Annotated in this window: 46 protein-coding genes and 2 pseudogenes; 20 read left to right on the forward strand and 28 right to left on the reverse strand. The window is 45.4% G+C overall.

The annotated features are described in order from the left end of the window. Positions 1-619 precede the first annotated feature (619 nt). The 5 genes and pseudogenes from OQJ75_RS07920 to OQJ75_RS07940 all read right to left on the reverse strand — a co-directional run. A pseudogene (locus OQJ75_RS07920) lies at positions 620-1660 on the reverse strand (family 16 glycosylhydrolase); the annotation flags it as partial. A gap of 211 nt (positions 1661-1871) precedes the next feature. Continuing rightward, a complete protein-coding gene (locus tag OQJ75_RS07925; protein ID WP_265972599.1) occupies positions 1872-4643 on the reverse strand; it encodes a glycoside hydrolase family 3 protein in 2772 nt (923 codons plus the stop codon). Positions 4644-4844: 201 nt separating this feature from the next. Next, on the reverse strand, positions 4845-7181 hold the full coding sequence (locus OQJ75_RS07930) for an immunoglobulin-like domain-containing protein (RefSeq protein ID WP_265972598.1): 2337 nt from the start codon (positions 7179-7181) through the stop codon (positions 4845-4847). 214 nt (positions 7182-7395) lie between these two features. Continuing rightward, positions 7396-9462 carry a prolyl oligopeptidase family serine peptidase gene (locus OQJ75_RS07935; RefSeq protein WP_265972597.1) on the reverse strand — a complete coding sequence of 689 codons (2067 nt, stop codon included), beginning with the start codon at positions 9460-9462 and terminating at the stop codon, positions 7396-7398. An 11-nt stretch (positions 9463-9473) separates the two neighbouring features. After that, a complete protein-coding gene (locus tag OQJ75_RS07940; RefSeq protein ID WP_017075317.1) occupies positions 9474-10391 on the reverse strand; it encodes a LysR family transcriptional regulator in 918 nt (305 codons plus the stop codon). Between the two features lie 247 nt (positions 10392-10638). On the opposite strand from OQJ75_RS07940, the gene OQJ75_RS07945 reads away from it, so the two are divergent. The 3 genes from OQJ75_RS07945 to OQJ75_RS07955 all read left to right on the forward strand — a co-directional run bounded on the left by OQJ75_RS07945 (position 10639) and on the right by OQJ75_RS07955 (position 16783). Then, positions 10639-12330: an L-lactate permease gene (locus OQJ75_RS07945; protein ID WP_265972594.1), complete on the forward strand. Its 1692-nt coding sequence runs from the start codon at positions 10639-10641 to the stop codon at positions 12328-12330. Between the two features lie 295 nt (positions 12331-12625). Beyond that, a complete protein-coding gene (gene lldD / locus OQJ75_RS07950; RefSeq protein WP_102478988.1) occupies positions 12626-13765 on the forward strand; it encodes an FMN-dependent L-lactate dehydrogenase LldD in 1140 nt (379 codons plus the stop codon). Positions 13766-13927: 162 nt separating this feature from the next. Further along, entirely contained in the window at positions 13928-16783 is a 2856-nt protein-coding gene (locus OQJ75_RS07955; RefSeq protein ID WP_265972591.1) for an FAD-binding and (Fe-S)-binding domain-containing protein, read from the forward strand. A gap of 130 nt (positions 16784-16913) precedes the next feature. Here OQJ75_RS07955 and OQJ75_RS07960 read toward each other — a convergent pair whose 3' ends face one another. The 7 genes from OQJ75_RS07960 to OQJ75_RS07990 all read right to left on the reverse strand — a co-directional run bounded on the left by OQJ75_RS07960 (position 16914) and on the right by OQJ75_RS07990 (position 24892). Then, positions 16914-17156: a hypothetical protein gene (locus OQJ75_RS07960; RefSeq protein ID WP_265972590.1), complete on the reverse strand. Its 243-nt coding sequence runs from the start codon at positions 17154-17156 to the stop codon at positions 16914-16916. 152 nt (positions 17157-17308) lie between these two features. Then, entirely contained in the window at positions 17309-19045 is a 1737-nt protein-coding gene (locus tag OQJ75_RS07965; protein WP_265972588.1) for an ABC transporter permease subunit, read from the reverse strand. Positions 19046-19049: 4 nt separating this feature from the next. Then, positions 19050-20561 carry an ABC transporter substrate-binding protein gene (locus OQJ75_RS07970; RefSeq protein ID WP_265972586.1) on the reverse strand — a complete coding sequence of 504 codons (1512 nt, stop codon included), beginning with the start codon at positions 20559-20561 and terminating at the stop codon, positions 19050-19052. Between the two features lie 82 nt (positions 20562-20643). After that, a complete protein-coding gene (locus tag OQJ75_RS07975; protein ID WP_265972584.1) occupies positions 20644-21495 on the reverse strand; it encodes an ABC transporter ATP-binding protein in 852 nt (283 codons plus the stop codon). After that, the gene (locus OQJ75_RS07980; RefSeq protein WP_265972583.1) at positions 21492-22250 is read right to left on the reverse strand and encodes an ATP-binding cassette domain-containing protein; all 759 of its coding nucleotides are present in this window, start codon (positions 22248-22250) and stop codon (positions 21492-21494) included. Before OQJ75_RS07980 ends, OQJ75_RS07975 begins: the two co-directional genes overlap by 4 nt. Before the next feature lie 214 nt (positions 22251-22464). Further along, on the reverse strand, positions 22465-23778 hold the full coding sequence (locus OQJ75_RS07985) for an MATE family efflux transporter (RefSeq protein ID WP_265972581.1): 1314 nt from the start codon (positions 23776-23778) through the stop codon (positions 22465-22467). A gap of 244 nt (positions 23779-24022) precedes the next feature. Continuing rightward, positions 24023-24892, reverse strand: coding sequence for an AraC family transcriptional regulator (locus tag OQJ75_RS07990; protein WP_265972579.1), 870 nt, complete (start codon positions 24890-24892; stop codon positions 24023-24025). Positions 24893-25007: 115 nt separating this feature from the next. On the opposite strand from OQJ75_RS07990, the gene OQJ75_RS07995 reads away from it, so the two are divergent. The 4 genes and pseudogenes from OQJ75_RS07995 (at position 25008) to OQJ75_RS08010 (ending at position 28530) form a co-directional block, all read left to right on the forward strand. Next, entirely contained in the window at positions 25008-26156 is a 1149-nt protein-coding gene (locus tag OQJ75_RS07995) for a PLP-dependent aminotransferase family protein (RefSeq protein WP_265972577.1), read from the forward strand. A 314-nt stretch (positions 26157-26470) separates the two neighbouring features. Then, positions 26471-27460: a rhodanese-related sulfurtransferase gene (locus OQJ75_RS08000; protein ID WP_265972575.1), complete on the forward strand. Its 990-nt coding sequence runs from the start codon at positions 26471-26473 to the stop codon at positions 27458-27460. Positions 27461-27662: 202 nt separating this feature from the next. Then, positions 27663-27920, forward strand: coding sequence for a YdcH family protein (locus tag OQJ75_RS08005; RefSeq protein ID WP_009846137.1), 258 nt, complete (start codon positions 27663-27665; stop codon positions 27918-27920). A 140-nt stretch (positions 27921-28060) separates the two neighbouring features. Continuing rightward, a pseudogene (locus OQJ75_RS08010) lies at positions 28061-28530 on the forward strand (GNAT family N-acetyltransferase). Positions 28531-28558: 28 nt separating this feature from the next. Here OQJ75_RS08010 and OQJ75_RS08015 read toward each other — a convergent pair. Next, positions 28559-31474 carry an alkaline phosphatase family protein gene (locus OQJ75_RS08015; protein ID WP_265972569.1) on the reverse strand — a complete coding sequence of 972 codons (2916 nt, stop codon included), beginning with the start codon at positions 31472-31474 and terminating at the stop codon, positions 28559-28561. A gap of 142 nt (positions 31475-31616) precedes the next feature. After that, on the reverse strand, positions 31617-31955 hold the full coding sequence (locus OQJ75_RS08020) for a DUF1840 domain-containing protein (protein WP_265972568.1): 339 nt from the start codon (positions 31953-31955) through the stop codon (positions 31617-31619). Between the two features lie 315 nt (positions 31956-32270). Here OQJ75_RS08020 and OQJ75_RS08025 point away from each other — a divergent pair, with 315 nt between their 5' ends. Further along, positions 32271-33461 (forward strand): GGDEF domain-containing protein, encoded by a 1191-nt coding sequence (locus tag OQJ75_RS08025; protein ID WP_265972607.1) that lies wholly within the window; start codon positions 32271-32273, stop codon positions 33459-33461. Between the two features lie 28 nt (positions 33462-33489). Here the strand turns inward: OQJ75_RS08025 and OQJ75_RS08030 are convergent, their stop codons facing one another. Next, positions 33490-33774 (reverse strand): hypothetical protein, encoded by a 285-nt coding sequence (locus tag OQJ75_RS08030; RefSeq protein WP_265972567.1) that lies wholly within the window; start codon positions 33772-33774, stop codon positions 33490-33492. 158 nt (positions 33775-33932) lie between these two features. Between OQJ75_RS08030 and OQJ75_RS08035 the strand changes: the two genes are divergently transcribed. Then, positions 33933-34805: a pirin family protein gene (locus OQJ75_RS08035; protein ID WP_265972566.1), complete on the forward strand. Its 873-nt coding sequence runs from the start codon at positions 33933-33935 to the stop codon at positions 34803-34805. A gap of 218 nt (positions 34806-35023) precedes the next feature. Here the strand turns inward: OQJ75_RS08035 and OQJ75_RS08040 are convergent, their stop codons facing one another. Further along, the gene (locus OQJ75_RS08040) at positions 35024-35305 is read right to left on the reverse strand and encodes a pyrimidine/purine nucleoside phosphorylase (protein WP_017057600.1); all 282 of its coding nucleotides are present in this window, start codon (positions 35303-35305) and stop codon (positions 35024-35026) included. Positions 35306-35612: 307 nt separating this feature from the next. On the opposite strand from OQJ75_RS08040, the gene OQJ75_RS08045 reads away from it, so the two are divergent. After that, a complete protein-coding gene (locus OQJ75_RS08045; protein WP_017065063.1) occupies positions 35613-36077 on the forward strand; it encodes a DUF2850 domain-containing protein in 465 nt (154 codons plus the stop codon). A 398-nt stretch (positions 36078-36475) separates the two neighbouring features. Continuing rightward, a complete protein-coding gene (locus OQJ75_RS08050) occupies positions 36476-39016 on the forward strand; it encodes a glycosyl hydrolase family 18 protein (RefSeq protein ID WP_265972560.1) in 2541 nt (846 codons plus the stop codon). Positions 39017-39170: 154 nt separating this feature from the next. Here the strand turns inward: OQJ75_RS08050 and OQJ75_RS08055 are convergent, their stop codons facing one another. Both OQJ75_RS08055 and OQJ75_RS08060 read right to left on the reverse strand, forming a co-directional pair. Continuing rightward, on the reverse strand, positions 39171-40019 hold the full coding sequence (locus OQJ75_RS08055; RefSeq protein ID WP_265972558.1) for an alpha/beta hydrolase: 849 nt from the start codon (positions 40017-40019) through the stop codon (positions 39171-39173). A gap of 193 nt (positions 40020-40212) precedes the next feature. Beyond that, positions 40213-40806 carry a TetR/AcrR family transcriptional regulator gene (locus OQJ75_RS08060; RefSeq protein WP_265972556.1) on the reverse strand — a complete coding sequence of 198 codons (594 nt, stop codon included), beginning with the start codon at positions 40804-40806 and terminating at the stop codon, positions 40213-40215. Between the two features lie 160 nt (positions 40807-40966). Here OQJ75_RS08060 and OQJ75_RS08065 point away from each other — a divergent pair, with 160 nt between their 5' ends. Together OQJ75_RS08065 and OQJ75_RS08070 are read left to right on the forward strand one after the other, a co-directional pair. After that, positions 40967-41923, forward strand: coding sequence for an AEC family transporter (locus OQJ75_RS08065; RefSeq protein ID WP_265972554.1), 957 nt, complete (start codon positions 40967-40969; stop codon positions 41921-41923). Between the two features lie 122 nt (positions 41924-42045). After that, the gene (locus OQJ75_RS08070) at positions 42046-43086 is read left to right on the forward strand and encodes an acyltransferase (RefSeq protein ID WP_171327569.1); all 1041 of its coding nucleotides are present in this window, start codon (positions 42046-42048) and stop codon (positions 43084-43086) included. A gap of 124 nt (positions 43087-43210) precedes the next feature. Here OQJ75_RS08070 and OQJ75_RS08075 read toward each other — a convergent pair whose 3' ends face one another. Both OQJ75_RS08075 and OQJ75_RS08080 read right to left on the reverse strand, forming a co-directional pair. Further along, positions 43211-44089: a 6-pyruvoyl trahydropterin synthase family protein gene (locus OQJ75_RS08075; protein WP_171327570.1), complete on the reverse strand. Its 879-nt coding sequence runs from the start codon at positions 44087-44089 to the stop codon at positions 43211-43213. Between the two features lie 231 nt (positions 44090-44320). Further along, entirely contained in the window at positions 44321-45145 is an 825-nt protein-coding gene (locus tag OQJ75_RS08080) for an AraC family transcriptional regulator (protein ID WP_171327571.1), read from the reverse strand. A gap of 110 nt (positions 45146-45255) precedes the next feature. Between OQJ75_RS08080 and OQJ75_RS08085 the strand changes: the two genes are divergently transcribed. Both OQJ75_RS08085 and OQJ75_RS08090 read left to right on the forward strand, forming a co-directional pair. After that, on the forward strand, positions 45256-45732 hold the full coding sequence (locus OQJ75_RS08085) for a YHS domain-containing (seleno)protein (protein WP_017077045.1): 477 nt from the start codon (positions 45256-45258) through the stop codon (positions 45730-45732). 259 nt (positions 45733-45991) lie between these two features. Continuing rightward, positions 45992-46627 carry an START domain-containing protein gene (locus OQJ75_RS08090; RefSeq protein ID WP_265972549.1) on the forward strand — a complete coding sequence of 212 codons (636 nt, stop codon included), beginning with the start codon at positions 45992-45994 and terminating at the stop codon, positions 46625-46627. Between the two features lie 43 nt (positions 46628-46670). On the opposite strand, the gene OQJ75_RS08095 is transcribed toward OQJ75_RS08090, so the two are convergent. From OQJ75_RS08095 to OQJ75_RS08110, 4 genes are all read right to left on the reverse strand, one after another. Then, complete coding sequence (locus OQJ75_RS08095; RefSeq protein WP_017077047.1) at positions 46671-47201, reverse strand: hypothetical protein; 531 nt, start codon at positions 47199-47201, stop codon at positions 46671-46673. An 8-nt stretch (positions 47202-47209) separates the two neighbouring features. Further along, a complete protein-coding gene (locus tag OQJ75_RS08100) occupies positions 47210-47596 on the reverse strand; it encodes an MAPEG family protein (protein ID WP_265972547.1) in 387 nt (128 codons plus the stop codon). A gap of 615 nt (positions 47597-48211) precedes the next feature. Next, entirely contained in the window at positions 48212-48679 is a 468-nt protein-coding gene (locus OQJ75_RS08105) for a YjiG family protein (protein ID WP_004737023.1), read from the reverse strand. Continuing rightward, on the reverse strand, positions 48679-49416 hold the full coding sequence (locus tag OQJ75_RS08110) for a nucleoside recognition domain-containing protein (protein ID WP_048610036.1): 738 nt from the start codon (positions 49414-49416) through the stop codon (positions 48679-48681). Before OQJ75_RS08110 ends, OQJ75_RS08105 begins: the two co-directional genes overlap by 1 nt. A gap of 533 nt (positions 49417-49949) precedes the next feature. On the opposite strand from OQJ75_RS08110, the gene OQJ75_RS08115 reads away from it, so the two are divergent. Together OQJ75_RS08115 and nhaD are read left to right on the forward strand one after the other, a co-directional pair. Then, complete coding sequence (locus OQJ75_RS08115; protein ID WP_176679001.1) at positions 49950-50120, forward strand: hypothetical protein; 171 nt, start codon at positions 49950-49952, stop codon at positions 50118-50120. 249 nt (positions 50121-50369) lie between these two features. After that, the gene (nhaD, locus tag OQJ75_RS08120) at positions 50370-51809 is read left to right on the forward strand and encodes a sodium:proton antiporter NhaD (protein ID WP_265972509.1); all 1440 of its coding nucleotides are present in this window, start codon (positions 50370-50372) and stop codon (positions 51807-51809) included. Here nhaD and OQJ75_RS08125 read toward each other — a convergent pair. The 3 genes from OQJ75_RS08125 to OQJ75_RS08135 all read right to left on the reverse strand — a co-directional run bounded on the left by OQJ75_RS08125 (position 51806) and on the right by OQJ75_RS08135 (position 54235). Beyond that, complete coding sequence (locus tag OQJ75_RS08125) at positions 51806-52192, reverse strand: hypothetical protein (protein ID WP_239848105.1); 387 nt, start codon at positions 52190-52192, stop codon at positions 51806-51808. The two genes, nhaD and OQJ75_RS08125, sit on opposite strands and share 4 nt — an antisense overlap. Before the next feature lie 158 nt (positions 52193-52350). Next, entirely contained in the window at positions 52351-52833 is a 483-nt protein-coding gene (locus tag OQJ75_RS08130) for a methylated-DNA--[protein]-cysteine S-methyltransferase (RefSeq protein WP_265972507.1), read from the reverse strand. A 25-nt stretch (positions 52834-52858) separates the two neighbouring features. Next, positions 52859-54235 (reverse strand): AlkA N-terminal domain-containing protein, encoded by a 1377-nt coding sequence (locus OQJ75_RS08135; protein WP_265972506.1) that lies wholly within the window; start codon positions 54233-54235, stop codon positions 52859-52861. Between the two features lie 237 nt (positions 54236-54472). On the opposite strand from OQJ75_RS08135, the gene OQJ75_RS08140 reads away from it, so the two are divergent. Continuing rightward, positions 54473-54676, forward strand: coding sequence for a hypothetical protein (locus OQJ75_RS08140; protein WP_017630337.1), 204 nt, complete (start codon positions 54473-54475; stop codon positions 54674-54676). A gap of 189 nt (positions 54677-54865) precedes the next feature. Here the strand turns inward: OQJ75_RS08140 and OQJ75_RS08145 are convergent, their stop codons facing one another. Continuing rightward, a complete protein-coding gene (locus tag OQJ75_RS08145) occupies positions 54866-55756 on the reverse strand; it encodes a LysR family transcriptional regulator (RefSeq protein WP_017630336.1) in 891 nt (296 codons plus the stop codon). 154 nt (positions 55757-55910) lie between these two features. On the opposite strand from OQJ75_RS08145, the gene OQJ75_RS08150 reads away from it, so the two are divergent. Next, on the forward strand, positions 55911-56264 hold the full coding sequence (locus OQJ75_RS08150) for a DUF413 domain-containing protein (RefSeq protein ID WP_010432477.1): 354 nt from the start codon (positions 55911-55913) through the stop codon (positions 56262-56264). A 583-nt stretch (positions 56265-56847) separates the two neighbouring features. Beyond that, a complete protein-coding gene (gene nagB, locus OQJ75_RS08155; RefSeq protein WP_017630335.1) occupies positions 56848-57648 on the forward strand; it encodes a glucosamine-6-phosphate deaminase in 801 nt (266 codons plus the stop codon). Positions 57649-57671 lie beyond the last annotated feature (23 nt).

Consider the following 57671-nt stretch of genomic DNA (forward strand, 5'->3'; position numbering starts at 1 on the left):
AATGCTCCCAACCAAGACTCCGAATACATTAGCGCAAACCAACTCCGTTATTACTCAATTGTAGTTGCAATAACGGGGCGGACCATACATAGCTATAACCAAGTTTGCAACGCCAATGAACGTGATGACAAAAACGGTCAATCGGCCAGATTAAGAACCTGACACAAAAAATAGCAATCAATGCTTTGGGCTTTTTAAGGATAATCTGGCGCGGATATCATCGTGGAGCTGGGAAGCTAATGCTCCCAACCAAGACTCCGAATACATTAGCGCAAACCAACTCCGTTATTACTCAATTGTAGTTGCAATAACGGGGCGGACCATACATTATTTGCTAAAGCAAAGCTCCCTCTCATATGTGAAATGCACTTTCGCAGCGCGAATAAGTCATCTATAAAGAGTGCTAAATCAACGATGCCACTACAGGTAACGGTTAGCCACGATGGTGTAAAAATGAAGACAGGGTTTAAGAGGCTTAAGAAAGAAAGGAAGCAGAGCAAATAGGTGGGATAAAAAATGGTGTAGCTTATTCCTAAACTACACCATTTTCTTTAATAATTTTATTTCTATGATTCACGAACAAAAGTGAAACTGAGGATCGTACACCCCCTAATATCTATGGCGCTGAATGTCCGGGTACAAGCACCGCATCAGGTGAAATTGAAGCACAACCTTGACCAGTCGAGGTATTCGAACCACATTCGTATACACGAACATAATCTACAACCATTGTTTGTGGCATAACAGAGTTATCAATACCCTTATCATTCGTGTTACCAGCCCAAGCACCACCAACCGCTAGATTAAGCAGTAAATGAAACTTCTGATTATAAGGTGCGTCCTCTTCACCTATAACCACTTGGCCATTCTCGGTATATTGACTATACCAACCACTTGAGCGCTGAGTCGCATAGTGGACATCATCAACATACCAACGAATCTCATCTTTCTCCCACTCTAAGGCATAAGTGTGGAAATCATCCGCAGGGTTGACGTTATCCGGCATATAATACTCTTCGCCCGATTCAACATTATTCGGCCAAGCAGCGCCGTAATGAAGTGTTCCATATACACGTCTTTCAGGAGTGCCACCTATTAACCCACCAGCATCTGAAGGAGCCTTCAAATTCACAGCTTCAACAATGTCGATCTCACCAGAAGCAGCCCACCCCCCGTAAACATAATCTGTCGGCAACATCCAGATCGCTGGCCACGTACCTTGCCCGTATGGAAGTTTCGCTCTGATTTCAAAACGACCATACTTCCAATCACCTTTGTTCATCGTACGCAGGCGTGCTGAGGTATATGGTAACGTCGTAGTGTCGCTCCAATCCCCTTCAGGGTTATTGGGCCCTGTGAATGTTTCTTGTTTTGCAAGGATATAAAGCTTGCCGTCATCTAAGTATGAGTTATCTGCACGGTCGGTATAGCATTGCTGTTCTCCATTACCGCCTCCCCAGCAGTTGACTTCGTAACCCCATTTGGTTCTATCGATCTCAGCACCTGAAAATTCATCACTCCACACCATTGCCCAACCATTTACATCTGGTGGTGTTGGAGTACTTGGTGAGTCAGTACCGCTGTTACAACCAGCAATCAATGCACTGCTACAAAGTGCGGCTAAGGTTAATTTTTTGGTATGTTTATTTGTGTTCGACATAATTCAACTTAAAATCTATTAATTTTGAAAGCGCTTTCAATTTATCATACGTACTACTTTGAATCACAAAGTAGCGGTCACTTTGTGATTACCTAACGTGATTTCCGTCACATGAAAACTTGAATACCCCCCTTATATAGACAAAAAATATGCAGCGTTAGTTAGACGCTGCATATCAATCATTTCAATTTACTTAAACCAACTTAAACCATCAACATTTTCGAAGCTCTAACTCGTGCACTGTTGCCCCTGCTTTAACAAAGTCAATACACACGTGATAGTAACCTTGCACCAAGTACAGTTTAGAACCTTCAATATTCACAAGTTCCCCATCAGTCCCATGGACAGACAGAGACATACAAAACTCATCATTCAAACTTAAAGCACAAGAGGACTGCGCCAATGATGGCCTGTCGTAGCTCATGCTTGCTGCGATTTGATAAGTCGCCGGTGTGGCAACCTCAATAACAAAGCTCGTATTACTGTTTGTATTCAGTGGCGGTATTGCATCTACCGTAATAGCATTGCTTCCGAAGTACTCATGAAAAGGGTTCACCGCTTTTACCGCTTTATAGCGCTCAACTGGGCGATCCATTGCAGGCGAATCCAAAATAAAGCGACAAATATTCATGACGCTTCTCTGCAATTCACCAAGCGTCAGCGTACCCTGCTCTATCGCCGTCAGGGTATCGTCTCCTGCTACATTCGTGGCTGCACCATCATTATCCACAACCATGTAAAGATCGTTCTGAGCTCGGATCATGTAAGAGGTGTGTACTTTATCCTCACCCCCACCGTCGACGGGGTGATTCATTTTCGCCCACCAATCGGTCATAACAATGCCTTTAAAACCCCATTCATTACGTAACACGCTTGTATTAAGGTCATAATTTGACGCCCCCCAATGACCGTTAACAGGGTTGTAGCAAGTCATGATGGTTGTCGCGCCCCCATATTTCACGGCCATTTCAAACGGCTTAATGTGGACTTCTCTGATTGCGCGTTCAGACATAACGCTGTCTACATCCATTCGCCCTGTTTCTTGGTCATTTGCTGCAAAATGCTTGAGCGTACCAGTAACACTCGCTTGTTTTAACCCGCTAACTTGCGCGACCGCGATGGTACCTGTGAGGTATGGGTCCTCTGAAAAGTATTCAAAGTTTCGGCCATTTAAAGGGTGTCGATGAATATTTATGCCCGGACCTAGCAGTGTATCTATTTGATACGCGCACAGCTCTTTACCAATCCAGTAAAACAATTGTTCGTTTAATTGTGGGTTCCAAGTACAACCTAGTAGTGTGCCAATTGGGACCTGTGTCGCCTGGTGACCACTGTCCATACGAATACCAGAAGGGCCGTCAGCGGCTGCGACAGCGGGGATCCCAAAATCGGTCAAATCATCTGATATTCCACCAAATGCGGCGGCAGTACCGGGAGCGACTTTCGGGCTACACATGCCTTCACCACGAACAATGGTCGCTAGCTGTGGTAACGATAGTTGAGCCACAAACTGATCTAGCGCTGCCTCGCCAGATTTTACGTCTTGCAGCTTTACTCCAATATCTCCCGTTATCGCTAATTCCTGCGGTAAATTGGATTCAATTCGGTCTAACAAAGAGACGCTGCGCTGAGGAACGGGCTCAAAAGCGACATCATATTGGCCATCAGAACAGCCTTTAGGCTTCATTCGTTCAAATGAACGTGAAGGGGCTAACGCTTCTTGGCACTCTTGCGTCACAATAAGCGAGGATACATGATACCTATGCGCTAGTTTCGCTGTGTCACGAACACTTGCCCCAATATGGAAGTAATAGTCGCCGGGTTCCAATACATAACAGCTTTTGTGGCCCGTGACACCGCTGTCGTCATATGATGCTAAATCACGAGCAGGGATAGAAATAGTATGGGTTTCAGATGCTCCTGGATTGAGTTCTGAGGTTTTGACAAAGCCAACAAGCGAACGAGCCGGTTTACCCAGTTTTCCTTGCGGCGCTTCTAAATACACTTGAACGACGTCTTTTCCTGCGTAAAGCTCCCCGATATTGGTGACCTTCACAGAAACTCGCACTACTGAATTTTGAACTTGCCCTACAATGTCAAAACCGACTAGATCTTGTTGGAAACGGGTATAGGACAAACCAAATCCGAATTCAAACTGAACAGCGCTAGGCTTAAAAGTCTCAAAATACCGATACCCAACGTAAATATCCTCGGCATAACAGTTGTAGTCTGAGCGTCCAAAATTAGCGGAAGAAGGGTATTCGCACAAATCGTAGGCTATTGTATCGGTCATCTTTCCTGAAGGAGAGATATTACCCGATAAAACATCAGCTAAAGCATGCCCTCCCTCCATACCTGAAGCCCAGCAATAGAGTACTGACTTAATAACGTGACGATTTTCAAGTGTCACCAACCAAGACATATCCATCACATTAGTGGTATTCATTACAACAATGACTTCAGAGAAATGCTGGGTAACCTTCTTCAGCATGCTCATTTCGATGTCAGTCATTTTATAACTGCCAGGAAGGTCAGCATTATCTTGATCTTCACCCGCGGTTCGACCAACAATAAAAACCGCTTTATTCGATTCCGTTGAAGCAAGAGCCACATCTTCATCACTGAGTAACATTTCTTCTTGATACCAAGGCTCAGCTGCCCAACCACCTCCGCCATCATCAAACGGATTTTCCTTGACCCATTGTCGATAACGTTCGGCTAAGTTCTCGTTCAGATGAATCGTGTCATTGTCTTGAAATCCTTTGATGATCGAGACTGCATATCTAACGTTAACCGCCCCACCCGATCCCGTACCACTGCGGTAAGTATCTAACTGACAACGACCAAATACAGCCAAGTTATCACTGTGTTTAATGGGCAATACTGCTTCATCATTTTTCAATAACACAATGCCTTCCGCAGCAGCTTGTCTGCTAATTGGGGCTAGCCTATTCTGAACGTCTAATAAATTGTCTCTGTCCATGAACTTTATCTCCGAGGTACTCATGATTGTCAGTATTTGATTACAAGTGAATATTGGTCACGCTAACGTATAGTAAAGCCTCTTCCTACAAGAAAAATCAGCTTTAATATAAACTCGTGTTTTTAATTAATAGTGTTAATTGATGTTGTTAATTAAATTAGCCTCTTGAGAAGTCATCAAGAGGCTAGGTTTATAGAGCAGTTAGAATGTTGCTGGTTTTATTACGATGTCGTCTAGGTAGATTTCTTGTCCTGGAGGACCTGCTACAAGCAATTCAATTGAAATTGAATCTGCATGCTGGCCTAGAGTCCATGGGATCTCTACCTCTGTCCATTCTGAACTTACCGACCAGTACTCTTCCCATTTAGATTCAGCAGGTAAACCTGAACCATCTGGAGATTCTGTATGTAAACCAACTTTGAATACGCCACCTTCAGTGAATGCACCCTTCATCTTAAGCGATACGACCAACTGGTCACCTGGCTGAACTGAACCTTGACCAAAGCGCTCTTGCTTCAATACACCCGTTGTGTATTTTACAGCGCCATCAACAATGACAGGGTCGACACCTGCAAACTGCAACCAACCGTCAAGGCCTGAAGAGAAATCGCCATTCGTGACTAGGTTGTCGACATCTTCTGTAGACAACACATAAACCGTTCTTTCAGCAACAGACTCATTGCCATCAGAATCCTCAACTGTGTATGTCACAGTGTGAGTTCCTACTTCTGCAGTGCTAAAATCATCACCCGTTACAACAACAGACGCTGTAATGTCACCATCCACGTTGTCGTTAACAACATATCCAGACTCGACATATATTTCACCGACAGACATACGTACATCACCGCCTGTCAAAGTAATCACAGGCGCAATCATATCGGCAGTAATCACTTCGATTGAGATATTATCAAGTGTGATAGGCGTGGCAGCACCGCCACCAATCGCGAAAATCAAATCGACTGGTTTCGCTGCATTTTCATTGGCTGTAAATTGAACACTGTAGTTATCAACTTCAGTAGAGATACCAACCGTTGTGTCATCCATTACAGGAAGGTACCAAGGGTCTGTTGTAAGCAGTTGTCCAACCTGAAGTACGATATTTCGAGCCTCACCCGCCTTTGCATCAAAAGTCACAATATAAGCCTGACCTTGCTCTAGCTCGACACCAGATTGAACGAAGCGTGGTTGCCATGTTGCCCCAGGCGTAAACTCAGAAATAACCAATTGGCCTTCTACAATTTCTAGTTTGCCCTCACCTTCTTGAAGAACCCATTCACTACCTATTGAAGTAGAAAAGTCACCATTCACGATCAGGTTTTCGGATACGACTGACTCATAGACTGTTACAGTTCTTTCTGCTGTTCCAGTATTGTTTGAGCTGTCAGTTGCCGTGTAAGTGATTGTGTAATTACCAATGGTATGAACATCAACATCACCAGAAATAGTAATATCTTTGATTTCACCATCAACGTCATCATTCGCGGTTGCACCAAGCTCAACATATTCACCATCAAGCTCAACACGCACCGTTGATGCACCATTCAATGTTAATTCTGGTGGCGTTATATCATTTTCAAGATCAGGAGCCGCTTCAATAATGACGGTTCGTGTAACAGGCTTACCGACGTTACCTGTCGTGTCGACTGCGCTGTAAGTGATCTGATAGGTATCGTTTTTATCTGCATCAACTTCACCTGAATCACCATAGGTCTTTTTAACGACGATTTCGGTTGTGTCATCTTGATTATCTGTTACTGAATAACCTGGGTCTTCAAAAGTATCAACAGCATCTGGATAGTTAAGCTGAGTGATTGATGCACCACCAATAAGAGTTAACTGAGGCCCTTCCGAATCTCGATATTCAGGGTAAACCGCTACGTTATCAACGTTATAAACGGTTGCATCAGTGTTTGGGTACATCTTGATGGCCGTGATAGTGGTAAGTTCAGCGTTGCTTTTCAACAACTCTGATTTTGTAAAGACAAAGTGGCTCCACTCTGCTGTTGGCTCTGCGGCAAAATCCATTGTCGCTATGATATCTGCGCCGCTAGAGTCCTGCCCTTCAACTAAAAATGTCCATTTAGCCGCAGTATCGCTGTATTGCGCAATAGAACCAGACGATGATGCAACATTAGCCGATCCTACCATGCGTAAGTCGAACTCGATGGTAGATGCGTCAGGAAGGCTGCTAAATGCTAGGTTACCTAAATCAAAGCCGGCAACTAGGCCCGCATTGTCAGCCGTTGTGAACTGTACAACATTTCGTGTTGAGCTTGTTCGTGTCGCAACATCAGAAGTCACAATCGGTGTGTGTGCATTCGTTGGAACAACAAATTGTGGCTGCTCTCCATCTTTACCGCTAAACACACCTTGTGTTGGCGATATATGGAAACCTTGGTCTGCAACATACTCTTCCGAAGGTGACGGCGTCGTTACTACCGTATCGTTATCATCACTATCACAACCCACTAATGCCAGACCTAGCGCTACGCACATAGCGATATTAGATAGTCTAAATTTACCTTTTGTTTCCATACATAACCTCATTGACTTGACATATCGCCCCAAAAAAAGAAAGCGCTTTCTTTATGAGAATATTCACACACTGGAGGATGAGATAACAACAGGATAGTTATATTTGTTTAAACGACGTCACAGATACCCGATCAGGAAAATCGCTTTTAGTGATCTACCTTCTCAAATATGAATAAGTACCAAGTAATACTGCGAAATTTGGCTAATTATCCACTTATGATTCGTTTATTTGTTCAGTTGTTACCCCCATATTAAACAGGGTAAATGCGTAGATATCAGCGGTGAGATCGATCGCTTTACTCAATGGCATTCCAGCACCATGCCCTGAATTTACGTCAATACGAATCATCACAGGCGCGCCACCTTCATGCTTGTCTTGCAGCTCTGCAATGAACTTATAAGAGTGAGCAGGTACCACGCGGTCATCGTGATCAGCGGTCGTAACAAGAGTCGCCGGATAATCAACGCCACGCACCACATTGTGAACGGGAGAATAGCCAAGTAAGTATTCGAACATCTCTTTATTCTGCGCTGACGTGCCGTAGTCGTACGCCCAGCCTTCACCAGACGTGAAGGTGTGGTAACGCAGCATGTCCAACACACCGACCGCAGGCAGAGCCACTTTGAACAGCTCAGGCCTTTGCGTCATACACACGCCAACCAACAAACCACCGTTAGAACCGCCGCGAATCGCTAACTTATCACTGCAGGTGTAATTTTCTTCAATCAAGAACTCCGCTGCAGCAATGAAGTCATCAAATACATTCTGCTTCTGTTGTTGTGTGCCCGCTTTGTGCCACGCCTTACCATACTCACCGCCGCCACGCAGGTTCGGCACCGCATACACACCACCCAGCTCCAACCAACTGCCGACCGTGCACGAGAAAGCAGGCGTTAGGCTGACATTGAAGCCACCATAGGCGTACAGCATGGTTGGGTTATTGCCATCTAACACGAGTCCCTTCTTATAAGAGATAAGCATCGGAACCTTGGTGCCATCCTTCGAGGTATAGAAGACTTGTTTAGACTCAAATTGATCCGATTCAAACGGAGACTCAGAGCGTTGGTAGATTTCTGAATTTCCAGCTTCAACGTCAAACGAGAAAATGGTTGGCGGCGTAACATAGTTGGTAAAGGTGTAATAAAGCTGGGTTTGCTCTTTTTTACCACCCAAGCCACTGGCCGTTCCGAGATCAGGTAAGTGGATTTCACGAACCAGATTGCCTTGGTAATCCAGCTGCTCAATCTTGGACACCACATCGACCATGTAATGAGCAAACAAGTAACCGCCACCAGTGCTGATATCTAACGACTGTGGCTTTTCGGGGATGATATCGAGCCACTGTTGATTGCGAGTATCAAAGCTCACCACCTTGCCGTTTGGCGCATCGAGGTTGGTGTATAAGATGAAGACTTCGTCTTGGTTATCGATGAGGTAAGTATCGCTATCCACATGATCAATCAACGTGTTCAGCGATTGTTCTGGTGAATTTAAATCGATATAGAACAGTCTGTTACCCGATGTCGACTCTCGTCCTAGGATGACCAAGTAGCGGTCGTCTTCAGTGGTGTAGCCAGATACATAGCGATGCTGCTCGGTATTGTTGTCACCAGAAATCACTTTGTCGCTGGCTTGTTCGGCACCCAACTCATGGAAGTAAAGTTTGTGCTGTTCGGTACGTGCAGAAAGCTGGCTGCCGTCTGGCTTGTCGTAACTAGAGTAATAAAAGCCGCGATTACCCAACCAAGATATGCCGGTGAACTTCGCATCGGTGATTTCGGCTTCAAGCTGCTGTTTAGTCTCGGCATCAATCACAAAGATCTTGCGCCAGTCGCTGCCGCCCTCGGAGATGCTGTACGCAACTAAACTGTAATCTTTTGAAAACGACACTGAGCCAAGTGATGTGGTGCCATCTTCCGAGAAGGTATTCGGATCTAAGAAAACCTCTTCTTGTTGCCCTTCTTTCTGACGATAAAGAATACTGTGATTCTGCAGGCCATCATTCTTATAGAAGTAGGTGTAGTCGCCTCGCACAAACGGCTGTGAGCTCTTTTTGTAGTCTTGCGCTTTCGCTAATCGCTCTCGCAGTTCTGCGCGATACGGGATCTGAGCAAGATAATCGAACGTCACTTCATTTTGGCTCGCCACCCACTGTGCGGTTTCATCACTTCGATCATCTTCTAGCCAGCGATAAGGGTCTTCAACTATTTGATCAAAATAATCATCGCTGACGATCTGTTTGTTGGTGATTGGATATTGATACTCTGTTGAATAGCTCATCGTGATCCTTATTAAAAATAATGTGAAATCGTCAGGTAACGCGTTCTGATGTGTTCAATCAACAACTTAATCTTGTTAGGTGGCTGACGAGTGAACGGGTACACCGCATAAATGCCAAGTTTTTTCCCGACCAAATCAGGAAAGATATCCACCAGCTGGCCGTTACGAATATCGTGATAAACAAGACAACGTGGCACGTACGCAACCCCATGACCGCCCAACGCCGCCTTTCTTAATGCCGTCGCATTATCGGTAGAGAAAGAGCCCGAAACACGTACGATGTATTTATCGTTATCAGTAAAGCCGTCTTTACTATGCAGGAACTGCCATTCACTGGCACCTGTTGTTTGATAGGCGTATTGCAGGCAGTTGTGATCAACCAAGTCCTTGGGTTGCATCGGCTTGCCGTTCTTGGCGATATAAGACGGAGAAGCACACACCACCCATTGCGAATCCAATATATGACGAGCGATTAAACTGGAATCTTCCAAATAACCCGTCCGAATAACCAAATCAAGGCCATCATCAACCAAGTCGACAAAGCGATTGTTAAGTGACATATCGACCGTTAAACCTGGGTGCATATTACAAAACTCGGCAACGGCGTCTGCAAGTATCAAATCTCCGGAGATAGTAGGCACTGACATTTTGATATGACCACTGACATTTTCACCAAAGCCTGAAACTGCGTCCATAGCCTCTTGCGCCGCCTGCTTCACATTTTTGGCGCTGTGTAACATTGCCTTGCCCGCCTCGGTCAGGGTTAATTTACGCGTCGTTCGATATAATAATTGCACGCCAATCTCTTCCTCTAGACGTGCAATTCTCTTACTAACTACCGAATTTGTAAGGTTATTTTGTTCTGCCACCTTACTAAAACTACCCAGTTCAACTACCTGTGAAAACAGGATCAAATCGTCTGCTCGCATTTGATTATGCCAATTTTGGAATTAATTATTTTCATTATTTCCCTATATCAATAAAAAATAAAGGGGTAAATTCACGCCAAATTAACAAAACAATTACAAAAACAGCTTTTGCAATCACATCGATTACAAATAAAGCGACTCTAATTACAACAACTGAATCCTCGAGATTCAGATTACACCTACAAAACTAATAACGTGTTATTCACTTCAAACATGAACGTTTGAAAACAAGTACGAGGAAGTACCCATGAGTGAAACCCTACTAGCTCTATTGGCCTTTTCGCCAATAGTTGTTGCAGCGATTCTGCTGGTTGGCCTTAACTGGCCAGCAAAAAAAGCGATGCCAGTGGCATTTGCATTAACCGTTGCTATCGCCCTATTTGCTTGGGATATGTCTAGCACTCGCGTGTTAGCTTCAGTATTCCAAGGCTTCGGCATAACCGTGTCGGTTCTCTGGATTGTGTTTGGCGCCATCTTCTTATTAAACACTTTGAAACACACCGGAGCTATCACCACCATCCGTAACGGCTTTACTGACATATCAGCAGACCGTCGTGTACAAGCGATCATCATCGCTTGGTGTTTTGGTTCATTCATTGAAGGTGCATCTGGCTTCGGTACACCCGCTGCAATCGCCGCTCCATTGTTGGTTGCCATCGGCTTCCCAGCATTAGCCGCGGTACTGATGGGTATGATGATTCAATCTACGCCAGTATCATTCGGCGCGGTTGGTACACCTATCATTGTTGGCGTAAACAAAGGTTTGGATACGCACAACATTGGTGAAAGCCTGATTGCAAATGGTTCAACATGGGACGCTTATCTACAGCAAATTACGTCAAGTGTAGCGATCATCCACGCCTGCGTTGGTGTGATGATTCCTGTATTGATGGCGATGATGCTGACTCGCTTCTTCGGTAAGAACAAAAGCTGGACTGAAGGTCTTGATATCCTGCCATTCGCACTGTTCGCAGGTGCCGCTTTCACCATTCCTTACGCACTAACGGGTGTTTTCCTCGGCGCTGAGTTCCCATCACTGATTGGTGGTTTGGTTGGCCTTGCTATTGTTGTAACAGCAGCAAAACGTGGCTTCCTAGTACCTAAATCAAAATGGGATTTCGAAAGCGAAGATAAGTGGCCAGCAGAATGGCTAGGCTCTTTGAAAATCGATCTAGATGACGATAAAGGTCATAAGAAAATGAGCATGGCGATGGCATGGGCACCTTACGTGCTGCTCGCTGTCACTCTAGTTGCTAGCCGTGTGAGCCCTGAGTTCAAAGGCCTGCTTAAGAGCGTTAGCCTTTCTTTCAGCAACATCCTTGGTGAGACAGGCGTAAGCACAGCGATTCAACCTCTGTATCTACCTGGCGGTATCTTGGTCTTCGTCGCGCTGGTTGCGGTTCTGATGCAATCTCGCAGCGCAACGCCACTGGCGAAAGCGTTCGGTGAATCAAGTAAAACACTGATTGGCGCAGGGTTTGTGTTGGTGTTCACCATCCCAATGGTACGTATCTTCATTAACTCTGGCGTGAACGGTGCAGATTTAGCAAGTATGCCAGTAACCACGGCAAACTTCGCAGCTGACCTAGTCGGCAGTGCATTCCCGGCATTGAGTGCAACGGTTGGAGCGTTAGGTGCCTTCATTGCAGGTTCGAACACTGTTTCAAATATGATGTTCAGCCAGTTCCAATTCGAAGTAGCGCAAACTCTGACTATCTCTAGTGCAGTTGTCGTTGCTCTACAAGCTGTTGGTGCAGCAGCAGGTAACATGATTGCGATTCACAACGTGGTAGCCGCATCAGCAACCGTTGGCTTGCTAGGACGCGAAGGTGCAACCCTACGTAAGACAATCATTCCAACGTTCTACTACTTGGTAATGACAGGCATCATCGGCCTAGTGGTTATCTACGGATTCAAAATGACAGACGCACTTATGTAAGCCATAAGTCGTTCCAAAAGCACTTGGCGTTAATACTCAATTCCCCGACAGCGACACCGTCTAATAAGACAGTTGATGAGTTCCGGGATGGATACTAGAGCACATCAACACCCTCGGGTATTAACGCCATTTTCCCGCTTTGCAGTTACACAACTTATTTGCTTCATAGATTCGTTGCTTCAAAGCTTAGTTGTTTCAAAGCTAAAGAAAGACAAAACACTGACTCTCAGAATTAAAGCAGCCCAAACCAAGCTCTCATAGAAGGGCAACATCCCAAGAATTTAGGACTGAAATTATGATCATATCCGCATCGACTGATTACCGCGCCGCAGCAAAAGCGAAATTACCACCGTTCCTTTTCCACTACATTGATGGCGGTTCTTACGGAGAACATACCCTACGCCGCAACACGGCTGACCTTGCAGAGATCGCACTCAAGCAGCGTGTACTTAATGACATGTCGGATCTCAATTTGGAAACCGAATTGTTTGGCGAAAAACTAGCGATGCCGATTGCCTTAGCTCCGGTTGGACTAACAGGCATGTACGCACGACGTGGTGAAGTGCAAGCAGCCAAAGCCGCAGACAACAAAGGCATCCCTTTTACCATGTCGACTGTGTCGGTGTGCCCGATTGAAGAAGTCGCGCCTAAGATTGAGCGCCCAATGTGGTTCCAACTTTACGTGCTAAAAGATCGCGGCTTCATGAAGAACGTTCTTGAACGCGCAAAAGCAGCAGGCGTGACTACATTGGTCTTCACGGTAGATATGCCCGTACCCGGCGCTCGCTACCGTGACATGCATTCCGGAATGAGTGGTCCAAACGCCGCTGTTCGTCGTGTATTCCAATCTATGCGTCATCCTAGTTGGGCGGTGGATGTTGGCTTATTGGGTAAACCGCACGACCTTGGCAATATCTCTACTTATCGTGGTTCACCAACCAAACTGGAAGACTACATCGGTTGGTTGGGCGATAACTTCGACCCATCCATTTCATGGAAAGACCTAGAGTGGATCCGTGATTTCTGGGACGGCCCAATGGTCATCAAAGGCATTCTTGATGAAGAAGACGCAAAAGATGCCGTGAGATTTGGCGCAGATGGCATTGTGGTTTCAAACCACGGCGGCCGCCAGCTTGATGGTGTTCTATCAAGTGCTAAAGCATTACCTGCAATTGCAGACGCGGTAAAAGGCGACACTAAGATTCTTGTCGACTCTGGCATTCGTACTGGCTTGGATGTGGTTCGAATGATGGCATTGGGCGCAGATTGCACCTTGCTTGGCCGTTCTTTCGTTTACGCATTAGCAGCGCAAGGACAAGCAGGTGTTGAAAACCTACTCGACCTTTACGACAAAGAGATGCGCGTTGCGATGACATTAACAGGCGCAAAGACAATCAAAGACTTAACTCGTGAATCTTTGGTGGGGCTAGATTAAATCTCCACGATTCAGATTCAGACTCATGCTTTGGTCTACTTAGACTGAAGTTCAATCGGTGTCACAGCAATTCCACTGCCGTTGTGACACCGTTTAAGCACTGGAAAATAAAATAAAAAACAAAACAAAACAGTGCCAAATAAGAAGCACAAGGAAGCAAAGATGGAGACAAACACATCCCATGAGCGAGTAGTAGATGCCAAAGCTTATCAGCAGCTTGAGGCTATACTGGCTCAAAAAATAGAAACGGAACGCATTGTCACACAAGAGGCAAAGCGCTTGGCTTACGGCACCGATGCGAGTTTTTATCGCTTGGTGCCGAAAATGGTTCTAAGGCTTAAAAACTTAGACGAAGTGATATTCACGATTCAAAGTTGTCGTGAACTCGGTATTCATTTTACCTTTCGCGCAGCAGGTACCAGCCTTTCAGGGCAAGCAGTTTCCGACTCGGTACTCATCACTCTGACCGACGACTGGCGCGGCCATGAGATCGTCGACAACGGCAATCAGATCATTCTTCAACCCGGTGTAATTGGCGCGGATGCCAATAAATACCTCGCCCCTTTCCAACGTAAAATCGGCCCAGATCCAGCCTCTATCAATACCTGTAAAATCGGTGGTATTGCGGCGAATAACGCCAGTGGTATGTGTTGTGGTACCGCGCAAAACTCTTATCGCACCGTCGAGAGCATGAAAATCGTATTGAGTGATGGCTCCCTGCTTGATACGGCTGATAACGCCAGCGTTGAGGCATTCAAGCAATCACACAAAGAACTGTTTGAAGGCATTGTTGAATTACATCAACAGACAGCTTCAAACCAAGAACTTGCAGACAGAATCCGCCACAAATACCGCCTTAAAAACACCACCGGCTACGCGCTCAATGCCTTGGTCGATTACCACGACCCAATTGAGATCATCAAACACCTGATGATTGGCTCTGAAGGCACGCTAGGCTTCATCGCAGAGATCACCTACAACACGGTTATTGAACACCCGAACAAAGCCTCGGCGCTGTTGGTGTTTACCGACATCGAACAAGCCAGTAAAGCCGTTACTACGCTATCAAAAACGCCAGTTGCTGCGGTTGAATTGATGGATGGCAGAGCGCTGCGCTCAGTAGCTGATAAACCGGGTATGCCTGCATTTATGCCAAGTTTGGACTTGGAAGCCGCGGCTATTTTGGTGGAATCACACGCCAGCTCCCAGCAGGACTTAGATTTACAATGTAAATCAATTTTGGACGCATTGACTGAATACACGATTGTTGAATCGGTCCCTTTCACCTCCGATCCAAAGACAGTCGCGACTTTGTGGGGCATTCGAAAAGGCATGTTCCCAGCGGTTGGCGCAGTACGTGAAGTTGGCACGACCGTTATCATCGAAGACGTAGCCTTCCCTGTCGAAAACCTAGCGAATGGTATTCGAGAGCTGCAAGAGTTGTTCGATAAATACGAGTACAGCGAAGCGATCATTTTTGGTCACGCCCTCGAAGGCAACCTGCACTTTGTATTCACTCAAGGCTTCGACAGCCAAACAGAAATCGATCGCTACGGCGGTTTCATGGATGACGTTGCCGAACTGGTCGCGGTGAAATACCAAGGCTCACTGAAAGCAGAACATGGCACTGGCCGTAATATGGCGCCTTATGTGGAGTTGGAATGGGGCAAAGATGGCTACGCCTTGATGCAACAGATCAAAGCACTGTTTGACCCAGAAAGACTGCTCAACCCCGGCGTTATCATCAACGACAACCCGAATTCACACATCACGAATTTGAAGCCAATGCCTGCTGCCGATGACCTTGTCGACCGCTGTATTGAATGTGGCTTCTGTGAACCTGTTTGTCCGTCTCGTACGCTGACTCTATCACCACGCCAACGTATTGTTCTGTACCGAGAGCTACAACGCCGCCGTGCTGCAGGTGAAGAAATAGAAGCAAGCGAACTAGAGAAGACTTTTGAATACCAAGGCATTGATACCTGCGCCGCAACTGGCCTGTGTGCCGAGCGTTGCCCAGTGGGAATCAACACCGGTGATTTGATCAAGAAGCTTCGTATTGCCAAGTATGAGAAATTTACACCAATCGCCAAATGGACCGCGGATCATTTCTCGACCACCACTAAACTGACTAAGGCTGGCCTCAAAACCAACCAAGTGGCGAGCAAAGTATTAGGCGCAAATACCGTAGGCAAGCTAACCAATGGCTTGCGCTCTATGACTAAAGGCGCGACACCCGTGTGGATGCCTGAGATGCCGCAATCCAACAGTCACTCGCTAACCTCATCACCAGTGACGGCAGAATCCTCAAGCAATCATAAGAAGGTGGTTTACCTCCCTTCCTGTGCGAGTCGCACCATGGGACAACAAAGCGATGCGGGCGACCAACGTCCTCTAACTGAAGTAACCATGTCTTTACTCAACAAGGCCGGATTTGAGGTTATTCTTCCGAAGAAGCTCGATGACCAATGTTGTGGCATGCCTTACGACAGCAAAGGAATGACCGACTTAGCTCAATCGAAAGCACAACAACTGGAAGAGGTCTTATGGCAAGCCAGTCGTCAGGGTGAATACCCTGTACTAATGGACACCAGCCCATGCGCCAAACGCAGTATTGAGCAATTCACCAAGCCACTAGAGGTGCTAGAGCCAACAGGCTTTGTGAATCAATATTTGCTTGAACATCTGACGCTTAAGCCACTGCAAGAAACCGTGATGCTGCATGTCACCTGTAGTTCTCGTCGAATGGGCTTAGAAGGCGCGATGTTGAGCCTTGCTAAAGCCTGTACCGAAGAGGTGATTGTTCCTGAGCATATTCAATGTTGTGGCTGGGCGGGTGATAAAGGTTTTACCACTCCAGAGCTGAATGAAGCAGCGGTACACCCACTCAAAGAACAAGTACCGAGCAACTGTACTCGTGGATTCAGCAACAGCCGAACCTGTGAGATAGGTTTGTCACATCACAGTGGCATTCCGTATCAGTCAATCTTGTACTTGGTGGACGAAGTCGCGCAATAGCGGAGCCTCCCCACTTAAGGTATCGAGCAATTAGCTTAAACCTAAAACGAAAAATGGCAGCCCAATCAGGCTGCCATTTCTTTATCCGATTTAAAACGTATTACCGAGCTAGATATTGCAGAGCTAACGGTTACTGAGCTAAGCGCATCAACTCTTCTGGCAAGTAATGTTCTGCTTCTGCGCCTTTGGCGATTAAGTCGATCACTTTGAATTCACTCATGTCACCAAACTCTTTGGTTAAGTAATCACGAAACGCTTTCTCATTCGGCCATTTACCTCGCACGATATAGCCATCTTCTTTGTCAAAGTCTTCCGTTTCAAAAAAGGAAAAGTCGGTCATACCAATATTGTGGCAATACAAAACGAGATACATGTTGAATCCTTAACACTTAACTAGGGTCTGTTTAACTTTCGAGCAGCTCTAAAAGCGCTTATACAAAGCAGGCCTAAGGTTACAACATAAAGAGCAAATCGGACACTCAATCCAATAGCCCGTCTAAAACTTAACCAACCTGTTCTTTTTTGTTAATCATCAAACATCATGTTAATGGCCGCGCCTAATAAAATCAGCCCAACAATTGGCCCCATAACCGCCAATGGTGCGCGCTCGATGTAAGGCAGGTTCTCTGCAATCATCAAACCCCACTCAGGTGCAGGCGGCTTCGCTCCCAGGCCAATGAAGCTTAGTGAGGTCAGGCTCAATGTAATCACTGGTAGCCTCAACATCGCGTGTCTTAGTAACGGTGGCAACACGTAAGGAAGCAGATAGAAGCGGAAGATTCTGAGCTTGCTGGTGCCCCACAAAGGCGCGAGGTGCGTATAAGGTTGAGCCTTCGCTTCCACTATCAAGCTTGAACAATGCGCCGCCAATGGCGCCCAAGATACCAATACAATCGCGATTAATGCGCTGTTCGGGTTCATGCCCGTTAAACCCGCAACCAGCAAGCCTGCAATAATGTAAGGGATACCCTTAGTTATCTCGATAAGGCCTTGGCTAAAGCGGGTATTAAAGCCCATGATGATGCCTGTCACCAAGCTCAAAAACGTCGCCAAGATACCGGCTTGGAAGGTCGACACCATACCTGATCCGATTCTCGCTAACAGGTCTCGGCCAATGCCATCGGCACCCAATGGGGCTTGCCAGCTTGGATCCGCCAAACGCGAAAATTGACTGGTATATGGGTCACGAAATGCAGCCCAAACCACAATAGCAATTAGGAATGAGAGTATTGAGAAGGCAACAGCACGCTTGGTACGGCTTTGCGTAAAACGAAACGAAGAGTGGCTGCTGATGAGCTTACCGCTTTTCAGGCTGTGGCCCAGAATCAGCTGTTGGATAAACAAGCTCATGCTGCTCACAGCAATTGAAAACAACAGCAATACCAACAGACCGCCTTGCAGCATCGGTAAATCTTGCGCCTTGGCTGCGCCTAAGATCATGCGACCGATACCGGGAATCGAAAAGATAAGCTCAACCGCGACCGCGCCACCAGTCAAACCGATCACGATCATCGCGATCTGTGGGATCAGGCTGCTCAGCGCTCTTTTCAGCGCAAAGCGAATAATTTGGTTGGAGTGAACATTGGCACTGAGCCAGGTGATCACCCAAGGTTCATTTAAAACGCGTTGTAAACTGTCTCTGAGTAGGCGACTAAACAAGCCACTGGCGGGAAGTGCGAGCGCTAAACTCGGTAGCCAAATGTCTTGCCAACCTTGCCAGCCATACGGTGGTAGCCAACCTAACCAGATTGAGAACACCAGTATCAATACCGAGGCCACCACGTACTCTGGCAAGGATATTAATACGGTGCTTAAACTGCTGTAACTCTGCCCTAGTTTGCCCTTCTTCCAACTGCGCAAGGTAGCAAGCAAGCCTGCACCGCACAGTACGAAAGTCATCACAAGTGCACTCGACATCAGAAACAGAGACGTCGACGCTGTCTTTTGAATGCCTAATGCAACCGAAGAACCATCAATCCAGGATTTACCTAGGTCACCAGAAAAGGCACTTCCTATCCAGTCAATTAGGCGCTCGCTTGCCGAACGGTCAAGCTGAAGATCAGCGCGTACCGCCGCCAAAGCTTCAGGCGTAAGCAAATGTTGTTGCCCCGCCCTCGCTCGCAGAATGGATTGGCTTGGGTCGATGCCTGCAATGTCAGGCATCAAACCAACAAGAATCACCACCACAATCAGTGATGCGATTCTTGATAACCAAGGCGTCAAGAGAAATAAGGTTCGACGCAGAGTCTCAGCAGATAGCATCTATTTAGTTAGCCTGTTTCGCTTGTTTGATCTGTGTAGTTTGGTCAACTAAGCGACGCTCGCTTGGATCACGAACTACATTGCTTACACGCTCGCTTTCACCTTGAATTACACGTTCGTGCAATAGTGGAATAGCAGCAAAGTCGTTGAGTATTTTTTGCTCAGCTTCGATGATCGCTTGCTGACGCAGTTCACCTAATGGTTGTAGATCAGCATGAGTCAGAGCTTGGTCTACTTCTTGAGAACAGAATTGACCAAGATTGAATGACCCCTTACAGCCGAAGTCACTCATCATGTAAGCCACCGGGTCACCCGAATCTAGAACCGTTGCACGAGAAAGAATAAACGCATCGAACTTACCTGATAGCGCGTCGTTCTCTATCTGAGCATATTCACGAATATCAAGCTCAACCTTAAAGCCAGCCGATTCAAGTTGTTGTTTCAGTAACGCAGCAACCTCAGGCAACTCAGCACGGTCGGTAAAGGTACCGATAACGATACTTTCGCCGTTTGCTTTTAGCGTCTTATCCAATGTCTGACCTTCAGGTCGAATTGGCTCAGCCCAAGCAAGTGCAGGACCTAATAGGCCTTGTGCGATGTCCGCATGGTTTTCATAAACAGTACTAACGATCTGCTCTCTGTCTACCGCAGCAGCTGCAACCTTACGCAGGTTAATATCGCTGAACACACCAGACTTGTTGTTCAGGTAAAGCGTATTGGTACGAGGCATTGCCACTTCGTAAAGTAGATTCGGATCGATGGTCGCGATTTGTGAAACGGGTACCGCTTCAACGATGTCTGCCGTTCCGGTTCTTAGAGCCGCAGCACGCGCAAAACCGTTAGGAACATATTCTGCGATCACAGATTCAACCTGCGCTTTCTCACCCCAGTAGTCATCAAAACGTTTTAGTTTCGCGCTTGTTGTACCGTTAATCTCAGTCAATTCAAACGGACCTGTACCGGCGCCCATTGGGCTAACACGGCCATCTTCTTGGTATGCACTTGCTGCAAGAATGGCTAACTGAGGGCTTGATAAACGGCTAGGTAAAAGAGGATCATCGAAGGTGGTTTTGATCTCTACTCGGTAGTTATCCATCGCTTTCACTTCTAAATCGATGCCATCTAGAATGCGTGGCTTAGGGGCAGCTTCAAGTGCTTTTTGTAGCGAATTCACTACAGAGTTTGCCGTTAATGTCGAGCCATCGTGGAATTTAACACCTTGGCGAATCGTGAATTGCCAAGTTAGCGGATCAACGTGTTTCCAATCGGTTGCCAGCATCGGCAGTGCTTGGGAAGTTGGGCTCAAGTTAACCAGTGTTTCAGCCGTGCTCCAACGCGACAGTTTGAACGCATCATCAGACAGTGGTGATAAACCCGTTCTTGGCGGCTGCATCATTGCAACACGAATTTCCGATTTGACCGCGGCATCGCTCGACTCAGGTTGAGAGTCAAAACAGCCCGTCAAAGGCAGAGCTAACGCAAGCGCGCAAGCCAGTTTGATTGAATTAAAACGCATAGTTATTTTTCTCTGTGAGCTGTGTTGTGTTAATAAACTGTATTTCGTTAATAAGCTGTATTTCGTAATAAATAAGGTTGAGTTAACAGGTAGATTTGGAAAGTGGCTGAGATTGAATCAGCAACTGCGTCGCAGGATGAGCAGGTATATTCATCACTTGAAGTGTCGGTCCATGCTCCACCATCTCGCCATGGTCAAGAACCAGAATTTCTTCACAAAGCGCTTTTGCTGCGCCTAGATCGTGCGTCACCAGAACGATTCGCATGTCGCGCTTCTTTTTCAGTGAATTAAGTAAATCCAACAATTTTTGACGATTCACCGGATCAAGGCTGCTGGTTGGCTCATCGGCCACCAACACTGCAGGTCTAACGACAAGAGCCCGAGCAATAGCCACACGTTGAGCTTGGCCTGTAGAAAGCTGATTTGGCTTGAGTGACAGCAGGCTGACTGGTAAGCCAACATCCGACAGCGTCTCTTCAATGATGCTTTCATGATTGCCAGAAACATCTAAATTACTTAGCGGCTCGGCTAAGATCTGTCGAACGGTATAGTAAGGATTGAGACTGGTGTGCGGCTCTTGTGGCACCAATTGGATAAGGCGACACACTGTTGCTTGCTCTTTACTATCACGAATAGGCAGTGAATAACCAAATAAGCTGATTCGGCCAACAGTTGGGGCTTTAAGGCCAAATAGCAGCTCAATCAGCGTTGATTTACCGGCACCAGAACGTCCGACAATGGCTAAACTTTTGTCTTCAACATTGAGGTCAATGTTCTGTAGCGCTTTGAACGCCTTGCCACCCAACCAACTAGGGATTGAATAATAGTGAACACCGACATTCTCAAACTTAATCTCGATCGGAGTTTGTGTTTCTAAATCAATCACAGGCATTAACGGCGAGACTTCTGAATTTAATGATAAGGTCGAGTTCATGCGATGAGGTCTCTCAATGAACAGCAGAAAGCGTGAGAGCTCGACTCAAGTGCGTGTTTTGGCTCGCCATAAGCCACCACACCACCATCATCGATAACTAATAACTTGTCGCACGCTAACGCACTATGCAGATCATGAGTAATCAACAAACCACCGATTTGGCGCTGCTTAACATTATCGCGAATCAGCGTAAGTATCTCTTGCTCTGTCACCGGATCTAACGCACTGGTTGGTTCATCTGCAATGATGAGGTCGGCGTTACTCAACAAGCCAATCGCAATACACACTCGTTGGCGTTGCCCTCCAGAAATTTGGCTCGGGTATAACGGCAAGATAGTTTCAGGATTAGGGAAACCAAGTTGTACTAGCAATTCGATGAGTTTGATTTTGTCTTGTGATTTGAGCTTAGTGCGAGTCCCCGTCAATGCCAAACTAAGTTGACCTTCGATTGAAACCAGAGGATTTAATGCTTGAAGGGCATCTTGAAAGATAACCGCAGGTCGTTGTGCTGCGGTTCTTTGCAGCATAGGCAAACCACATACCGCTTCACCAGACAGAGAAATATGACCTTCAACCTCAACCGTTTCTGGTAGAAAACCCGCAATCGCACGTGAAAGCATCGACTTACCAATACCTGATGGGCCCATGACCGCCAACAGCTCACCTCGATACACATCGAAATGGATATCTTGAAAAAGTGTTCTCGAAGAGGTTTTGATCGTTAATCGGTCAACAGACAAAAGTGGGGCGTTCACGCAGGTACTCATAGGTAGATGTTATAACATAACAACTCTATCATTAAGCCTGTATGATGAAAAGTGAACATTGAACCAAATCGCAGAAAATTTGTCTGTGAAACCACCTATGGTCACAATCCGTAAGATACAAAAAAGCGCCTAACTACGAGAAAAAGTCAGGCGCTTTCGTAATGATTCTATATGACCTCAGCTTTATGGTCGCTGTTATTACTTATGTCATTGGAAGGCATTTCCGCTTAACTTGAGCGATGAACGGATACAAGAATGCAATACGCCCAAGATAGAACAAAGTAAATGCCAACCACAGGCCATGATTGCCCCACAAATCGACCGAAAACGCCTGTACAGCCAAGAATACCGCCAAGGTAGCGATGCTAGAGTCTCGAACCGGACGTGTAGTTCCTGTTCCAGTAAAGATGCCGTAAACCGTTAAACCAAAGCCAGCCACCAGCGGGAACACAATCAGCCACGGAGCCATCTCTTGGTATAGAACAACAAGCGTTGGGATATCCGTAAACAAGAAAACAATGCTGTCTTTAAATACCAAGGTCAGTAGCGTTAGCGCAGCAATAAAACCGGCCGTCCACTGGAAGTTGAGCCTTAACACACGGTCAAACATTGAAGGATTTTTCTGGCCGACCGCTTTGCCTGCAAACACACTTGATGCGTTGGCAATGCCATCAAACATGTAACTGACAATAAAGGTTACTTGCATCAAGATTGCGTTAGCAGCCAGAACATCAGTACCGAGTTGAGAGCCTGTGCGCGCCATCATGTTGAAGAAAACTAAGATACAAATCGTGCGTAACAATAGGTCGGTATTCGATGAGATGATTGTTGATAGATCTTTCTTGGTCATCTTCGAACCTTGGAGGAACTCAGAGACCGAAATGTTGCTAGTCTTCATCACCAGCGTCATGCCAATCACAAAGGTAGTGATTTGTGCAATCAAACTTGCGTATGCCACGCCCGCGACACCCAAGTCGAAATAAAGTACAAAAACCGCATCCAATACAATGTTTAACACGTTACCAAACACTTGTGTGTAAAGGACTTCTTTGGCTTTCGCCTGCCCCATCAACCAGCCAATAATGGTATAATTGAGCAGTACAAAAGGCGCACCATAAATAAGAATACTAAAGTAAATATGTGCATGTTCCGCCACATTCGCTTCAGGCTCTATCACCCACATAGCTCCTTGCCAGATGAACGGTTGTATCAAGATAAAAATCAAACCGACCAAACCAGAAAGCACAAAAGGACGCATCAAGCTGCCCGCGAGATCAGAACGATTGCCCTTACCCAGTGCCATCGCACTTTGCCCTGTCGTATTGACACGGAAAAAGCCAAACAACCAATAGATGGTGTTCATGATGATGGTGCCGATAGCTACGCCACCAATCAGTTCAGCAATACCAAGTTGCCCGATAACAGCCGTGTCGACGGCGCCAAGCAGAGGCTGCGTCACCGTTGCTATGATGAAGGGGAAAGCGATTTTCAGATAATCTTTGTGGGTAATGGTCATATTGGCCAGCGAGTGATATTAAGAACTATTTGCAATTAGAACAGAATGCTATCGTTTAATCCGTACGTTGTCATCATTTACTTAGAGTAAACTGTCAACAAAACTGAGATACATTTCATGACCAACATAAGAGAACATGCAGTCATTTAGCGAGCATATTCACCACAACAAATAAGCAAAACCACACATCACAGCACAACAATACGTATGACAGACTCAATTCATTGGTTGGGCTAATAGAGACTCAGTAAAAACTCACGGGTAGGTAGAAATCTAATTCAAACACTTCATCACTGTTAAGAAAGTGATTCTGATGATAATGAACATAAGCGGGCGTCGAACGCTGCTTAAAACCTGACGTTGGCAACCACTTCTCTAACACCATACTGATCTGTGGTAGCAGTTCACCATAGCGACCATTGAGTCGAAACACAGCATGTAAGCCGCCTGGAATCACCATCTGATTCACGACACTGCGATACTTAATCGGCTCATCAATCGCGATACACGCGACATAACGACACTGATCCATCTCAACCCAAGCAGGGTTTGAGTGATGCAAACCAAATTGACTCGAAAAGTCGCGTTGCTCTGAGCTCGCCCACGCTTTCAATATCAACCACGCATTACGAATGGAGCGGTTATAACCCGTATGTCGAACATAGGCCGCCATGCGTTCAGGCACTTCAACGATCTTGGGTTCGGGTAACACTCGCTGCGCCACGTTCAAATAACCCGCCGCTACTTCGGGATCTTTCAAATAGGGCTTTTCGGCGATCTGTAAATCGTGTTTACGCCATTCTCCCGGTGACATGTTAAAGGTCGCTTTGAATGCTCGACTGAAAGATGACACCGAACTAAAGCCACACTTACTGGCAATCTCAACCACAGACGAGCTGGTATCGAACATCAATTGATTGGCTGCATATTCCATTCGAGCGCGTCGGATATATTGGTGCAACGACTCCCCGACCACACTTTTAAAGGTGCGATGAAAATGTTGCTCGGAATAAGCCGCAATCTCGGAGAGCGCTTTTGCAGACAAAGGCTGACTGATGTCTTGGTGAATATGGAACAGAACATCATTGATTCGGGATATGTGTTGTCGTGACATTTTTCAAATAGCATAAATGGACATGTTTATGAGCATAAACGGACACGCTTATTTTTACAATTGCCGTGTAATATCAAGCGATAGAATAAAAACGATAAACGACGAGACACAACACATGGAAATCGCACAGTCATTACAACAGATTCAATCTTCATACATTCGAGAGATCCTCGCAGCCGCAAGTGATCCAAATGTCATCTCATTGGCCGGTGGTTTACCGGACGAGAAAACATTCCCTATCGATTTAATGAAGCCAACGCTAGAAAACCTAGCGAATATGCCTGAAGTTTTCCAATACGGTTCTACTGCCGGTTACGGCCCGTTGCTTGACCACCTAACACAAAGCTACCAATTGCCAGAGTCACACACGGCAATGATCTGTACTGGTTCTCAGCAAGGTTTGGATTTGATTGCGCGTGCGTATGTCGACCCGGGTGATGTGGTTGTGATGGAAGCGCCAAGCTACTTAGGTGCGATGCAGGTATTTGGCCTAGTTCAAGCAAACATTGCGACCGTGTCTCAAACAGAATTTGGCCCGAACCTTGATGAACTAGAAACGTGCTTTGAACAGCAATCTCCAAAGATGTTCTATGCCGTACCTGATTTCCATAACCCGACAGGCGTTTGCTGGACAACAGAAACTCGTCAAAAAGTGGCTGAGCTGTGTATCAAATACAACGTGGCATTCATTGAGGATGCACCATACCGTGAGCTGCGCTTTACCGGCACTGAGCTGCCAATGGTTTCTTCGTTCTGCCCTGACAACTCTATCGTTCTTCGTTCATTCTCTAAGATCGCATCGCCAGGTTTACGCATTGGCGCAGTAACCGGCAAACGCAGCTACCTTGAGCCACTGATTAAAGTGAAACAAGGTGCAGATTTACACTCAAGTGTACCTATGCAAGCGCTGCTTGTTGGTCTTCTAAAGCATGAAGATTTCAATCTGCACATGGAAAACATTCGCACGCTGTACAAGTCTCGTTATGAAGTATTGTTTTCAGAACTAGAGAAACAACTACCTGCAGACTGCGTACTGAAAGCAGTAGACGGCGGGATGTTCATTTGGGTTGAGATTCCAGAGTGCGACACCTTCGAACTGGCTAAAACTCTACTCTCTAATGGTGTGGCGGTTGTACCAAGCCCAGTATTCTATCCAAAGGCTGATGAAGCAAAAGCCGCACTGCGCCTAAACTTCACCAACGCCAATCCAGAAGAATTAACCGAAGCGGTAAAGCGCTTAGCGGAAGTACTAAACCAAGCGTAGTCGTTGATCAGGTAAGATAGATTCTATATCAAAGCCCTGCTGTATTTTTACAGCAGGGCTTTTTTGGTTTGGGAATACGTGTTGTAATTCGAACCAGATAAAACGATTTCATTGCATTTCTTAGTCCATAAACCATACAAATTGAAATGATAAATAGCCCTACGTTTGGTTGGTTTTTGTCCCTCACAGCCTTGGTTATACTGCGCCTGATTTTAATAAGCCAATATGGGCAAACCTGAGTAAATCAAACTCAGTCTGTATCATAAAAGGCAACCGCTCTGGATTTACGTTCCAGCTCGCAGAAAGGAAAAACCATGTCTCAATATGTTGTATGTGCTCTGTATAAATTCGTAGCACTTGATGATTACCAAGAAATTCGCCAGCCACTCACTGACGTGTTAGAAGCCAACCAAATCCGCGGTACTTTGCTACTTGCGAGTGAAGGTATCAACGGCACCGTTGCAGGTAAGCGCGAATCTATCGACGCTCTTCTTCAATGGTTCAAACAAGATTCTCGCTTAGCAGATGTTGTTTACAAAGAATCATTCAACGAAGAACAGCCATTCAACCGCACCAAGGTGAAACTCAAAAAAGAGATCGTAACCATGGGCATTGAGGGCATCGACCCTCGCCACGTTGTCGGCACTTACGTAAAACCAAACGAATGGAATGCGCTGATATCTGATCCAGATGTGATTTTGGTTGATACTCGTAACGACTACGAAGTAGACATCGGCACATTCAAAAATGCAGTAAACCCGAACACGGAAACGTTCCGCGAGTTCCCTCAGTACGTTGAAGAAAACCTCGATCCTAAGAAGCACAAGAAAGTCGCGATGTTCTGTACGGGTGGTATTCGCTGTGAAAAATCAACAGCCTACATGAAAGAGCAAGGCTTTGATGAGGTATATCACCTTGAAGGCGGCATTCTTAAGTACTTAGAAGAAGTACCTGAAGAAGAGAGCATGTGGGAAGGCGACTGCTACGTATTTGATGGCCGTGTTGCGGTAAACCACCAGCTAGAAAAAAGCGATTACGATGTATGTAATGCTTGTCGTTTGCCAATTACTGACGAAGACAAAGCCTCTGAGTACTTCGAGAAAGGCGTAAGCTGCCCTAAGTGTATTGATAAGCACAGCGACGAGCAAAAAGCCCGTTTCCGCGAACGTGAAAAGCAAGTTCAACTATCGAATACGCGTGGCGAAACCCACGTAGGCGGCGATGCTGCTCACCTTATCGATCAACGTAAGAAAGAAAAGCTAGCGCACAAAGAGCAGCAACGCTCTGGTAAGAAAGCGAAGTAAGCTTTCTGCTTTCAACACGCATAGTTCTAAACATATAACGATAAATAGTTAAGCTATATACATACAAAATGGCGCAATTTCGAGGATTATCCCACGAGTTTGCGCCCTTTTTTGATCGCTTTACGGCTTTGTGTTTTGAACCACATTTCTTTCGAAAAATTGCTTCTATACTGTTAATAATTCGACTAGAGAGGAATTGCCAATGCTCAATGAAAACCATGCCTTTATCTTAGATTTCCCAGATCTTAAGTTAGACATTGTTCAGCTCAACCACGACGACGAAAAATTCAAAGCAGACATGCAGAAATACCACCAACTCGACTACGACATCCGTCAGCTAGAAATCTCTGGCAGCCCTATAGATGACGACAGCATGCACAACCTCAAAGTAGAACGCATGGAGCTAAAAGACTCGCTACACAAACAGCTCACGCGCCATCACGCGCTTAAGATCGTATAGAAAAATCAATCCAATACATTATTCTAAGCCATGCACTACGCATGGCTTTTTGGTTTCATAACATCGCAAATCTAAGCTAATTCGGCTTCTTCAATTATGTTACTGTTTGCTTATTAAAAAGCGTTTAATAAGGAAGCTGAGTGACAATAAAAGAAGAAAATATACAATTCCAGCTCGTTTCAAATTCTGAATTCGAAGAACTGTTTGCGTTTGTTAAGCAAGGGTTTTTCATACACGTAGATAACGTTTCGGCTGGGACGACGACTTCCAACGTAAGCGACTTTTAAACGATTACCACCCCTCTTGGTTTCATGGGGTATACCTAGGAAAACAAAGGGTTGGGCTTGTGTGTTTTAAGCCTTATGACAACGCATACCATGTTCATCTAGTGATCATTCTCCCTCAATATCAAGGCCGTACGCTTGGTAAGGAAGCCATGACTCTCATACATAAGAGAGCCATGGAAGAGCGACGTGAACAAGTCACTCTGTCGAGCTTTATAAGTAACACTCACGCCATTAGTTTTTATCAGGCGCTTGGCTACCAAATTGTTGATGACAGCGATGAGGTTTTTGTGGGGATGGCTCTCACCCTAAATAACCACGTATAAACGGCGAATTAGGTAGAGAGCTAAATCACTAGCGATCGGCTAACACATCCAACTTATTCAGCAACGACGGAAAGCCCCAACCATTCTCGCCTGCGACCACCGTCTCTCCGGTCAAATATTCAAACAGCGTAGGCGCTAAAGAACCGTTGGCTTCGATTTTCAATGGTTGAGAGTTTTCGCCAATTGGCGTTCCCCAGAATCCTAGAAATGCATCTTTCTCTAGATAGTCTTCACCAGCATGACGACCCGGTACCTTGGTGTTATAACCAATTCCCGCTTTAGGAAACAAGTTAACCGTACCAGCCCTATCTTCAAGGTAGATATTAGCCAGTTGATTCACCGAATCTGGTCGAGGTGTTGGTTGCGTCAATGAAGTCCACTCCACACTGCTACACCACGTCGCCACATTCGCCTTAACCGCTCGGTTAATACACTTTTCTACTAGCTTGGAATAATGCGAAAAGTCTGCCTTGCTTGGTGCCGCCAAATATGGATTGAGCGTTTGGGTGTTGAGTAAAATTGGAGGTCGATTTGCATCCAAAGATTCGTAGAAAAGCTTGTCGCCCTCGCGTGTGATCAATTCATCGACGCGCTTTAAATCACGGTTGCCAATCACACGAACAGCGCAGCGTTGTTGATCACATGTGCTTTCTCTTACGACCATGTAATCAAGGCTTTCAGGTAACCGTTGCACGATCTGAGCAACCGCATCAATACTCTCACCTTCAGGCGCTGCAAGCGGTGTCCAGTGTTTGAGCTCTTGATAGATGGGTTGCACCTGCCAACCTTGGCTCGAGTTAAAGAAATCCATCATAAAGTTACCGCCAGCAGTCGAGGCAACAACCACATCAATCTCCTTCGAGCTTGGGTAGCTTAGAGCATTGGTAATTTTAGGCCCTTCACCTTCATCTGATGATATTTTCTTAACCACAATTGGATACTCTAGTTCTGCTTGTAAGCCTTCAAATACCTGCTTCTCAGGGTTAAGCGAGTAGAACACTGGTGTTAATCCGTGATCGCCCGCCATGCCCCACAGAGTTTTATCGTAAATACCAGCACTGCGGTAAGTCGCTTCAATTTGACGAATCCAGTAATCCAATCGGTTTAGCTCTCCGGTTGGCATTAAGATCTCATCACTAAAAGGTCCTGTAAAATGCGCGAAGTGATCCGGCCATGGGTTATAAACCAAGGTGTAGTCCGGCATCCCTTTTCCATCGAGTTCAGCGTACTGAGTGATGGCTTGTTTAACCTGAACTTTCTTAGAATATTTGGTGAAGAAATCAAAACCTGATATAGATTGATACGCTTCGATATCTTCAATCAAGGCTGCACGCTTATCTCGCAGAGTCACTTCTACTTCAGAACGTTCTTGGAGCTCTTTAACGCAACGTTTCTCACCATAATCACGTAACGACTCTCCCAAACCTAAGTTCACGAGGCCGTCGTAAGTTGTGTGTGCATTCCAGTCGTACTGGGCATTGCAGTTCAGCGTTTTAAGATAATCAAGGCGATCAAACATAGTTTGTACCTTGTTGCTTGCCATCAACACATCCAACTGCAGCGCATCATTACCAAAGAAGTAATACGCACGATCGATCTCTCGATCAACAAAGTGAAAATTAGGAATGCCAGTACCACCTTGACCCGACACTTTCGCGCCAGTCTTAATTATTGGTAGATTACGAACGCTGATCGTCGGAGTCGAAGAGATGCCGACTCGGCTAATATTGTCTCGATGCTCTTGATAGAGATTTTTGAAGAAAGGTAAATAGTGCGGATCGCGGTAGGTTTGTTCAGATAGAACTTCCATAAACCGCACCTGTTGTTGATGCTCAGGTTCAATCACCTTTTCAGCTTGAGGTTTGTATTGCGCTCGATTTTTATGATTTTGGTAAGCCACCGAAATGAAAGGCGCATTCTCATCGACTAAACCTTCAATTAAGCCTTGCTGTAAACCATCGACCGTCACTTGAACCGCAAAGCGCTTGTGCTGTTGGGATTCTAAGAACTGAATGAGTGCATCAGGCTGGTCATTGAACGCTTGTTGCATCCACTCATCGAGTGCTTCTACTCGTTCTTCTTTAAACACAAATTGGCGGTAGGCTTTAAGCAAGTTTAAGCGCACAAAATCGATGAGCGTAATAGTAAGGGCTTGCGCTTTATTGTTCGGCTTGTCGGCGTTTTCTGGTTTGCCATCTTCAGCGATCGCAAGCATTGCTGACTTCATATCGCCTTCATCCATCCCAGAAGCCGCTTTATCGATTAACTCGACAATGATCGGTTGAATTTGAGCGATGATCGCCAAATCTTCAGGGCTGTTCGTTAAATAGGTGTAGTTCTCTGGGAGGGTGTCCATATCTTGCCAAACACCGATTTCAAACAGCGCATCGTAAATAACGACCATGTTGGCAATGAAATGTTCATCAATGCGAATCCCTTCATGGTGGCCTGTCGCTTCAGTCGATGTATCTGCCTCTTTGTGCTCTGAAACCGGCTCATCACCGACATAATAGAGGCTATGTTCAAAGCCTTTTAATGCCTCATCATCATAGACTGTCGACAGATACCCTTTGAATACATCTTCACTCCCCAAACCTGAATAGCGGTCGTAGTAACTATAGAGAAAGTAACCCAAAGGAATTGAATAGGTCGGGTTGGATAGCTGAGCGATCACTCGCGCTTTCGTTTTAGCATCTAAAGGCAGTGCGAGAATGTACGCATCTAATGTTACGCCGCCAATCGTGAAAAGTGCCGCATCGCGAGTAAGCGTGGCCGAGTAACTTAGGCTTGAAAGCACCTGATTTTTCAACACTTCGCTGGAGCTAAACACGCCACCAATGACGGGCGTTGTTGATATATCAGCAATACTCGGCGCTGAAACAACGGCCAACGAAAGAGAACCAACTAAACTAGTGTAGCTACGTGCTCGGAAATAGAAGCCCATTAAATACCCTTCAGTTCAAGATGCGTTTATAAATATAACTTATTGTTTCAGTATACTTTCATTAGTCAACCTATGTTCAACTATGCAATATAAATTAAAGCTTCAATGATATTAAACTCAACCTTTTCAGTATTAAATAATCCTACAAACGCTTGCCGCTGCCGTCTTCCCACATCACTTCGCATTCATCCTTGATGGCGGCTTTTAATAACTCAACCAATGGGAACGCTCGGCTACCGATATTAACAGGCGCTTCAACAACCTCTTCTTCATTGTCTTCATCAGTATTTTCTTGCTCTACAGGTTTGTTCTGCTCTGCTGCAATCGCAGCACGTAAACTATCCAGAGCTTGAGGAACCTCTGAAGCATCCATAGCGCCTGGGATAGTACCGCTATGCCCAAGCATCTTGATGAACTGAAGACCAACCTCACCAAACATCGTGACGCTAGCATGAGCTTTACAACTAAAGGTAATTAACATAATGAGCCCTTCTTAATTTTGGTCGTTTACAAACTATGTTGAGTAACTCACTGGAAAGCAAGTAGATAATGATCAAACAACGGTTACAAATTTGATGCCTAAATATAATGTTCTAGAGATAATCCGCACCGTCGGTGATATACATCACCATTTGGGATTGGTTAAATACTCTTTCATATGAAACCTTGATAGTAGTCACACTAAATAGACATCTAAGCCTCTGCATAACTTGTTATTTATTCTACTATTAACACCATCATCAAAAACTTTGGCACAGATCACATGAAAAGGCTCGTCGGCAGACACCTAGAAGAAATGGCGGACATACGATCCACCCGTAAGCAAAAAATTGTCCACTCCTTTTCACTGACTGCCGCTGCGTTATTCATTTTCTATACTTGGGCTTACTTCCAAGGCCAGCATTACACGCTGTCAATGTTCGAATTGAGCTTCGCCATCATTGCCATTTCCAACGCGTTTTATGTAAGAAAAGTCATCAATCCTGAGTATTCCGAATTAATTCTGAGTGGTGTTCTTCTAGTTCAGGGCGTCATCCTATTCTTGTACAGTCACGCCATCCCCGACCGCATACTTTGGCTTTACCCAATTCTGGCCGCGGTCATTTTCATTAATGACTTCAGAATTGGCATTATCTTCAGCACCTCGTTTTGCTTGTTCATCAGCACCTTAATTACAGCGATGCCCAACAACTTTTCTTTGCCATTTAACAGCACACACAGATTTATCCTTAGCTTATTTACCATGAGCTTGGTGTGCCACACATCTGCCTATTACTACACTAAAGCCGTCAGTTATATTCAACGCCTTTATAGAGAAGGCATTGAAGATCTGGCCTATAGAGACCAACTTACCGGCTTGGCAAACCGTTGGAGCTTTGAACGCTGGGCAACAGAAAAACTAGCGACAGTGGATAGTGAGCAATCACTTACGGCATTGGTCTTTTTGGATATTGATGACTTTAAAGGCATTAACGACAACTACGGACACGATGTTGGAGACAGTGTCTTACAGCATTTTGCCAATCGCTTGAGTAACAACATTCGAACCAGAGACAGAAAAAGCCACGAATACGATTATTCCATCGCGCGCTTTGCTGGAGACGAGTTTGTTTTGATGCTCTACGATGTACCAACTCGTAAGGACCTAAACGGCATTTTAGATAGGATTTGCGGGCTGTTCGAAAGTGGTTGCCAGACAAACGAGAGAATCAAGGAATTAACGCTCAGTGTTGGGGTGTCTTTGTATCCGCAAGATGCTCAAGAGCTACATGAACTGACGAGATGTGCTGATAAAGCGATGTATGTCGCTAAGCATTCAGGAAAAAACCGATATGCTTATTATCACGACAACCCAGTATCAACCTTGATAGAAGATTTGCCAACAACCCTCACCAGCTCAGAACCTGATGTATCTGAACTTGAAGATTGTCTTGAAGCGAAGAGCGAAGGGAACAATGTCGCGCTCTTAAAAACGCGTCAACTCTAGCCATGAATATCGCTTGTAACTGAGCAAACTAACCAGCCATATACATAAGCCAAAGGCTCACTAACCCGATCACAATGATCCATACGACTTGACGTGTTCGGTTTGGGTTATTCCCTTTAGGTCGCCGCACTACAGTTTTAAAAGCGGCTTGCTTAGCAGACTGAATAAACGGTGCCTCAATCTCACGTTTTTTCACGCGGCGTTTCACGGCACTGTTTGCAACCTCTGTAAAACGCTGACTTTGCTCCGTTGTAAAGTCGTTATCAAAACCCATCCGACCATGCCTTTCGCCATGTTTTTGCTGAACTGCCATAGCGGCCTCCTTGGCGGTCTACTCTCTATTCAAGTATAGACACAATTTCATATTGTTACCTGTTCAAGATTTTCGAATAAGTCACTCAACGCTATGCCATCTTCTTTTGAAATCAAATTACATAAACTACAGCTATTCAAGTTTATGAGGGTTTCAAAATGACGAATGTAAGAGCGGTAGATCATGTGATTACAGCACATGCCACCTCAGATGGTGATGGCGTCAAGATCCAACGACTCGCTGGTTTTAATAACGCGCGCTTCTCTCCATTTTTGATGATTGATGAACTCAAATCAGATGAAAGCAAAGACTATGTTGGTGGCTTTCCTCCTCACCCTCACCGTGGGATAGAAACGCTCACTTACATGCTTAAAGGTCACTTCCAACACAAGGACCACATGGGTAATGTCGGTGAACTTCGCAGCGGTGGCGCACAGTGGATGGCCGCGGGTCGTGGTGTGATTCACAGTGAAATGCCGATGATGGAAGAAGGCGCATTGCACGGTTTTCAGATTTGGATAAACCAGCCTGCAACACACAAAATGCAGCCAGCGCAATACCATGACTTCCAAAGTGAAAGCATTGCAGAACATCAAAACGAACAAATCGGTTTACTAAGAGTGATTGCTGGAGGGTTTGAACTGAACAACCAAACTGACGATGATTCAGAGGCTTTACGAGCGCAGGGTCCATTACGGAAAACAGGAGTGCCATTAAGCGTTGCGGATTGGCGCTCTCATTCTGGGCAAAAAGCCACGTTAGGGACTAATGTTAATCACAATGCCATGACTTACGTGTATCGAGGCAGTATTAAAATCGGCGACAAAGTGATCAACCAAGGTCAACTTGCCCTGCTCACCAAAGCTGACTTGCTGTCTTTGGGTAGCTTAGAAGATTCAGGGGTACTGATTTTTTCTGGTGAACCGATTAATGAACCTGTTGTGCACTATGGTCCGTTTGTCATGAACTCGATGGAAGAGATTGAACAGACAATTCAAGACTACAACAACGGTGTGTTTGAGACTTACTGATGTCTTGGCTTTGAGCTTTGAGCTTTGAGCTTTGAAGATTGAAGATTGAAGAGATTTTGCAACGAACAACGATTTGATCATCCATTTGATGACTACAAAAACAAGTGACACTATCCACTGCCGGTTACTATCACTTATTTAACCACGCTCCTAGAGCGTGGTTTTTTTCTATTCAATCAGAGGCAAATGATGCCCTGATTGAACAAATTTAGACCTGATTACAAGTACTCACACAGGTAAGCCGTCGCTTCTTTTACCTGTAGGTCGAATGAAGAGTCACCCGCAACGTCAAAAGACTCACCAGATTGGTATGTCGTCCAGTCATCATCGCCAACACGCTTTACAATCAAAGCACCTTTAACAACGGTCATCTTTTCTGGAGCCGCAGTACCAAACGTGTACTCACCAGCCGCCATTACACCAACACTCACATCAGCACCAGACTGGTTAAACGCTAACGACTTAACGCCACCTTCAAAGTATGTGTTTTCTTTAATCATTGTACTTCCTTGTTATCTTCAAATTGCAATTATTGAGCTCACCGAGTAAGCCTATGCGTAAATTTAGGTGATAATTGTTTTAACCAATTCGAGACTTTCCTACAAGAAATAAATACGCATAGCTTAAGCATTTCTGGAATTCGCTTTCATTGATAACGTAAATACTGAGGAGCAAGGCTAAAAACCATTAACGCAACCACATTTATTAGAACATTCGATCCTGCTTCTAACTCTTAGAACAATTTTTGCAAACTAAGGTTTTAGTTAATAGAATCTAAAACAATATCAGTCGAAAAATGAAGAGATAATGGCAAAAAAGCCGACTAAAAGCAGAGATCTATTTGCCAACTCGTTACTCTACGGCTTCCTATTAGCTGGCTTTATGGTTGCCCTCACCGCCGGCTATTTTGCTTACCAAGCCCACCAGCAATCTGTCAGCCCAAGCAACGTCTATGGCACATGGATAGAGATTGCGGCGCCACCTTACAACACCGACATCCTGACACTTTCAGAAAACGGTGTGATGATGAATCATCGTCTTATCACTACCTCATTCGATTTTGACGGGAAGATCGTCACGATCAACACTGGCTCTGGAACCACCGTTTACACCATCAGTGGTACTTACGATTCGCCTCGCTTGAAGCGATTAGAGCCAAGCGTACCATCTCAGCAATTTATTAAAGAAGGCTACGAAGATACTGCGACTGGTGATACCCATAGTGTCATGCAACAACGACGCGCTTCCTTAGCTGAGCAATTCAAAAGATAACCCTCTTATCCATACTGCCATAAGCATTCGTCTTCAAGTTTGCTCGTCGATCGACCCCGCTCGCTCAACATACTTCACTTTGTGATTCTGCTTCAATCCACAGTATTTTCTTATAGTTTGTCGCACCTTTTCATAACTTCATGTCGTGAATTTTCACTTGTGAGATTTTCCTACTGAAGGATATTTTATTTTATAAAACATGGACTCGGCCTCTCATTCATTAAGCAACAGAATTGTAACAAGATACAATTTTTTAGTTGTCCATCGAAAACGGATTTATTTTCAGTTATGAAATTAAAACTCTCTCGAATACTGACTGGGAAGCTCCTTCAAAACTGATTGGAGCCGTTTATGGGGCCAATTGGTTCTCGTAACCTTCAAGGAATGAGAGAAATAGTATGATTCGTATAAATACCTGTGCTGTAAGCATTGCTCTAGTGCTATCTGGTACAGCATTAGCTGCTCCAACAGCACCTAGCATCGACATGTACGGTTCCAACAACCTGCAATTTTCTAAAATTGAACTCGCGATGGAAACCACCTCTGGCTACAACCAGATGGTGAAATATCACGACCAAGCGAAGGTCGACGTTAAGTTCAACCAATGGAGCGGAACGTCAGGAAACACGTACAACATCTACTTTGATGGCGTTAAAGTGGCCACCGGCCCAATCACTGGCAGCCAAACCACAGCTTCTTTCGAATACGGCCAAGGCGGCTTATTTGAGATGGAAATCGAAGCGTGTGATGAAACAGGTTGTATCAAGAGCGCACCAGCTCAAATCACGATCGCTGATACCGATGGCTCACACTTAGCGCCACTTGCGATGAATGTGGATCCGAACAACAAGTCATACAACACAAATCCAAATACGGTAGTCGGTACTTACTTTGTGGAGTGGGGTATTTACGGCCGTGATTACACCGTTGATAACCTACCCGCTGACAACTTGACCCATATCCTTTATGGCTTCATCCCAATTTGTGGTCCGAACGAATCAGTTAAATCAGTAGGCGGTAACAGCTACAACGCACTCATGACAGCTTGTCAGGGTGTTAACGATTATGAAGTGGTGATTCATGACCCTTGGGCGGCTTTCCAGAAAAGCTTCCCTCAAGCGGGACACGAATACAGCTCACCGATCAAAGGTAACTACGCAATGATGATGGCGCTCAAACAGCGTAATCCTGATTTGAAGATCATCCCATCTATTGGTGGCTGGACGCTGTCTGACCCGTTCTTTGATTTCACAACCAAAGCCAACCGTGACACCTTCGTTGCGTCTGTTAAGAAATTCCTCAACACATGGAAATTCTACGACGGTGTGGATATCGATTGGGAATTCCCTGGTGGAGGCGGTGCTGCACCAGACCTTGGTGATCCTGTAAATGACGGCCCAGCTTACATTGCATTGATGGCAGAACTTCGCGTGATGTTAGATGAGCTAGAAGCGGAAAACGGTCGTACTTACGAGCTCACTTCTGCGATTGGTGTTGGTCACGATAAGATTGAAGACGTGAACTACGGCGATGCTATCCAATACATGGATTACATCTTCGCAATGACTTACGACTTCTACGGCGGTTGGAACAACGTGTTAGGTCACCAAACAGCACTAAACTGCGGTAATTTCATGCGCCCTGGTCAATGTGATGGCACAGGCCTTGATGAAAATGGCGAACAGTACACTGGCCCTGCTTACACCACAGACAACGGCATCCAATTGCTGCTTGAGCAAGGTGTTCCAGCGAACAAACTTGTCGTCGGTACAGCGATGTACGGTCGTGGTTGGGAAGGCGTATTACCATCATCACTTTCAGATCCAAGCGATCCAATGACGGGCGTGGGTAACGGCAAACTGACCGGCAGCTCTGCACAAGGTGTATGGGAAGATGGCGTTATCGATTACAAAGGCATTAAGGCGAACATGCTTGGTGCAAATAATCAAGGTATCAACGGCTTTGAATATGGCTACGACGAAATGGCAGAAGCACCTTACGTTTGGAACCGCACTTCAGGCAAGTTGATTACATTTGATGATGACCGCTCAGTAAAAGCAAAAGGCGCATACGTTCGTAGCCTTGGCCTTGCGGGTCTATTCTCTTGGGAAATTGATGCAGATAACGGCGATATCCTGAATGCAATGCATGAAGGTCTAGCAGGTGGCACGACAGATCCTGTAAACCGTAAACCAACGGCAGCTGCGGGTGCAGATCAATCGGTTGAAGGCCCGGCTTCTGTTTCTCTAGACGGTAGCGCTTCAAAAGACAGCGACGGCACCATTGCTAGCTACGCTTGGTCACAAGTAAGTGGTTCGGCAGTAACGTTGGCGAACGCTAATGCCGCTGTTGCAAGCTTCGATGTGGTTGAAGTCGCTCAACAAGAAGTACTCACGTTCAGCCTAACGGTAACTGATAACGAAGGTGCTACTGCAACTGACACCGTTGTTGTAACGGTACACCCTAAAGACACAGGCCCAGTCAATACAGCACCAGTTGCTGTGGTTACGGCTCCGTCTGAAGTTAATGCGGGTGATGTAGTCGTGGTTGATGCTTCGGCTTCGAGCGATGCTGACCAAGATACATTGACCTTCACGTGGGATGTGCCTGCTGGTATTGATGCTACGGTTCAAGGTTCTTCAGTGAGCTTTGTCGCGGCGGAATACACGCAAGATACGACGCTGAACTTCTCTGTAACGGTCAGCGATGGCACTGATACATCGGTAGCGGCTACTTCAGTGAACGTTCTTAAGAAAACCACAGGCGGCGGTACGTGTACTAACGCTTGGGATTCAAGTGCGGTCTACACTGGCGGCGACCAAGTGACTCAAGGCGGTAAGGTTTGGGAAGCGAAGTGGTGGACAACAGGTGAAGATCCAACAACGACAGGCCAATGGGGCGTGTGGAAAGAGATCGGCCCTGCAAACTGTGCAAGCTAAAAATAGGGTTTAGCTAAACGCTAACTAAGCGTCGACTAAACACCTAAAAGCAAGGCCAACCAGATAATGTCTGGTTGGCCTTTTTATTTATGTTTTCTGAGCTTTGGGCTTACGATCTTTTTATTGGCGTCCTACTGACTTGCGATCGTTGGACTTAGCCAATTAAGTTATCAAAGCTCTCGAATACTTGTGGGCACTTCATCACTCGCCCGTGACCTTGGCCTTGAGTCGCAATCAAGGTAACTCGACCCATTTCATTAGCTGCACGCTGAGACACATCAAACTTAGTAAACTTGTCTTGCTCATCATGAACAATGATCGTCTGAGACTCACGAAGCGCCAGCTTTCCATAAGGATCGACAGACTGAATTGGGTAATTAAACTGCTCTTCCACTTCACCTACTACCGCCTCAAACAGCTTCATTGAGTAACCAGAACGCGCAACGCTGCCAAATAGGTTTTCTAGATAATCCAACACAGGTGCAATAAGCAACAAAGGTTTGTTTTCTAATTTAACGTGCTTACATTCCAACGCTGAAGCAGTACCCATGCTGTGACCGACTAAACCTGCCACTTCGCCAACCGAATCTAGAATCGCTTCTAAACCGTTCACAAACGCTGGGATATGCCCATGTACACCATCACTGCCACCATGGGCAGGATGATCGTAAGCCAAGGCCGTAAAACCTTTCGCGGCGATGTGTTCCATTAAAGGAAAGAATTGACTCGCGGTGCCAGACCAACCATGGGTCAGCACCCAAACGGGTCCCGTACCCAGAGAGTATGTCTTCAATACACCGTCACGACCTTTGATTTCACTTTTAATCAAACCTTTTGGATCGGCATTCTTTTGCTCGGTACGCATCGGAGTGAGCAGCAGTTTACGTGCCGTTTTCTTTGCATGACTCGGCGCTAAAATGTAGTGCAGATTGGTTGTAGCACCAATCAAGCTACGCTTGAAGCTGAATTTGTTCGATGTATTGAAATAGATTTTGTCACTCATGACCGTTCCTTGTATCGCCATCATTATTGGCGGATCGAGCTCGGCCCTAAAAATCGAACGACCGTGCTATTTGTTGATATAAAAAATGGCGCTACTGCGATTTATTATCGCTTACCACCACTTCTCTAAAATTTTGTTGTAAGCCTTACTTCAGCAAGACTCACATGATTTGCGAGTTAACCTGCTGTATGTATTAAACCGCTTTCCAACTGGCTACCAAGCGCTCGACACCACTCCAAAAATGAGTGTGGCTGGCTTGTTGACCTCGTAATGAGTAGAACAAGTTCGCACTTAAGTAGAGACCGTACAACTCGAAGGTTGCCTGTTTCGGGTCTAAATCGGCTCTGAATTGTTTGCTCTCAACCGCTTTTGCTACCTGAATCGTCAAGTAATCAATCCACACTGAAATGGTTTTCTGCAGTGCCTTCTGAATCACAGAGGTTTCGCTGCCTGCATCTTTCCAAGCATCAATAAACATGCAGCTGCCTTGGAACGAGTGGTTCCAGCCCAGCCAGTTATCGAGCAGTTGTTTCAGCTTGGCTTCAATATCACCGTCGCCCAACTCTCTCGCCGGAATGATGACTCTTTCAATGAATATGGCGTTGGAATATTCGAGTACAGAGAGTTGCAGGTTCTCTTTAGAGTTGAAGTGCGCAAACAATCCACTCTTAGACATACCACACTGCTTGGCTAATTCGCCAATCGTCAAACTTTCAAGACCATTCTCACTCGCAAGTGAAAATGCATGGCTCAAAATATACTCTTTGGTTATCTTTCCTTTGCTCATTATTCACCAATAATAAATCTGATGCTTTATTTTTAGCACGTTCGTACTTTTTTTCAAGTTTTTTACTTAACCCTTGGTATTCATTTTGTATTATCAAAGAATTGTGGAAAAATGCGACAGTATTCAAAGGAAATTGAAATCGACTAACAAAGGAAAAAGAATGAACACACTTTGGGAACAGTTTGCGTTTTCGGCGTCAGTAACAGGCCCTATCTGTTTAATGCTGTTTCTTGGTGTGATGCTCAAGCGAATCGGCTTGATCAATGATAATTTCATTGATGTCGCATCTAAGGTCGTATTTCAAGTCACCCTACCAGCAATGCTGTTTTTGAGCATTGTTCAGTCTAACCACGACTTTGCCGCAAGTGGAAAGCTTGTCATTTTTGGCTTAGTCGCCAACCTAGCCTTCTTCGTATTCACCACAGTAAGAACCAAAATAGCCTTTAAAAAGCCTCAAGACCAAGGCGTCATAGTACAAGGTGGCTTTCGTGCCAACACTGCTATTATCGGGCTTGCTTATGTTGCCAATATATACGGCAACGACGGTGTCGCGCTCGCTGCACTTTATGTCGCCTCGCTGACGGTTCTCTATAACATTCAGGCAGTTATCGCGCTCACCCCGAAAGGTCAAGAGTCGGGTGACAAAGCCATTCAAGTGATTGTTAAAACGCTCACCAAAAACCCTCTTATTATATCGATCGCTATGGGTGTTTTGTTCTACTTACTATCGATTCCAGTACCGAAAATGGTGACAGATGCAGGGCAGTATTTTGCCAATATGACGTTACCATTAGCCCTGCTATGTACTGGAGGGTCGCTTGATATACGCTCTCTGAAAAAAGATAAAGGCCCAACTTGGTTCTCTACGGGATACAAACTGGTTTTGGCTCCGCTACTGATCACTCTAGCTGCCCTGTTCTTCGGTTTTAGAGGGTTAGATCTTGGTCTTATTTTCTTGATGAGCGCAGCGCCAACCGCAGCTGCAAGCTATGTTATGGCGCGTGCGATGGGTGGGAACTCCACATTGGCCGCCAATATTATCGCGCTAACCACTGTCGTTTCGCTTATCACTTGCACACTTGGCATATTTGCATTAACTGCAATGGATTTAATATAGCTGCGACAGGCTTCAAAAAATCAATATAAGCCTTAAATCAAAGGCCTCCAGCTTTGATTTAGGACTAACTGATTCCACATAAAGACTGTTAGATTTTACGAAATTTTTCTTAGAGATCTGATATGTCTTCCGTTCAACATACGCCTTCACAGCGCATCGCCAGTATCGAGTTGGGTCGAGTGATTGCTATCTTGGCGATCATTGGCTTACACGGCCAAATGGCACTTACTTATTGGCAAATCGATGAAGTGCCATGGATTGGTTATGTGCTTAACCAAGTCGCTCGCTTCGCCGTGCCTCTGTTCTTTCTGATTTCCGGCTATCTGATCCAACCCAAGCTCACAGCGTCGCCTTGGACAACCTTCATCAACTACTCCAAACCACTACTCAAAGTTTGGTTGGTATGGAGCGTCATCTGCCTAGTCATGCCATTTAATCTCGCTAAGGTTGAAGAATTGGGTTACTTAGGCGAACGCCAAGGCTACTGGGGCTTTTTAATGAACACCCCGCTCAACTCTTTCTTAGAGGGTGGGCTGGTTCACTTGTGGTTTATTCCAGCCCTTGTTTGCGCAGTGTTGGTCATCGCTTTATTGGTTGAGTTGAAGCTCAACAAACTTCTATTACCGATAGCCATAGCGCTCTATGGCTATGGTGTTTTGGCAGGAAGCTACGCAACGCTGACCGGATTAGAAGCACCCTTCTTCACACGTAATGGCCCGTTCTTTGGCACGTTAATGGTGACCTTAGGTTTCCTTATTCGTCAGAATCAATGGAAGGTGTCATCAACTAAAGCGTTGGGGTTATTAGCGTTAGGCATGTTGATTCACTTTGCTGAGGCGGCATGGCTCACCACGTTCGACGTCGGATTCAACATGAATGATTTCTTGTTTGGTACGGCTCTGTGGGGGATTGGTGTGTTTATGTGGCTTTTAGCTAATCCAAACATGGGTAACTACGCTTGGGTTCGTGCCATTTCGAATCGTATGCTGGGTATCTACGTAAGCCATTTACTGATCATTATTGTGCTGTTCAATGTCTGTGGAGTCTTAGGCATTACGGAATTGGCAAAAGACGTTACGGTATTTTTTGGCACCGTATTGTTGAGTTTCTTGTTGGTCGTTGGGATCGAAAAAACGCCACTGCGACGCGTGCTACTTCGCTAGTCTTTATGCCTAAAACTATCCGCTAAATCAATTTTAAAGGGCCACAAAAATAAAGGCAAGATAACGGATTATCTTGCCTTTATTTCATCATGTCAGTAACGATACTATGTCACTCGTTGAAGTGTTATCGGAACGCCATTGCGCCCTTACCCACACCTTCATAAGCGACGATTTGTAGTGATTGGTTCTCAGCTAGGCTCGGTTCAACTTGATCCGCAATATAGCCCGCAAGTAATTCCACCGTGGTATCTGTCGGTAAAATTTCCGTCTCACTCTTAGCAATCGCTAGCTCAAATTCGCCTTGTGGCGCTGTGTAGCGGAAGCCATAGTGGCTTTCATCATTAACGCTTTGCGCGTGTTCACTCAGATTAAGTGATGAAACTGAAACTTGGTCTTCTTTAGAACCTAAATAAATGTCTTCCCAGCGCTGAGCAAACGCCTGTTCGCGTTGTTCGTCACGCTGACCATCAACCAAGATTTCGACTGGAGAACGGTGGCCATGTGCGATGCGTTGGCAGTTGCCATCATGCTTTTTTAAACCATGGGTGTAGTGGTAAAACGCGCCATTAATGTTCTCATGACGTAGGGTGATCTCTAACCCAGTGACGTTACTTGGAAGGTTATCACGCAGAATATGATAAACATGAGCGGTCACACTCTCGATGGTGATCGCCTCTGCATCAATCAGACAGTATGCTTCGTCAGGGCAATGTAGGTGGAGGCTCTTGTCACCACGCAACACATCAACCTTAGAGTAGCCCGCTTTGCTCGCTTGAAGAACAACTGCAGCGCTTTGCATCGGCAGTAGCAAACGGTGATCAACGTGCTCATCAACGAGGTGTTTGATCTGCTTTTTGACCTTGCTAAAATCCAGCACCATGCTCATTTCATTAAGTTCACCAGACATGGTGACATCTAAAATCCAACTATCTCCTACGACCCCTCTGTGTTCACAGATGTATGAAGAATCGATAACGGTAAGGTCTCTTACAAATAGGTTCAAGTTGAACTCCTTAATACTTTAATGAGATACGGGAGGCTGAATAATGTCCAGCAGGCACTTCGTCTCATTGGTGTCTAGATAAAATAGGACGAGCAGGATGTTACGACAAGCTTAAAAAGTCCACCTTTTTAGACCCTCTTTTGAGAAAAGAACAAACTCTGCACAATTTCCGCTAAAACATGGACCAGCCCGATGCGAATAGCCATATCTTGGGTAAGGTTGCCGAGCGTTTCACGATACATTTTGCTTTAGCCAAAGGCGCGGTGACACCCCAGCAACATGCTGAAAAGCGCGTGCAAACCCCGAATAGCTGCTGTAACCCACTTCATCAGCGACCCAGTTGATGGGCTTATTTTGCAATAAGAGGGATTGAGCCACAGATACCCGCCACTTTTGTACATAGTCACCAGGGGTTTCACCCACTTCACGCTTGAACGCTTCTATAAACTGAGTTCGAGACATCGCTGCCAATGAAGCCATTTGCTCTATCGAAAAGTGGCGAGCAGGCATTAGGTGAATCGCAGTAACGACCGGAGCAAGCCGCGGATGAGCAAGTGCAGAAAATACGCCTTGATCGATCTGCTGTAGTTCAATGAGATGGCGGAAAATCAAAGCCATCAAGGCGTCACTCAACTTGTCCATTAGATATTGTTGCCCCGATGAATCTTGACTCGACTCTCGAAATAACACCTCTATCACTGGCATTAAGTTAGGTGCATCCGCAAACGGAATCACTATCACGTCAGGCAGAGCAGACAATAAAGGATTCATCTGCCCTGAGCGATATTCGACATTCGCACACACGACCTCAGCACCGTCTCCCACACCTTCTATCACATGTGGTGTGCTATTCGGCAGGTAAACAATGCAGGGCTGTGCCAGTTGCCTGTACTCCGTGTGCGCGCTAGACAAGGTCAACTCACCCGCGCTCAATACATGAAGATGCCCTTCTTTACCCTGTTGCGGCTTAAATGACGACACTCCGCACAAATTGCCAGAATAGAAAACACCGGTACGTATCGAGAAGTGTTCCATTAATTGTGAAAGCAGATCCATGCATCCTCCGAACGATTCGCTTACTTTTAAGTTCTTTTGTCCCTCTATAGACCGGGCGAGTGGGCTAAATTACTTCAAACAAGATAACCAACACTGACAAGGAACTTGATATGTCACACATGAAATCGACCAGTCAAAAAATCACTCTATTGGCCGCGTTACTAGGAACCAGCTTTTCACTGATGGCAGCAGACATCGACATGAGCGTTGATAGCAATGACATCGCGATCAAAGGCTATGACCCAGTGGCTTACTTTACTGATGCTGGTGCCGTTCAAGGTTCATCAGAATTCACTGCTACTTATAAGAACGCTATTTATCAGTTCGCAAACAGTGACAACCGAGATCAGTTCCGCACCAATCCTGAAGCTTATGCGCCTCAATACGGTGGCTATTGTGCCTTTGGTGTGGCTATGGGTAAGAAATTTGAGACCGACCCTAACGCATGGAAAGTCGAAGATGGAAAGCTGTATCTGAACTTAGACAAATCAGTACAAAAACGATGGTTGGAAGATACGCAAGAGTTCATCCAAGACGCCAACAGCAACTGGACGACGATCAAAACCGTAGAAGCCTATAAGCTTTAGTCTATAAGCTTTAACCTACAAGTTTTAGCCTAGTAACTTTAACCTTTATCCATTGCCCATTAATAAAAACGGAAGCGACCGAACGCTTCCGTTTTCATTTCGACGTTCCAAATCTTAATAAGCCTCCAGCTATTGGTATCACCACAATAAATGGCGATGCGTTGCTCAAATCAGGAAAAACCGCCAGCCTTTAGCACGAATCAAACCCATTTCTATTCTATACTCCTAGAAGATAAGCTTTTCTTTTTATGGAAGAATAATGATATTACCTAGGATTTTTGCACTTGGGCTCTGCGCCTTATCAACACTGACTTATGCATCTCCATGGCAGTTCGTCAAAAGTGAAGACGGCATCATCATTGATAAGAGACCTCACAGTGAAGGCTTAGTAGAGATACGAGCACAAATGCAAACGCCCACCACTTACTCCGGTTTTTTACTGTTGCTGGAAGACAGCGAGAACGTGCCAAACTGGATAGACAATGTGTCGCAAAGCCGTGTCTTGATGCAGATATCTGAGGCAGAAAACATCGTCTATACCCAATTCAAAGCGCCTTGGCCTGCTAGAGATCGCGATATGGTGACCTACTCAAAATACAGCATTGAGGATGGGCAGTTTGTCTTGTCGATTAAAGATGCATCTAACTATTTGGCGAAAGAGTCGGGGTATATTCGAATTTACGATGTGGACGCACGTTGGACGCTGCAACCGCTCACTAATGGCAATACTTACATCACCTACACCGCATATGCGAACGCAGGTGGCATCTTGCCCAATTGGTTGATGAATAAGTTATCGATAGGCAGTGCGCTGAGCACGTTTAAGGGGCTGAAAGAACAGCTACCAAAATACCAAGGCCAGCAGCACCCCAACCTGCCAAGTGAGTCTCGTTAACTATACAGGCTTAGTGAGGCAGGCAGCGACAGTGCTAGATAATCTAAGGTCTTCTTGCTAGGTCGCGAGCTAAGATAAGCGCTAAACCAAACACCTGAAGAAACAGGGCGATGTTCTTATAGAAAGCCATTTTCTCATCAAGCCTTTGGATTAACTCAACCAAGGTCAGATTATCCAAATAGTAGTCATCAATTCGGGTTCGTTGCGATTCTTGGGCACTGTTTATCAGCATCATAAGCTTAGGTAAGTTAACCAACGAGATGGCCGGCACCTCGTCACTCACCCAACTCCGAAGTTGTCCGCGAAGCGCTTCATCAAGAACAGTGGCAGGTTGAGCGATTTCTGGGGATAGCTTATCAAGGTGAATCAGGATCGCTTCACGCTTACGCTCTAAGGTTTCGATCGTATTCCAGGACAGTTGTATAGAATACACATTGCCGTATTTACGATCGTTGTATTCCGATTTCTCCGCTTCAATTTTGTCCAACACCAAGCTCGACATGACAATCGCCATGATGTTGAGTATTAGCCCTGCAAGGACAATCGCCCAAGCAGGAGGAAGGCGCAATGCCATAATGCTCCCTAGAACATTTTATCAAAAGGTAGGTAAGCTAAGTTTAGGACAATCAAAGAGATCATGCAGATAAGCGTTAACACCATACCCACTTTTCTGCCTTTGAAATTCTTCGCTAAGATCCCTTTCGCGTGAATCACTCGCCCCAGAATAAACGCCACACCAATGACATGAATAAGCCGTACACCAGCCCCATTCACCTCTAGCAACCCCATCAAAATCACCGTGATTGGGATGTAATCCATCGCGTTACTTTGTGCCGAACGTGCTATCTGTAACGACTCAACACCGCCATCGGCATGAGCAACAAGATTGATTCGTCTTTGCTTAATAACTTCGATCGCTAACCAGATCATTACTACCGTAAGCAAGGCTGCGTAAAGTGCTGTAACCATTCTATTTCCCTATTACTTGGTGTTTATTCATCATCCATTACCCATCAATTCATTGATGCGGTCAACGCAAAATGATAGTCGAGCCCGAAAGTTTGTAAGAGATCTCTCACACCGAACGTAAGAGATCACAATCAAGCTTCGCAGAAAATTCCTAAAATACAAACCCAACCCCTTGTTTTGTATGAATCCACGCATATTTCTTTAGGTTAGCGAGGATATTTATTTATCAAGGTGAATTGCGACCAAAGCCCTGAGAGGGTTTAATACACATGTCGACAGGGAGTTGGCAGGAACAGGAAAAAGCCTAACGGATTAGGTATCTTCAGGACGAAGATTTGATGACTTAGGATGAGTTATCAGCAAGGAAGTTATGCTCTAGGATAGAGTCACTTGTCAGGATGATGAGTTAGTAAGGACACCGCTAGGCCGGCGATGAATTGGATAGGTTAAAGGATTTAGCCAAGTCAAGGAACGATGCAGGGAGCATACGTTACCTTATTGAAAAATAAGTAACAACGTCAGTAGCAGGATGGCTACGAAAAAGAACAGAACCCGTTTGGTGAAAGCCAAACGGGTTTTCCTTTTTCTAAAGCTTATAAAGATTCAGAAGTCAGACTACAGAATGATGTTCATCAAGAACATCGCGCCAAATGCGTTCAATACCGAAATCGCGATCATCACTGGGATGTAACGACCTTCAGTTCCGATTGGTCCCATGATACGGCCCATGTATTGCACCTGAGAGCCCATCAAGTAGATAGCTGGTGCCAAAATAGCAATGTGGTTGCCGTTCAGGATGCCTTGGTCAAACAACGTGATAACCACACCTACTGCACCCCCCATCGACATCCACGCGCCAATCAATACCGCTGCCGCTTCACCTGGTAAACCAAATACCGCCATGATTGGAGCAAACACGCTGCCCATCAGATCCAATGCACCCGTAATCTGCAATGCCTTGATAATAACAAACGCCATCAGAACATTTGGCACTGTCGAGGTGGTCGCAATAACCCAACCTTTCTTAGCACCTTCAACGAAAATATCAGTAACCATAGGTTTCTTTGCTTTAACTTCGCTCATTATGCTACTTCCTCTTCCAGTTTTTGTTCTTTGTCTGATTTTGGTTTGTCTTCTTTGCCTTCAGTAATGTTGAGATAGATGCGGAATAGGTTTGCACCGACAAATTTGAAGATGAACATCACAGCCACAGCAAGACCGATTGACGAGGTTACCGCCAAAGAGCCATCCATCGCAGTTAGAGTGAACAACACGGCACCCGACGAGAAGAAGTTAACGATCGCGGCACCCGCCGTGAACTGGAACATGGTAAAGACATCGGTTTCACGCTTAGTTAGATGCCCTTCGTCTTTTAGCTGACGCGTCATCGCTGCACCCGCATCGGTACTTTGCAGAGAAGCAATCAATGCCAAGCCAGAGTTACCCGGAATACCCATTAGAGGACGAAGTAGAGGAGTAAGCAGTTTGCGAGCCGCATCCAGCGCACCATAGTGCTCAAGTACGTTGATCATACCCAGTGCAAACATCACGGTCGGAATAAGTGTCAAAGCAAAAATGAAACCGTCGCGAGCACCACTACCGCCTTTACCACGCAGAGAGGTGGTCGCCGCTTGGATGCCATCGGCCGTTTCACTTACATCGTAAGCGACCTTACCGAATGAACCGTTGAGCGTTGTAAAATCGAACACGCCATACCATTCATTCGACTGCATTAAGCCGGAGAAGAACACAATCGCAAAGGCGAGTGCGATGTAACTGCCGATCGTGACTTTACGATCGGTTTTGGTTGGATTAGTCATAAGGACCTCTATACATCTCGTTTATGTGGAACAGAACACGTATAGATAGTGCAAACTAATGAGCAAAAGGTTAATGACCAAAATCAAATAGCGTATAAGTTTGAATGAAAGAACATCAGCAACATATAAAACTGTGATTATGGTTTAGATATAGAAATACATACTGACAAAATCCTCATATTTCAAATACAAAACTAATCATAATCCGCTTCAACAGCGCAACCGAAAACACACAGAATCGACACACAAATCAGGCTTCAAGAGAAAAACCTTCCCATAGTCCGATCTCTGATAATTATGTGAGAGATCTCTTACATAGATTTCAGCAATTAAATATATTTTTATTATAATACAAATACTTAAATCGTGATTTCGCTTCCAAAATGCAACCGTTTGCCTCTCGTTAATTGAGTTTTGAGCCGAGCTAAAGCGATGAGCCATTTTATAAAGGATTTGAGCTTGATTCGAAATTCCAGCTATTAGAGGTGCTATAGACTTCGCGCTGCCAATATAGAAGGAGAACGGTGACTACTATGGAAATGAGAACACTTAAATATCAAGTAATGGGCAAAGGCATGTGGATCACTGCAACGGTATCTCGCGTAGTAGCGGACAAACTTGCGTTGGAATACCAATCCTACGGCTGGCCTGTTGAAGTATGTGCTGCAGAGCAAACAATGACGTTTGAGCTCGATGCTGCATAATATTGGCAATGTCGAATAAGCTCTATCGGCACCGAGTTCGGTAGGGCTTTTTCACCTAACCTCTATTTTCTTCTGATCGACAGTTTTCACTCCGTTCTATGCTTTTCGACCCGATCTACGGTTTCCCAATTAATCTACTTTCTCCACCATAATCTATTGAATTATTAAGATATCTATCACACCCCACATGGTTATTTAGGTCTACGCTTTTACCCGTGTTAATGACTTATTAACTTCGGAGCGTAATCCATGTTAGGTATCCAGCTTTCTGCTGTTCTCTCTTTGTTTTTCTTTTCTACAGTAGCGAGCGCTGCCACATCGCAGTTAGGAGAACCTCTCAAGCTCACCAGCTCCTTTGCTGGCTACCTATCATTGACCATTTTCGTCATCGCCTACATCGTCGTGATGATGGAAGAATATCTTAAGCTCCGAAAGTCCAAGCCTGTGTTACTCGCAGCAGGTCTCATCTGGATCATCATTGGTTTCACCTACCAAGAACACAACCTTGTAGAAGTGGCTAAACAAGCTCTCGAACACAACCTATTGGAATACGCCGAGCTGCTACTTTTCCTACTCGTGGCGATGACCTACATCAGCGCCATGGAAGAGAGAAGATTGTTTGATGCCCTGCAAGCGTGGATGGTCGGTAAAGGCTTTAACTTCCGTTCGCTGTTCTGGTTAACCGGTATTCTTGCGTTCTTTATCTCCCCTATTGCAGATAACCTCACCACGGCTCTTTTGATGTGTGCCGTGGTTCTTAAGGTCGCGGGCTCCAACCCTAAATTCGTCAACCTTGCTTGTGTGAATATCGTGATTGCCGCCAACGCTGGCGGTGCGTTTAGCCCATTCGGCGACATCACAACGCTCATGGTGTGGCAAGCAGGCTACGTGAGCTTTACTGAGTTTCTTCCGTTGTTCATTCCTTCTGTGATGAACTATTTAGTACCAGCCATAATCATGTCGTATTTCGTTCCCACAACTCAGCCCGACACCGTGCATCAACATGTCGAACTCAAGCGTGGCGCAAGACGTATCGTGTTCTTCTTTATCATGACGATTGCGACCGCGGTTGCCTTCCATGCTGTGCTCCACTTCCCTCCTGTCATGGGCATGATGATGGGCCTCGCCTATCTACAATTCTTTGGCTATTTCTTGCGTAAAACTCTACCGAATTCTTTAGCGAAGAAGAAAGCGGTGGCGATTGCCAATAACGATGAAGGTGCCCTGAAGCGACTCGGCTCGGTGGTGCCATTTGATGTGTTTCGCAGAGTCTCACATGCCGAGTGGGACACATTGCTGTTTTTCTACGGAGTAGTAATGTGTGTCGGTGGCTTGAGCTTGCTTGGGTATTTAGAGCTGGCCTCTGGCGTGATGTATAGCCAATGGGATCCAATTTGGGCGAACATCATGGTTGGGATCTTGTCTGCAATTGTCGATAACATTCCAGTGATGTTTGCTGTGCTATCCATGGAACCACAAATGTCGATTGGCAACTGGTTATTGATTACCTTAACGGCAGGTGTCGGCGGTAGCTTATTGTCGATAGGTAGTGCGGCTGGCGTGGCATTAATGGGCGCGGCGCATGGTAAATACACCTTCTTCGGTCACTTGAAGTGGATGCCAGTGATCATGATTGGCTACGCGGTCAGTATCGCCGCTCACCTGTGGTTGAATGGTGCTCTTTTCTAATTCGATGAACCTTTGCTCGGCTTCTCAACTCGTGTCCACACATTGCTCAATTGCATCGCTGGACACGTATTGCAAGTAAGCACTTCTCCTTGATGCTGAATTCGCATCACCAAATCTGAATCCGTTCTGCTGCTTCCTGAGTTCAGCTCAATGATGATCAAGTCATCGTCGACGCTATAACTGCGTGTAACTGTGTTATCCGTGGTTTGATAGGTCACTTGTCCCGATTCAAAAAGCAAATAACTGTCATTATCCGCGTTCTCATACATGCCCTTGAACAAGACAAGCTGTGGGACTTCGAAGGGTCGACTGGTATCAGTTAAACAACCCGTCAGCAATAGCACGCTACTGCAGCCGATTATCAAAGAGTGATGGCTATTCATTTGGGCATCCTTGCCTAGAGAACATGGTTAAAGGATATGCAACCAAGCGGTTATTTTCCACAAAGTGACGATTTTATTGCAAAGTCACGCTGACAGAACTCCTAGCATTCACTAGCCATTGATACCCACTTCACCAATCATTCCCATTGAATAACAGTTTAATCTTCAGCTCTTCCCTCAATAACCAACAAGCGCTGTTTGCGCTCGACACCGCCCGCATACCCTGTCAGTTTGCCGTTTTTACCAATGACGCGGTGACACGGCACAATCACTGACACTGGATTTTTACCATTAGCTAAGCCCACCGCACGCACCGCTTCCGGGTTACCGATCGCTTCAGCCAATTGAGCGTAGCTCCATGTTTCTCCATAAGGGATGGTAGTGAGAGCGTACCAAACCGATTGTTGAAACGGCGTTCCCTTGGCGGCGATCGGCACATCAAACTCAATGGCCTCACCAGCAAAATAACGATTAAGTTGTTCAGTGACCAGTTCAAAAATCGGAAAGTTATCGTCTTGAACGCCCAACTGATCTGGCTTCGTGGTATGGATTTCAAACCAAGCGCCAAGCAAACCTTGCTCATTAGCTTGCAAAGTAATGATGCCTAATGGGCTCTCATAATAAGTAAAACGATTAGCCATGGTATCTCCTAGCTTAGTATTCCGATTAAGATTGATTCCAACAATGGAATGTGGCGTAGCTGCCCCACGGCGACACGCTTTGTATATTAATAGCAGGGCGATGCTCGATGAATTTCTTGACCACCAAATCACCGACTAGCAAATGATTAGGTTCGCTTAACCCTCGAAGCAGCGCATATTGAATAGTCCAAGGGCCAATGCCTTTTAGCTCAATCCACTTAGAAGGATGCTCGGCTTCGTTGTCTACCATGTACTCGGCAAAACGCTTTAGGGTTTCCTTGCGACTTCCCGGCATTCTTAAAAAGCTCACATCTGCCTCAGCGATCTGCTTTGGTGTCGGGAAGTAAGTTTTCTCATCTGCACCAGAAAGCTCTCTTACCAACAGGTTAAGCTGACCAATCGCCGCAGTGACCGACACTTGCTGACCGAGGATCGCCCTAACTCCGGCTTCCCAAGCACTCCACACCCCAGGGATACGAATGCCACTTTTGGCTACCAAATTAGGGTCGATTGTTGTAAAGAAGGCTTCGACCTTTGCTATGTCGACATCTAAGTCAAACATTCGTCGGATGTTCGCAATCAAGCTTCTTAGTTGATTGATATCGTCCAACTCAAACTCAATATCCAAGCGGTTATCTTTGACTAAAGTGGCCTTGAACCAGCCCTTCGAGCCGTTCACATTCACCGTGCGCTGGTAATAGTCCTCACCGACCTCTTCTATGCCTTCAATCATTCTTCGTCGGTAGAAAGCCAACAGGTGTTTCCAATCTAGCGGGCCATGAAAGCCAAGCTGAATGTGATTACTCAAGTTGTTGCTTGGCTTAGAGCGTCGGATTTGACTTGGCGAAAGCTTGAGCTCTTTGAGAAAGGCATCATTAAAGCGGCGCGTGCTATTAAAGCCGCTCGCAAAGCCGACATCGGTAATGCTCATGCTACTGGTGTGCAGCAACTGCTTAGCAAACATCAATTGGCTATACAGGCTATATTGCTTAGGTGACACCCCGATGTAATTGTCGAATAAGGTTCGCAAGTAACGGTCGGAAATGCCTAAGCGGGTCGCAAGGTCGACAATTGAGCCCGTATTCAATGCGCCATTGTCAATCAGCTGCAAGGCGCGCAAGAAAGTGGTTTCAACGCCCTTCCATGCTGGAGAGAAAGGCGCGCTGTCTGGTCGACAACGCAAACAAGGACGATAGCCAGCCTTTAGTGCCTGAGCTTGATGAGAAAAATACTCAACGTTTTCTTCTTTAGGCGGGCTCGCAGGGCAAATAGGACGACAGAAAATCCCGGTCGTTTTCACCGCCGTAAAAAACATCCCATCAAAGCGAGCATCTCGCGCATATCGAGCTAAATGGCACTGTTCACTCGTTAAGGTACTGTTGTGATGGATATTTTTCGACATGATGTGTTCTTCCCATTTGCCATGATTTTGGCTCCGATAACTAAAAGTTTACCGTGAACGACCAGAGTCGCTAGCCACTTTCGGAAGCGAAGGTTATATAAATCACAAAAAAGGGTTTTAATTTTATTCAATTCGACTAAATTTAACCTAGAGAAGGCATTCTTCTCACAACGTCAACGATAGGTACTTAGCACGCCAAAGATGCAGAGACCTATCGAATATAAAAAGGAAAAGGCTATGGTTCTTCACACGTGTCGTATTGTTTTATCAAACCAACAGGTTCTCACCAGTCAATCAGTCGAACAGTCTCTAAGCTTTCTTGAAGGCAAAGCAGATAACGGGATCTCTAAGATTGAAATTGACGCAACGGATGGCCACACAATCCATTCGTACATGTCACACTCTCTCGAAGAGTCTATTGAGAATCTAATGAACCTATAAGTGTGTTAACACTATAGAGCCTTTGAATAGGGCTAGGTATACCAGGCTTAAACGATTTTATTGGAATGAGAAACGATCTCTAGTTCCGAAAAGAAGTACATCTCTGGTTTAAAACAAAAATGGCTCCTAACTAGTTAGGAGCCATTTTTTTATCTCGTCAACAAAGCATATTGCTGGCTGCACGTGCTATTACTCTGGCGTCTGTTCAGCGGCTTGTTGCAGCGTGTAAGCGGTCGATGGGTCAATCTCATTAACCAATTTCTCAACCTGCATGATCGCATCCACCGAGGTGCTGCTCTTGCGGTAGCTTAGATAAATTGGGCGATACCAGTCTTCAACCCCTTTCACCTTGTGTAACTGACCCGAATCGATAAAAGGTTCGACTAGAGAGACAGGCAAATACGCACTGCCACCTTTCTCTAAAATGAAATCGAGGGCAATACGAGCGGTTGAAGTACGTAGGTATGGCGCGGGTACTTTAGGGTGGCGCTCTGCGTGTTCAGAACCAAAGCGCGTGCCCCAATCAACATAAACGTATTTATGTTGGAACACAGATTCCAAGTCATCTTGCTGAGTTGATACCAACACCAAAACCAGATCAGCGACTTTTTTACAGTTCAGCTCTTCTGCTTTGATCTGATCGAAAGCGAAAGCCATGTCTAAGGTTCGTTCTAGCAAATTACGGTTCAGTTGCTCACGCCCCATCACCTCTGCCATGAAGCCGTAACCACCAAAAGAATCGGTCACCACGCTCAAACAGTTTTGCAAATACGCATCCCAAATATTAGGTGTGCCGCCGAGTGTTAGCTGTAAGGCTTTTCCACTCTCTAACGACAGCTCAAATTTGGCTTGTTGTAAGGTAGAAACCATCACTTCAGCATAACCAATCAAACGCTCACCAGAAGATGTGAGCTTGATATTATTGCGGTCACGAATGAAGAGTTGAGTATCAAAATAGCCTTCAAGCTGTTTGATTCGCGCACTCACCGCCGCTTGCGTTAAATACAAGTTTTCAGCTGCACGCCCAAAATGGCGCACCCTTGCAACCTCAAGAAAGGTTCTAAATACTTTCACATCCATCAAATACATCTCTGTAATAAATCTGCTAACTAGCCGATCTAGGATTGTTTATCGTAAAGGCAAAAACGTTTTGTTTCCTATTTTAGCCTTTTAACAATATTTTCGCGTGAGCAATAAACACTAATTTCTATCTAACCACATTACTGAGGCTGATATGTCTGAGACCGAATTCCGTCACGGAAAAAAACGTTTTTATGACACCATTAAATTCCCACGAGGGTTCGCTAAGTCGGGTGATTTTACTCTGTCAGAAGAGGAAATCCTAACCTTGTTTGGTGACACTATGCTTGCACTTGAGACTGGTGAATTAACACCAACCAATGCAGAAGAAAAGCACTTCATCAAAGTGTTGTCTCACCCTCATAAGGCAAAGTCCAAGTTAGAGCGTGTTTGGTTGAAGTACATTCAACTGGCTCGTGGACGCCGTCGCTTTCATACCCTAAACGGCTGCAAACGCGGCGAAGTGCCTAGGGAAGAATACGAAAGTGAGTTAGTGTTAGAAGATTAGTAAAATCGCTCAAGGTGATACCTCATCACTTTGGGCTTTTTTTTACCTTCAAGGTTTACACTTTAAGCTCGCTTTTTCTTCGTAATAGGTAAGTTTAGCTAACCTGTTCGGTTTTACCAATATTTATAGATAATTCATAGCGATAGCGTGAATTAACATCTATTCTCAGCCATTCAGACGGGTATATAACCCAGCTAAATTCTTCTCACCTCGCTTAGCAACTTCCTTTTATCACGATAGTGGCACATTGCCATCATTATTTTTCATGCCTCAACTATACTCTCAAAGCCGATGAGCGCGCTGAAGCTCTTCAATGCGTCAAAGCTTATCAATCTGCAGAAATGCACAGACCCTTTCAGGCACTGAATCAAATCAACATTCCTGCTTATGACAAGCGTATTAATCTTGTTTAACGCCACCAAATATCCATACAATTATTGTGCAATTTTGAGAGTTCTAGTCACAGATACGACGAAAAAAGCAAAAACTTGACCTAAAACAATAGCGGAACTCGATTACTTATTTTATAATGCGAATTAATGTTTCAGAACACTATAAAATTTAATTTCTAGGGGCAAAATCAATGAGACTTATTCCATTAAGCAACAAAGCTAAAGTAGGTAAATGGGCTGCTCGTCACATCGCAGATTCTATCAACAAGTTCGCTCCAACTGCTGAGCGTCCATTTGTACTAGGTCTTCCTACTGGTAGCACACCTCTAACTACTTACGCTGAGCTAATTGAACTTTACAAAGCTGGCGAAGTTAGCTTCAAGCACGTTGTAACATTCAACATGGATGAGTACGTTGGTATCGACCCGAACCACCCAGAGTCTTACCGCACATTCATGCACGAGAACTTCTTCAACCACGTTGATATTCAAGCAGAAAACATCAACCTGCTAGACGGTCAAGCTGAAGACATCGATGCTCACTGTGCAGCATACGAAGAGAAAATCCGTTCTTACGGCAAAATCAACCTATTCATGGGCGGCGTAGGCATCGACGGTCACATCGCATTCAACGAACCAGGTTCTTCTCTATCTTCACGCACTCGTATCAAAACGTTGACTGAAGACACTCGTATCGCGAACTCTCGTTTCTTCGATGGCGACATCAACCAAGTTCCTAAATACGCACTAACTATCGGTGTTGCTACTCTTCTAGACGCTGAAGAAGTAATGATCCTTTCTCTAGGCCACAACAAAGCGCAAGCGCTTCAAATGGCTATCGAAGGTTCTGTAAACCACATGTGGACTGTTACAGCTCTACAGATGCACCGTAAAGCTATCATCGTTGCTGATGAGCCAGCTCAACAAGAGCTTAAAGTTAAAACTCTACGCTACTTCCAAGAGCTAGAAGCTGAAAACATCCAAGACCTATAATCCCGATAGTCTTGAATAGAAAA

Origin of the sequence: Vibrio sp. 14G-20, from assembly GCF_026241515.1 — a bacterium.
Taxonomy (GTDB): Bacteria; Pseudomonadota; Gammaproteobacteria; order Enterobacterales; family Vibrionaceae; genus Vibrio.

Bases quoted from the DNA above. Each gene is read 5' to 3' on its own strand.
- OQJ75_RS08030 (WP_265972567.1), bottom strand. From the start codon at position 33,774: ATGGCAGTTCAGCAAAAACATGGCGAAAGGCATGGTCGGATGGGTTTT.
- OQJ75_RS08025 (WP_265972607.1), top strand. From the start codon at position 32,271: ATGGCGGACATACGATCCACCCGTAAGCAAAAAATTGTCCACTCCTTT.
- OQJ75_RS07970 (WP_265972586.1), bottom strand. From the start codon at position 20,561: ATGCGTTTTAATTCAATCAAACTGGCTTGCGCGCTTGCGTTAGCTCTG.
- OQJ75_RS08035 (WP_265972566.1), top strand. From the start codon at position 33,933: ATGACGAATGTAAGAGCGGTAGATCATGTGATTACAGCACATGCCACC.
- OQJ75_RS07940 (WP_017075317.1), bottom strand. From the start codon at position 10,391: ATGCGAGCAGACGATTTGATCCTGTTTTCACAGGTAGTTGAACTGGGT.
- OQJ75_RS08140 (WP_017630337.1), top strand. From the start codon at position 54,473: ATGGTTCTTCACACGTGTCGTATTGTTTTATCAAACCAACAGGTTCTC.
- OQJ75_RS08055 (WP_265972558.1), bottom strand. From the start codon at position 40,019: ATGAGTGACAAAATCTATTTCAATACATCGAACAAATTCAGCTTCAAG.
- OQJ75_RS07930 (WP_265972598.1), bottom strand. From the start codon at position 7,181: ATGGAAACAAAAGGTAAATTTAGACTATCTAATATCGCTATGTGCGTA.
- OQJ75_RS07990 (WP_265972579.1), bottom strand. From the start codon at position 24,892: ATGTCACGACAACACATATCCCGAATCAATGATGTTCTGTTCCATATT.
- OQJ75_RS07935 (WP_265972597.1), bottom strand. From the start codon at position 9,462: ATGAGCTATTCAACAGAGTATCAATATCCAATCACCAACAAACAGATC.
- OQJ75_RS08060 (WP_265972556.1), bottom strand. From the start codon at position 40,806: ATGAGCAAAGGAAAGATAACCAAAGAGTATATTTTGAGCCATGCATTT.
- OQJ75_RS07995 (WP_265972577.1), top strand. From the start codon at position 25,008: ATGGAAATCGCACAGTCATTACAACAGATTCAATCTTCATACATTCGA.
- OQJ75_RS07945 (WP_265972594.1), top strand. From the start codon at position 10,639: ATGAGTGAAACCCTACTAGCTCTATTGGCCTTTTCGCCAATAGTTGTT.
- OQJ75_RS08145 (WP_017630336.1), bottom strand. From the start codon at position 55,756: ATGGATGTGAAAGTATTTAGAACCTTTCTTGAGGTTGCAAGGGTGCGC.
- OQJ75_RS07985 (WP_265972581.1), bottom strand. From the start codon at position 23,778: ATGACCATTACCCACAAAGATTATCTGAAAATCGCTTTCCCCTTCATC.
- OQJ75_RS08125 (WP_239848105.1), bottom strand. From the start codon at position 52,192: ATGAATAGCCATCACTCTTTGATAATCGGCTGCAGTAGCGTGCTATTG.
- OQJ75_RS08020 (WP_265972568.1), bottom strand. From the start codon at position 31,955: ATGTTAATTACCTTTAGTTGTAAAGCTCATGCTAGCGTCACGATGTTT.
- OQJ75_RS08150 (WP_010432477.1), top strand. From the start codon at position 55,911: ATGTCTGAGACCGAATTCCGTCACGGAAAAAAACGTTTTTATGACACC.
- OQJ75_RS08085 (WP_017077045.1), top strand. From the start codon at position 45,256: ATGTCACACATGAAATCGACCAGTCAAAAAATCACTCTATTGGCCGCG.
- OQJ75_RS07955 (WP_265972591.1), top strand. From the start codon at position 13,928: ATGGAGACAAACACATCCCATGAGCGAGTAGTAGATGCCAAAGCTTAT.
- nagB (WP_017630335.1), top strand. From the start codon at position 56,848: ATGAGACTTATTCCATTAAGCAACAAAGCTAAAGTAGGTAAATGGGCT.
- OQJ75_RS08090 (WP_265972549.1), top strand. From the start codon at position 45,992: ATGATATTACCTAGGATTTTTGCACTTGGGCTCTGCGCCTTATCAACA.
- OQJ75_RS07965 (WP_265972588.1), bottom strand. From the start codon at position 19,045: ATGCTATCTGCTGAGACTCTGCGTCGAACCTTATTTCTCTTGACGCCT.
- OQJ75_RS08105 (WP_004737023.1), bottom strand. From the start codon at position 48,679: ATGAGCGAAGTTAAAGCAAAGAAACCTATGGTTACTGATATTTTCGTT.
- OQJ75_RS08115 (WP_176679001.1), top strand. From the start codon at position 49,950: ATGGAAATGAGAACACTTAAATATCAAGTAATGGGCAAAGGCATGTGG.
- OQJ75_RS08080 (WP_171327571.1), bottom strand. From the start codon at position 45,145: ATGGATCTGCTTTCACAATTAATGGAACACTTCTCGATACGTACCGGT.
- lldD (WP_102478988.1), top strand. From the start codon at position 12,626: ATGATCATATCCGCATCGACTGATTACCGCGCCGCAGCAAAAGCGAAA.
- nhaD (WP_265972509.1), top strand. From the start codon at position 50,370: ATGTTAGGTATCCAGCTTTCTGCTGTTCTCTCTTTGTTTTTCTTTTCT.
- OQJ75_RS08040 (WP_017057600.1), bottom strand. From the start codon at position 35,305: ATGATTAAAGAAAACACATACTTTGAAGGTGGCGTTAAGTCGTTAGCG.
- OQJ75_RS08005 (WP_009846137.1), top strand. From the start codon at position 27,663: ATGCTCAATGAAAACCATGCCTTTATCTTAGATTTCCCAGATCTTAAG.
- OQJ75_RS07925 (WP_265972599.1), bottom strand. From the start codon at position 4,643: ATGGACAGAGACAATTTATTAGACGTTCAGAATAGGCTAGCCCCAATT.
- OQJ75_RS08000 (WP_265972575.1), top strand. From the start codon at position 26,471: ATGTCTCAATATGTTGTATGTGCTCTGTATAAATTCGTAGCACTTGAT.
- OQJ75_RS08110 (WP_048610036.1), bottom strand. From the start codon at position 49,416: ATGACTAATCCAACCAAAACCGATCGTAAAGTCACGATCGGCAGTTAC.
- OQJ75_RS07975 (WP_265972584.1), bottom strand. From the start codon at position 21,495: ATGAACTCGACCTTATCATTAAATTCAGAAGTCTCGCCGTTAATGCCT.
- OQJ75_RS08045 (WP_017065063.1), top strand. From the start codon at position 35,613: ATGGCAAAAAAGCCGACTAAAAGCAGAGATCTATTTGCCAACTCGTTA.
- OQJ75_RS08100 (WP_265972547.1), bottom strand. From the start codon at position 47,596: ATGGTTACAGCACTTTACGCAGCCTTGCTTACGGTAGTAATGATCTGG.
- OQJ75_RS07960 (WP_265972590.1), bottom strand. From the start codon at position 17,156: ATGTATCTCGTTTTGTATTGCCACAATATTGGTATGACCGACTTTTCC.
- OQJ75_RS08050 (WP_265972560.1), top strand. From the start codon at position 36,476: ATGATTCGTATAAATACCTGTGCTGTAAGCATTGCTCTAGTGCTATCT.
- OQJ75_RS08065 (WP_265972554.1), top strand. From the start codon at position 40,967: ATGAACACACTTTGGGAACAGTTTGCGTTTTCGGCGTCAGTAACAGGC.
- OQJ75_RS08070 (WP_171327569.1), top strand. From the start codon at position 42,046: ATGTCTTCCGTTCAACATACGCCTTCACAGCGCATCGCCAGTATCGAG.
- OQJ75_RS08130 (WP_265972507.1), bottom strand. From the start codon at position 52,833: ATGGCTAATCGTTTTACTTATTATGAGAGCCCATTAGGCATCATTACT.
- OQJ75_RS08095 (WP_017077047.1), bottom strand. From the start codon at position 47,201: ATGGCATTGCGCCTTCCTCCTGCTTGGGCGATTGTCCTTGCAGGGCTA.
- OQJ75_RS08135 (WP_265972506.1), bottom strand. From the start codon at position 54,235: ATGTCGAAAAATATCCATCACAACAGTACCTTAACGAGTGAACAGTGC.
- OQJ75_RS08015 (WP_265972569.1), bottom strand. From the start codon at position 31,474: ATGGGCTTCTATTTCCGAGCACGTAGCTACACTAGTTTAGTTGGTTCT.